Source organism: Cyanobium sp. BA5m-10 (genome assembly GCF_024346255.1).
Lineage (GTDB): Bacteria > Cyanobacteriota > Cyanobacteriia > PCC-6307 > Cyanobiaceae > Cyanobium_A > Cyanobium_A usitatum.
Genome location: NZ_JAGQCP010000008.1, coordinates 1 through 54,630 on the forward strand (window position 1 = coordinate 1; position 54,630 = coordinate 54,630).

Annotated in this window: 59 protein-coding genes, 1 tRNA gene and 1 pseudogene (1 of these 61 only partly in view); 30 read left to right on the plus strand and 31 right to left on the minus strand. The window is 63.8% G+C overall.

Annotated elements, in window-relative coordinates:
* Window positions 1-120: pseudogene (locus KBY85_RS04890) on the minus strand (photosystem II q(b) protein); the annotation flags it as partial.
* Between the two features lie 260 nt (window positions 121-380).
* Between KBY85_RS04890 and KBY85_RS04895 the strand changes: the two are divergent.
* Both KBY85_RS04895 and KBY85_RS04900 read left to right on the plus strand, forming a co-directional pair.
* Complete coding sequence (locus KBY85_RS04895) at window positions 381-737, plus strand: hypothetical protein (protein WP_106632617.1); 357 nt, start codon at window positions 381-383, stop codon at window positions 735-737.
* Between the two features lie 59 nt (window positions 738-796).
* Window positions 797-1,222, plus strand: a complete 426-nt coding sequence (locus KBY85_RS04900) for a hypothetical protein (protein ID WP_254960418.1) — start codon at window positions 797-799, stop codon at window positions 1,220-1,222.
* Here KBY85_RS04900 and KBY85_RS04905 read toward each other — a convergent pair.
* A complete protein-coding gene (locus KBY85_RS04905) occupies window positions 1,201-2,169 on the minus strand; it encodes an aspartoacylase (protein ID WP_254960419.1) in 969 nt (322 codons plus the stop codon). The genes KBY85_RS04900 and KBY85_RS04905 overlap by 22 nt on opposite strands.
* A 71-nt stretch (window positions 2,170-2,240) precedes the next feature.
* Between KBY85_RS04905 and KBY85_RS04910 the strand changes: the two genes are divergently transcribed.
* The 4 genes from KBY85_RS04910 to KBY85_RS04925 all read left to right on the plus strand — a co-directional run bounded on the left by KBY85_RS04910 (window position 2,241) and on the right by KBY85_RS04925 (window position 6,141).
* Window positions 2,241-3,194: a glutathione S-transferase C-terminal domain-containing protein gene (locus KBY85_RS04910; protein WP_254960421.1), complete on the plus strand. Its 954-nt coding sequence runs from the start codon at window positions 2,241-2,243 to the stop codon at window positions 3,192-3,194.
* Complete coding sequence (locus KBY85_RS04915; protein ID WP_254960422.1) at window positions 3,191-3,832, plus strand: DUF2301 domain-containing membrane protein; 642 nt, start codon at window positions 3,191-3,193, stop codon at window positions 3,830-3,832. Before KBY85_RS04910 ends, KBY85_RS04915 begins: the two co-directional genes overlap by 4 nt.
* On the plus strand, window positions 3,829-5,718 hold the full coding sequence (locus tag KBY85_RS04920) for an ABC-F family ATP-binding cassette domain-containing protein (protein ID WP_254960423.1): 1,890 nt from the start codon (window positions 3,829-3,831) through the stop codon (window positions 5,716-5,718). The genes KBY85_RS04915 and KBY85_RS04920 overlap by 4 nt, the downstream gene beginning before the upstream one ends.
* A gap of 204 nt (window positions 5,719-5,922) precedes the next feature.
* Window positions 5,923-6,141, plus strand: coding sequence for a CP12 domain-containing protein (locus tag KBY85_RS04925; RefSeq protein ID WP_106632635.1), 219 nt, complete (start codon window positions 5,923-5,925; stop codon window positions 6,139-6,141).
* Window positions 6,142-6,146: 5 nt separating this feature from the next.
* Here KBY85_RS04925 and obgE read toward each other — a convergent pair whose 3' ends face one another.
* Window positions 6,147-7,157: a GTPase ObgE gene (obgE, locus tag KBY85_RS04930; RefSeq protein ID WP_254960424.1), complete on the minus strand. Its 1,011-nt coding sequence runs from the start codon at window positions 7,155-7,157 to the stop codon at window positions 6,147-6,149.
* A 38-nt stretch (window positions 7,158-7,195) separates the two neighbouring features.
* On the opposite strand from obgE, the gene KBY85_RS04935 reads away from it, so the two are divergent.
* Entirely contained in the window at window positions 7,196-8,422 is a 1,227-nt protein-coding gene (locus KBY85_RS04935) for an ABC transporter ATP-binding protein (RefSeq protein WP_254960425.1), read from the plus strand.
* On the opposite strand, the gene KBY85_RS04940 is transcribed toward KBY85_RS04935, so the two are convergent.
* The 5 genes from KBY85_RS04940 to KBY85_RS04960 form a co-directional block, all read right to left on the minus strand.
* Window positions 8,410-10,848 (minus strand): endonuclease MutS2, encoded by a 2,439-nt coding sequence (locus tag KBY85_RS04940; protein WP_254960426.1) that lies wholly within the window; start codon window positions 10,846-10,848, stop codon window positions 8,410-8,412. The genes KBY85_RS04935 and KBY85_RS04940 overlap by 13 nt on opposite strands.
* Entirely contained in the window at window positions 10,845-11,234 is a 390-nt protein-coding gene (locus KBY85_RS04945) for a VOC family protein (RefSeq protein ID WP_254960427.1), read from the minus strand. The genes KBY85_RS04940 and KBY85_RS04945 overlap by 4 nt, the downstream gene beginning before the upstream one ends.
* Window positions 11,235-11,254: 20 nt before the next feature.
* Window positions 11,255-12,151 (minus strand): hypothetical protein, encoded by an 897-nt coding sequence (locus tag KBY85_RS04950; RefSeq protein WP_254960428.1) that lies wholly within the window; start codon window positions 12,149-12,151, stop codon window positions 11,255-11,257.
* A gap of 64 nt (window positions 12,152-12,215) precedes the next feature.
* Window positions 12,216-13,217 carry a porphobilinogen synthase gene (hemB, locus tag KBY85_RS04955; RefSeq protein WP_254960429.1) on the minus strand — a complete coding sequence of 334 codons (1,002 nt, stop codon included), beginning with the start codon at window positions 13,215-13,217 and terminating at the stop codon, window positions 12,216-12,218.
* 25 nt (window positions 13,218-13,242) lie between these two features.
* Window positions 13,243-14,211, minus strand: a complete 969-nt coding sequence (locus tag KBY85_RS04960; RefSeq protein ID WP_254960430.1) for a DnaJ C-terminal domain-containing protein — start codon at window positions 14,209-14,211, stop codon at window positions 13,243-13,245.
* A 171-nt stretch (window positions 14,212-14,382) separates the two neighbouring features.
* Between KBY85_RS04960 and KBY85_RS04965 the strand changes: the two genes are divergently transcribed.
* From KBY85_RS04965 to KBY85_RS04980, 4 genes are all read left to right on the plus strand, one after another.
* Window positions 14,383-14,835: a hypothetical protein gene (locus KBY85_RS04965; protein WP_254960431.1), complete on the plus strand. Its 453-nt coding sequence runs from the start codon at window positions 14,383-14,385 to the stop codon at window positions 14,833-14,835.
* A gap of 103 nt (window positions 14,836-14,938) precedes the next feature.
* Window positions 14,939-15,223 (plus strand): hypothetical protein, encoded by a 285-nt coding sequence (locus KBY85_RS04970; RefSeq protein ID WP_254960432.1) that lies wholly within the window; start codon window positions 14,939-14,941, stop codon window positions 15,221-15,223.
* Window positions 15,224-15,767: 544 nt separating this feature from the next.
* Window positions 15,768-15,977 carry a hypothetical protein gene (locus tag KBY85_RS04975; protein ID WP_315859526.1) on the plus strand — a complete coding sequence of 70 codons (210 nt, stop codon included), beginning with the start codon at window positions 15,768-15,770 and terminating at the stop codon, window positions 15,975-15,977.
* Between the two features lie 72 nt (window positions 15,978-16,049).
* Complete coding sequence (locus KBY85_RS04980; protein WP_254960433.1) at window positions 16,050-16,412, plus strand: SemiSWEET transporter; 363 nt, start codon at window positions 16,050-16,052, stop codon at window positions 16,410-16,412.
* Here the strand turns inward: KBY85_RS04980 and KBY85_RS04985 are convergent.
* On the minus strand, window positions 16,409-16,771 hold the full coding sequence (locus KBY85_RS04985; protein ID WP_254960434.1) for a hypothetical protein: 363 nt from the start codon (window positions 16,769-16,771) through the stop codon (window positions 16,409-16,411). The two genes, KBY85_RS04980 and KBY85_RS04985, sit on opposite strands and share 4 nt — an antisense overlap.
* 220 nt (window positions 16,772-16,991) lie before the next feature.
* On the opposite strand from KBY85_RS04985, the gene KBY85_RS04990 reads away from it, so the two are divergent.
* Window positions 16,992-17,171: a hypothetical protein gene (locus KBY85_RS04990; RefSeq protein WP_254960483.1), complete on the plus strand. Its 180-nt coding sequence runs from the start codon at window positions 16,992-16,994 to the stop codon at window positions 17,169-17,171.
* Window positions 17,172-17,348: 177 nt separating this feature from the next.
* Here the strand turns inward: KBY85_RS04990 and KBY85_RS04995 are convergent, their stop codons facing one another.
* Window positions 17,349-17,690 (minus strand): hypothetical protein, encoded by a 342-nt coding sequence (locus KBY85_RS04995; protein ID WP_254960435.1) that lies wholly within the window; start codon window positions 17,688-17,690, stop codon window positions 17,349-17,351.
* Window positions 17,691-18,110: 420 nt separating this feature from the next.
* Here KBY85_RS04995 and KBY85_RS05000 point away from each other — a divergent pair, with 420 nt between their 5' ends.
* From KBY85_RS05000 to KBY85_RS05020, 4 genes are all read left to right on the plus strand, one after another.
* The gene (locus tag KBY85_RS05000; RefSeq protein ID WP_254960436.1) at window positions 18,111-18,974 is read left to right on the plus strand and encodes an ABC transporter substrate-binding protein; all 864 of its coding nucleotides are present in this window, start codon (window positions 18,111-18,113) and stop codon (window positions 18,972-18,974) included.
* A gap of 179 nt (window positions 18,975-19,153) precedes the next feature.
* Window positions 19,154-19,984: an amino acid ABC transporter permease gene (locus KBY85_RS05005; RefSeq protein WP_254960437.1), complete on the plus strand. Its 831-nt coding sequence runs from the start codon at window positions 19,154-19,156 to the stop codon at window positions 19,982-19,984.
* Between the two features lie 23 nt (window positions 19,985-20,007).
* Window positions 20,008-20,772 (plus strand): amino acid ABC transporter ATP-binding protein, encoded by a 765-nt coding sequence (locus tag KBY85_RS05010; RefSeq protein ID WP_315859969.1) that lies wholly within the window; start codon window positions 20,008-20,010, stop codon window positions 20,770-20,772.
* A gap of 854 nt (window positions 20,773-21,626) precedes the next feature.
* Window positions 21,627-22,793 carry a class I SAM-dependent RNA methyltransferase gene (locus tag KBY85_RS05020; RefSeq protein WP_254931636.1) on the plus strand — a complete coding sequence of 389 codons (1,167 nt, stop codon included), beginning with the start codon at window positions 21,627-21,629 and terminating at the stop codon, window positions 22,791-22,793.
* Here KBY85_RS05020 and KBY85_RS05025 read toward each other — a convergent pair.
* Both KBY85_RS05025 and KBY85_RS05030 read right to left on the minus strand, forming a co-directional pair.
* A complete protein-coding gene (locus KBY85_RS05025; RefSeq protein WP_254960438.1) occupies window positions 22,790-23,176 on the minus strand; it encodes a phage holin family protein in 387 nt (128 codons plus the stop codon). The two genes, KBY85_RS05020 and KBY85_RS05025, sit on opposite strands and share 4 nt — an antisense overlap.
* Window positions 23,173-23,595, minus strand: coding sequence for a glycine zipper domain-containing protein (locus tag KBY85_RS05030; protein ID WP_254960439.1), 423 nt, complete (start codon window positions 23,593-23,595; stop codon window positions 23,173-23,175). The genes KBY85_RS05025 and KBY85_RS05030 overlap by 4 nt, the downstream gene beginning before the upstream one ends.
* 117 nt (window positions 23,596-23,712) lie before the next feature.
* Here KBY85_RS05030 and smc point away from each other — a divergent pair, with 117 nt between their 5' ends.
* Window positions 23,713-27,336, plus strand: a complete 3,624-nt coding sequence (gene smc, locus KBY85_RS05035) for a chromosome segregation protein SMC (RefSeq protein ID WP_254960440.1) — start codon at window positions 23,713-23,715, stop codon at window positions 27,334-27,336.
* Window positions 27,337-27,404: 68 nt separating this feature from the next.
* Window positions 27,405-28,496 carry a PRC-barrel domain-containing protein gene (locus tag KBY85_RS05040; protein WP_254960441.1) on the plus strand — a complete coding sequence of 364 codons (1,092 nt, stop codon included), beginning with the start codon at window positions 27,405-27,407 and terminating at the stop codon, window positions 28,494-28,496.
* Window positions 28,497-28,527: 31 nt separating this feature from the next.
* On the opposite strand, the gene msrB is transcribed toward KBY85_RS05040, so the two are convergent.
* From msrB to KBY85_RS05055, 3 genes are all read right to left on the minus strand, one after another.
* Window positions 28,528-28,971: a peptide-methionine (R)-S-oxide reductase MsrB gene (gene msrB, locus KBY85_RS05045; protein ID WP_254960442.1), complete on the minus strand. Its 444-nt coding sequence runs from the start codon at window positions 28,969-28,971 to the stop codon at window positions 28,528-28,530.
* A gap of 35 nt (window positions 28,972-29,006) precedes the next feature.
* Window positions 29,007-30,302 (minus strand): glycosyl transferase, encoded by a 1,296-nt coding sequence (locus KBY85_RS05050; protein WP_254960485.1) that lies wholly within the window; start codon window positions 30,300-30,302, stop codon window positions 29,007-29,009.
* 16 nt (window positions 30,303-30,318) lie between these two features.
* Window positions 30,319-30,400 (minus strand) — tRNA-Leu (locus KBY85_RS05055).
* A gap of 130 nt (window positions 30,401-30,530) precedes the next feature.
* Between KBY85_RS05055 and accC the strand changes: the two genes are divergently transcribed.
* The gene (gene accC, locus KBY85_RS05060) at window positions 30,531-31,889 is read left to right on the plus strand and encodes an acetyl-CoA carboxylase biotin carboxylase subunit (protein ID WP_254937700.1); all 1,359 of its coding nucleotides are present in this window, start codon (window positions 30,531-30,533) and stop codon (window positions 31,887-31,889) included.
* A gap of 13 nt (window positions 31,890-31,902) precedes the next feature.
* Here the strand turns inward: accC and KBY85_RS05065 are convergent, their stop codons facing one another.
* Window positions 31,903-32,247 (minus strand): YggT family protein, encoded by a 345-nt coding sequence (locus KBY85_RS05065; protein WP_106632599.1) that lies wholly within the window; start codon window positions 32,245-32,247, stop codon window positions 31,903-31,905.
* Between the two features lie 90 nt (window positions 32,248-32,337).
* On the opposite strand from KBY85_RS05065, the gene psbX reads away from it, so the two are divergent.
* From psbX to KBY85_RS05085, 4 genes are all read left to right on the plus strand, one after another.
* Window positions 32,338-32,460, plus strand: coding sequence for a photosystem II reaction center X protein (gene psbX / locus KBY85_RS05070; protein ID WP_106632598.1), 123 nt, complete (start codon window positions 32,338-32,340; stop codon window positions 32,458-32,460).
* Between the two features lie 85 nt (window positions 32,461-32,545).
* Window positions 32,546-33,442 (plus strand): Ycf66 family protein, encoded by an 897-nt coding sequence (locus KBY85_RS05075; protein ID WP_254960443.1) that lies wholly within the window; start codon window positions 32,546-32,548, stop codon window positions 33,440-33,442.
* Window positions 33,443-33,477: 35 nt separating this feature from the next.
* Window positions 33,478-34,023, plus strand: coding sequence for a Tol biopolymer transporter periplasmic protein (locus KBY85_RS05080; RefSeq protein WP_254960444.1), 546 nt, complete (start codon window positions 33,478-33,480; stop codon window positions 34,021-34,023).
* The gene (locus tag KBY85_RS05085; protein ID WP_254960445.1) at window positions 34,020-34,508 is read left to right on the plus strand and encodes a hypothetical protein; all 489 of its coding nucleotides are present in this window, start codon (window positions 34,020-34,022) and stop codon (window positions 34,506-34,508) included. The genes KBY85_RS05080 and KBY85_RS05085 overlap by 4 nt, the downstream gene beginning before the upstream one ends.
* Window positions 34,509-34,520: 12 nt before the next feature.
* Here the strand turns inward: KBY85_RS05085 and KBY85_RS05090 are convergent, their stop codons facing one another.
* The 3 genes from KBY85_RS05090 to KBY85_RS05100 are packed head-to-tail and all read right to left on the minus strand — an operon-like array spanning window position 34,521 to window position 37,109.
* Complete coding sequence (locus KBY85_RS05090; RefSeq protein WP_254960446.1) at window positions 34,521-34,721, minus strand: chlorophyll a/b-binding protein; 201 nt, start codon at window positions 34,719-34,721, stop codon at window positions 34,521-34,523.
* 16 nt (window positions 34,722-34,737) lie between these two features.
* Window positions 34,738-36,729, minus strand: coding sequence for an ABC transporter ATP-binding protein/permease (locus KBY85_RS05095; RefSeq protein WP_254960447.1), 1,992 nt, complete (start codon window positions 36,727-36,729; stop codon window positions 34,738-34,740).
* A gap of 38 nt (window positions 36,730-36,767) precedes the next feature.
* Window positions 36,768-37,109, minus strand: a complete 342-nt coding sequence (locus tag KBY85_RS05100; protein ID WP_254930962.1) for a histidine triad nucleotide-binding protein — start codon at window positions 37,107-37,109, stop codon at window positions 36,768-36,770.
* A gap of 56 nt (window positions 37,110-37,165) precedes the next feature.
* On the opposite strand from KBY85_RS05100, the gene KBY85_RS05105 reads away from it, so the two are divergent.
* Window positions 37,166-38,749 carry a YifB family Mg chelatase-like AAA ATPase gene (locus tag KBY85_RS05105; RefSeq protein ID WP_254960448.1) on the plus strand — a complete coding sequence of 528 codons (1,584 nt, stop codon included), beginning with the start codon at window positions 37,166-37,168 and terminating at the stop codon, window positions 38,747-38,749.
* Between the two features lie 22 nt (window positions 38,750-38,771).
* Here the strand turns inward: KBY85_RS05105 and rpsU are convergent, their stop codons facing one another.
* The 4 genes from rpsU to def form a co-directional block, all read right to left on the minus strand.
* Window positions 38,772-38,942: a 30S ribosomal protein S21 gene (rpsU, locus tag KBY85_RS05110; protein WP_010304532.1), complete on the minus strand. Its 171-nt coding sequence runs from the start codon at window positions 38,940-38,942 to the stop codon at window positions 38,772-38,774.
* Window positions 38,943-39,019: 77 nt separating this feature from the next.
* On the minus strand, window positions 39,020-39,658 hold the full coding sequence (locus tag KBY85_RS05115) for a DUF3747 domain-containing protein (RefSeq protein WP_254930960.1): 639 nt from the start codon (window positions 39,656-39,658) through the stop codon (window positions 39,020-39,022).
* A gap of 54 nt (window positions 39,659-39,712) precedes the next feature.
* Window positions 39,713-39,910 (minus strand): hypothetical protein, encoded by a 198-nt coding sequence (locus KBY85_RS05120; RefSeq protein WP_254960449.1) that lies wholly within the window; start codon window positions 39,908-39,910, stop codon window positions 39,713-39,715.
* 12 nt (window positions 39,911-39,922) lie between these two features.
* Window positions 39,923-40,507, minus strand: coding sequence for a peptide deformylase (gene def / locus KBY85_RS05125; protein WP_254930958.1), 585 nt, complete (start codon window positions 40,505-40,507; stop codon window positions 39,923-39,925).
* A gap of 88 nt (window positions 40,508-40,595) precedes the next feature.
* Between def and KBY85_RS05130 the strand changes: the two genes are divergently transcribed.
* Both KBY85_RS05130 and KBY85_RS05135 read left to right on the plus strand, forming a co-directional pair.
* Complete coding sequence (locus KBY85_RS05130; protein ID WP_254930957.1) at window positions 40,596-42,524, plus strand: prolyl oligopeptidase family serine peptidase; 1,929 nt, start codon at window positions 40,596-40,598, stop codon at window positions 42,522-42,524.
* Window positions 42,521-43,891: a sodium:solute symporter gene (locus tag KBY85_RS05135; protein ID WP_254960450.1), complete on the plus strand. Its 1,371-nt coding sequence runs from the start codon at window positions 42,521-42,523 to the stop codon at window positions 43,889-43,891. Before KBY85_RS05130 ends, KBY85_RS05135 begins: the two co-directional genes overlap by 4 nt.
* Here the strand turns inward: KBY85_RS05135 and KBY85_RS05140 are convergent.
* From KBY85_RS05140 to KBY85_RS05150, 3 genes are all read right to left on the minus strand, one after another.
* Window positions 43,873-44,529 carry a class II aldolase/adducin family protein gene (locus KBY85_RS05140; protein WP_254960451.1) on the minus strand — a complete coding sequence of 219 codons (657 nt, stop codon included), beginning with the start codon at window positions 44,527-44,529 and terminating at the stop codon, window positions 43,873-43,875. The two genes, KBY85_RS05135 and KBY85_RS05140, sit on opposite strands and share 19 nt — an antisense overlap.
* Window positions 44,522-45,610, minus strand: a complete 1,089-nt coding sequence (gene mtnA, locus KBY85_RS05145) for an S-methyl-5-thioribose-1-phosphate isomerase (protein ID WP_254960452.1) — start codon at window positions 45,608-45,610, stop codon at window positions 44,522-44,524. The genes KBY85_RS05140 and mtnA overlap by 8 nt, the downstream gene beginning before the upstream one ends.
* 176 nt (window positions 45,611-45,786) lie before the next feature.
* Window positions 45,787-46,317 (minus strand): DUF1543 domain-containing protein, encoded by a 531-nt coding sequence (locus KBY85_RS05150; protein WP_254930954.1) that lies wholly within the window; start codon window positions 46,315-46,317, stop codon window positions 45,787-45,789.
* A 65-nt stretch (window positions 46,318-46,382) separates the two neighbouring features.
* Between KBY85_RS05150 and KBY85_RS05155 the strand changes: the two genes are divergently transcribed.
* Window positions 46,383-47,831, plus strand: a complete 1,449-nt coding sequence (locus tag KBY85_RS05155; protein ID WP_254960454.1) for an FAD-dependent oxidoreductase — start codon at window positions 46,383-46,385, stop codon at window positions 47,829-47,831.
* Window positions 47,828-48,661: a methyltransferase domain-containing protein gene (locus KBY85_RS05160; protein ID WP_254930952.1), complete on the plus strand. Its 834-nt coding sequence runs from the start codon at window positions 47,828-47,830 to the stop codon at window positions 48,659-48,661. Before KBY85_RS05155 ends, KBY85_RS05160 begins: the two co-directional genes overlap by 4 nt.
* Here the strand turns inward: KBY85_RS05160 and KBY85_RS05165 are convergent.
* Window positions 48,634-49,155: a hypothetical protein gene (locus KBY85_RS05165; protein ID WP_254960455.1), complete on the minus strand. Its 522-nt coding sequence runs from the start codon at window positions 49,153-49,155 to the stop codon at window positions 48,634-48,636. The genes KBY85_RS05160 and KBY85_RS05165 overlap by 28 nt on opposite strands.
* On the opposite strand from KBY85_RS05165, the gene KBY85_RS05170 reads away from it, so the two are divergent.
* On the plus strand, window positions 49,155-49,397 hold the full coding sequence (locus KBY85_RS05170; protein WP_254960456.1) for a hypothetical protein: 243 nt from the start codon (window positions 49,155-49,157) through the stop codon (window positions 49,395-49,397). The genes KBY85_RS05165 and KBY85_RS05170 overlap by 1 nt on opposite strands.
* The gene (locus KBY85_RS05175; RefSeq protein WP_254960457.1) at window positions 49,384-50,094 is read left to right on the plus strand and encodes a trans-aconitate 2-methyltransferase; all 711 of its coding nucleotides are present in this window, start codon (window positions 49,384-49,386) and stop codon (window positions 50,092-50,094) included. Before KBY85_RS05170 ends, KBY85_RS05175 begins: the two co-directional genes overlap by 14 nt.
* 9 nt (window positions 50,095-50,103) lie before the next feature.
* On the opposite strand, the gene KBY85_RS05180 is transcribed toward KBY85_RS05175, so the two are convergent.
* The 4 genes in view from KBY85_RS05180 to sufB are tightly spaced (at most 57 nt apart) and all read right to left on the minus strand, a layout consistent with a single transcriptional unit that may run on beyond the window.
* Window positions 50,104-51,429, minus strand: coding sequence for a SufS family cysteine desulfurase (locus KBY85_RS05180; RefSeq protein ID WP_254960458.1), 1,326 nt, complete (start codon window positions 51,427-51,429; stop codon window positions 50,104-50,106).
* Complete coding sequence (gene sufD / locus KBY85_RS05185) at window positions 51,426-52,538, minus strand: Fe-S cluster assembly protein SufD (RefSeq protein WP_254960459.1); 1,113 nt, start codon at window positions 52,536-52,538, stop codon at window positions 51,426-51,428. Before sufD ends, KBY85_RS05180 begins: the two co-directional genes overlap by 4 nt.
* Window positions 52,538-53,341 carry a Fe-S cluster assembly ATPase SufC gene (gene sufC, locus KBY85_RS05190; RefSeq protein WP_254960460.1) on the minus strand — a complete coding sequence of 268 codons (804 nt, stop codon included), beginning with the start codon at window positions 53,339-53,341 and terminating at the stop codon, window positions 52,538-52,540. Before sufC ends, sufD begins: the two co-directional genes overlap by 1 nt.
* 57 nt (window positions 53,342-53,398) lie before the next feature.
* A protein-coding gene (gene sufB, locus KBY85_RS05195) for a Fe-S cluster assembly protein SufB (protein ID WP_254960461.1) crosses the window boundary here: on the minus strand, window positions 53,399-54,630 show its 3' portion. The gene runs 208 nt beyond the window's last position; the window shows 1,232 of its 1,440 coding nt (coding positions 209-1,440); the start codon falls outside the window, past its right edge; it ends in the stop codon at window positions 53,399-53,401.

Sequence of the window (54,630 nt, forward strand, 5' to 3'; positions counted from 1 at the left end):
GCAGGGGATCATCAGCACACCGAACCAGCCCACATAGAGGCGGTTGTTGGTGGAGGTGACCCAGTCGCAAAACTGGTTCCACGCAGAAGCGCCTTGGCGCTGCTGAATAGTGGTTGTCATGAGAACGAGAAGAGGTTGTTCCAGAGGAACGGGTATGGAAGGTGGCAAGCCACCAGACGGAATCCCGTCGAGCGCAAGAACATTGCGTAACAGGACTGTAACGGAAGATTGCGGGATTAGTGAGAAGGCCGGCCGGGAGGCGCCAAAGCCCTGCTGATGGATCCTATAGGTAACGCTTATGTTGGGGTGCGGCGGCGGCAATCCGTAGCCAGCAGGCCAGCCCACTGCTAAGCAGAGGACTGCTCAGGATGCGTCTCGGCATGGCCCTGCTCGTTCGATTTAAAGCCCTGCCTCTACGGGCCAGCCTGGCCACAGCAACCGTGGCCGCAGCCTGCCTGTTCTCTGCTGGCTGTCAGCGCCAACCCTCGGCCGAGCTGCAAAAGCTGCAGCAGCGCCAGGAGCAGTTGGAAGTAAAGATTCAGCAGCTAGAGCAAAAGCTCAACGCGGCGCCCGCCGCTAACGGCGCCGACCCAGCTGGCAAGCCCCCGGCTGGAGCGATCAAATCCCTGACGTACCGCAGCGGCACTTCAGATGATCGCCTGCGCGTTTATTGGGCTGATGGCAGCAAGAGCGACCTGCCCTGCACCAAGGAGCAGGCCACCTTGGTGTGTGGTTAAGTCGCCTTGACACTGACAGAGCCGCTGCGTTGAGCTGGATCTGTCACATCGATAAACCCATGGGTTCACCTTTTGCTTCAGCAGCGGCGTTGTTGAATCCGCGACTGCTGGCGGGTGGCTTGTTGGTGGCCAGTTGCCTGGGCGCTGGCAGCCTTTCATTTGTGAATGCGGCGCCGGCCCGAGCCCAGGCGGAGGCACCCGTCCCATTAAGCGCCGTGCGGGCCCTCAACTTGGCTCGCAACACAGCAGTGCAGAGCAACGGGGGCTTGGGGCTCTACCGACCAGACAAGTGCATGTTTGAAACGGCTAGCGCCGGCAACAAATGCCTGATCAGCTCAACCAGCGATGGCTATCTCTTTCGCTTCCTAGGCGGCGCCCCTGGCTGGCAGCAACTAAATCTGGCGGCTTCGGTGGAAACCGAAATCCGCATCTCCAGTGACGGGAGCACCGTCCTTGGCATCGACTACAACGGCGCCCCGCGTTGAGCCAACTGGGAGGAAATGTCTGTTAAAGCCAGCAACCAGTCAGGCCCAACCGGCCAACACTCCCTGCGAGTGAGGCTTAGGGCAATGCCCTTTTCGCCGTAGGCGGCCTCATTCACAAAGACGGGCCAAACGGACTCCCCCGCCAAATCCGGCGGTAGGGCCAGGCCAATTTCCTTGCCGCAGGGATCAATAAACACCGGATCTCCCGAACGCAAGGGACGCCAGTCGCGATGCTCTAACTCCGGATGCAGGCAAGCGGCAGGTGAACCATCTGGATGGCGCGGCAAATCCAAGCTGCCCAGATGGCAATGCACCACTAGCTCAGCCGGCAGCCTCAGGCGGCCTCGCTGGGCTGCCGCCAACACGGCCAGGGCCGCCTCAACGCCGAGCTGGCTTTGACGGCAGATCTGAGCCTGGATAACCCCCTGGGGCACCGGACCCACCTCGATAACCAGGCCGCAGGGCCAGCGCTCAACCAAAAAACCCGTTTGGGAAGCATCGGCCTCGTGCAAGTAAATCGGCAGCCCCAGCTCCCCCTGCAAACCCGCCGCCAGAGCTAGATCGGCCGGCCTCCGGCCATAGAGCACCAAGGAGTTACCCATAGCGCTGGTGGTGCTGTGCAGGTCGAGCACCACCAACGAAGGGGATTCAGCATCAGGGCCATGGCAAGCGAGCAGCTGGCGAGCGCGCTGCAGATCAGCTTCGTTTCTCGAGGAATCCGCCAGCAGCTCGGGAGCAAAGCAGCGATTTAAATCCCGCTCCACATAGCGCTGATTGGCTTTGTGGGCAGCTGGGTTGCCAAGCACCAACGCCACATCAAGGCCGTGGCGCTGCAGGGCCTCGGGCTGGCGGCGCCAGTGCTCCAGCAGCCAGGGGGCGTTGCGTTCATTGCCGTGGGTGCCGGCCACGATCAGCACCTGGGCCGGTTTGACGATTTGGCTGATCAAAAAGAAGAAGGCCAGAAATGGATTTCGGCCCCAGCCTGACGCAGATTCAGAGCTCTGCCGCCCCCGCAACCATGCCTCCCCCCGCCCCCTTGGTGCGCACGGCCCGCGCGGTCTGGCACTGGCAATGGCAACAGTTAATGGGTGGCCTGGGACCTGCTGATGCCGAGGGCAACTACCGCCGTCCCAGCGGAGCCTTCACGGCGCTGCCGCCCCTGCCCAGCGAAGCCGGCGCGGCTGATGGGCACGTGTTGATTGTGGGGCGCAGCTGCCCCTGGGCCCACCGGGCCTGGCTGGTGTGGAGCCTGCGCCAACTGGGCAGCAGCATCAACCTGGTGGTGGTGGACCCCGATCCAGCCGAGGGGCGCTGGCGCTTTGCCGAGCCCTTCGAAGGCTGCGCCAGCTTGATCGAGCTCTACCAGCAATCAGGCTCTGATCCGGGGCAGCGGGCCACGGTGCCGGCGCTTTATTCCCGCAGTGAGCGGCGGATCCTGGTTACGGAGAGCGCCAGGCTGATCGAGCTGCTCAACCGCTGGCCCGCTCCAGCAGGGCCCGATCTGGAGCCCCATAACCAGCATGAAGCCACAAAGAAGTGGCGCACGCGGCTGCAGGACGACGTCAACGACGGGGTGTACCGCTGTGGTTTTGCCCGCACCCAGGCTGCCTACGACCGGGCCGAGACGGCCTTGTTTGCAGCGCTCCTGGACGCCAATGGGGCCTTGGAGCAATCTCCCTGGCTAAGTGGGGCCCAACTGAGCCTGGCCGACATAGGGCTTTTCCCGACCCTGATCCGGCTGGAGCTTGTTTATGCACCCCTGTTCGGTTGCAGCCGCCTACCCCTTTGGCAGCTACCAGCCCTATGGGACTGGCGCCGGCGCTTATACAGCCTGCCCGGCGTGGCCGAGACCTGCTTCCCGGAGGCCTGGCGCAGCGATTACTTCGGTGCCCTCTTTCCCCTCCATCCCTCGGGAATCATCCCGGCCGGGCCGCCACTCGCCACACTGGTGCAAGGCCGTGCCCATCCATGACTGATCCGATATTTGAAGGGGTGTACGGCACCTACACGATTGACGCCACCGACCGGAGGGAGGTGCTCGGCTACCGCCTTGCCCTCACGGCGGTGGCCATTGGCCAAGCGGGCCTGCTAGTGCAGTGGCGGCAGCTGGGAGCCGACCAGCTCTGGCCCTGGATGCTGCTGATGGCTGCGGGGCTGGGCCTTGCCCTGCGCTGGATTCACATCTACTTAGTGCCCTTGCACCGGGCCCTGCAGCTTTTCTGGCTACTGGGCTGCCTGGGGGGCCTGGCATTGGCGATCCGCAGCGGCCCTGGCGCCATGCTGCCGGCCCTGGCCAGCCAGCCCCTGTGGATCCTGGCCATTGGCCCCTTTTTCGCTGCCTTGGCGGGGGTTGGCTTCAAGGAATTTTTCTGCTTCAGGCGGCCGGAGGCGATCGGCGTGACCCTGCTGCTGCCTATAGCCCTGCTGGGCCACCTCAGCGGCTTGCTGCCAGGAGCGATCACCACGGCCCTGCTGGCCCTGGAGAGCGGGCTTTTGCTGTTGCTATGCCTGCGCAAGTTCCCCATGCCCGCCGCGGCAGATGTGGGCGACAAGAGCGTGTTTGCTTACCTCAAAGGCCAAGCTGGCACAGCTGAGGAGGCTGCACTTTGAGTTTGATCAGCCTGGTGGAAGCCAGTAAGGACTTCGGCATCCGCACCCTGTTTGAGGGCCTCACCCTGCACATCGGCGAGCGGGAGCGGCTCGGACTGATCGGTCCCAATGGGGCCGGCAAGAGCACCTTGTTGAAGGTGCTTGCGGGCAATGAGCCCCTCGGCAGCGGCCAGCGCCGCTGCGCCCCCCGCACCCGGTTGGTGCTCGTAGACCAGGAGCCCGAGCTAGACCCCGAGCACACCGTGCTGGAGCAGGTGTTTGCCGGTAGCGGCGAAAAGATGGCTTTGCTGCGGCAGCACACGGCCCTGAGTCAGGCCGTGGCTGATGGCCCCGACAACACCATCACCCTGGCCCAGCTCAGCGACCTGCATGGCCGCATGGATCAGCTCAATGCCTGGGGGCTGGAGCAGCAGTGCCGCGAGGTGCTGGAGCGGCTAGGCATCGCCGACATCGAACGCAAGGTGGGCGACCTCTCCGGCGGCTATCGCAAGCGGGTCGCCCTGGCTGCAGCCCTGGTGGCCGAGCCGGACGTGCTGCTACTGGATGAGCCCACCAACCACCTCGACGCCAACGGGGTGGAATGGCTGCAGAGCTATCTGGAGCGCTTCTCCGGCGCCCTGGTGCTGGTGACCCACGACCGCTACGTGCTCGATCGGGTCACCCGCCGGATCGTGGAGGTAGATCGGGGCCTGGCCCGCAGCTACGACGGCAACTACGCCACCTATCTCACCCATAAAGCCGAAGAGGAGGCATCTGAAGCGGCCTCAGCCGCCAAGTTCAAGGGCACGCTGCGGCGGGAACTGGCCTGGCTCAGGCAGGGTCCCAAAGCCCGCAGCACCAAGCAGAAGGCCCGTATCCAGCGAATTGAGGCGATGCGGGAGGCACCTCTGCGGCAGGGCCGCGGCCAGGTGAGCTTGGCCACCACCAGCCGGCGGCTCGGCAAGCGGGCCATCACCGCCAAGGACCTGGAGGTGAGTGTGGGCGAAGGACCTGAGACCAGGGCCCTGCTGCGCGCCTTCAGCTACGACTTCAGCCCGGAAGACCGGGTCGGCATCATTGGCCCAAACGGGGTGGGCAAGTCGAGCCTGCTTGAGGTGATCGCCGGCCGGCGCCAACCCAGCAGCGGCAGCCTGGAGCTGGGCTCCACCGTGAAGCTCGCCTACTTCGACCAGCACAGCGATGTGCTGCTCAAGCCCGACCAGAAGGTGCTGGAGGTGGTTCAAGCTGCCGCCAGTCGGGTGGCAGTGGACGGCGAGGAGCTGAGCGCCTCCCAGTTGCTGGAGCGCTTCCTGTTTCCACCAGCCCAACAGCACCAACCGGTGGCCAAGCTCTCCGGCGGCGAACGGCGGCGGCTCCATCTCTGCCGGCTGCTGATTGAGGCCCCCAACGTGCTGCTGCTCGACGAGCCCACCAACGACCTGGACGTACAGACCCTGAGCGTGCTCGAAGACTTCCTTGAAGACTTTCGCGGCTGCGTGGTGGTGGTCTCCCACGACCGCTACTTCCTCGATCGCACCGTAGATCGGCTGTTCTGCTTTGAGAATGGCGAGCTGCAGCGATTTGAGGGCAACTACAGCGCCTACTTAGAAGCGAGCTCTACCCGCCAGGCCGCACCCAAGAACCCCAAGAATCCAGCCCCGGTAGCGCCCCAAGCCAGCAAGGCCCAGTCGCGGCGGCGGAGCTTTAAGGAGAGCCGGGAGCTGGGCGAACTGGAGGTAAACCTGCCGGCCTGGGAGCAGCAGCGCCGTGACCTGGAGCTGGCCCTGGCCAGTTCAGGCAGCGACTACGCCGCCCTTGAGGGACTCACCCAGGAGCTCGCCGCGTTAACTGAGCGCATCCATTGCGGCGAGGAGCGCTGGCTCGAACTCAGCGAGCTGACGGGGTGAAACGGGGGCCGCAGCCAGGGCTGGCAGCAGCGCTGAAAACGCTGGACGCACATTGTTGTCAATCCAACACATCGCCAAAGCTCAGCTCCCGGCGCCATTGGGAGTGCTCAAAGAGTTAGCAGTGCACCCTCGGGGCGTCGATCCAGAACAGGCGCCCGTAAGGTGATCGGCGACGAGCTCCGGTACCTAGTGACCGGTATCCGAATGAAAAGCATCGACGAGCACATCCAGAAAGACCAGAGCGAGATCGAGGCCGCCAAGGCCGCTGGCGACCTAGGCAAGGTCCGCCACTTGGAGGAAGAGCTCCAGGGTCTCAAGGAGTTCAAAGAGCACCATCCCGAGGACAGCCACGACCCAACCCCACTGGAAGTGTTCTGTGACCTGAACCCTTCTGCCCCCGAGTGCCGCGTCTACGACGACTGAATTGCCTAGGGCTGGATGATGCCGAGCTGCTGCCACACCGCGGCCAGCAGCTGCGGCAAATTTTTGGAGGCAGCAGCTGAAATAGCCAGAACGGGCAAGCCGCCACGGGCCTGCACCTGCTGGCTCACCTTCTCTACCAGCTCTTCAAGGCTGGCTGGATCGAGCAATTCGATCTTATTGAGCACTACTAGGCGGGGCCTCTGGTCGAGCCCATGGCCGTAGGCCGTGAGCTCCCCCTCGACCACGTTGAGGTCGGCGACCACATCCTCAGCGCTGGAATCGATCAGGTGGATCAGCAGCCGGGTGCGCTCGATGTGGCGTAGGAAGTCGTGCCCCAGCCCTGCCCCCTGGGCCGCTCCAGCGATCAAACCAGGAATATCGGCAAAGACGGTGCCGTCACCACTGGGACGGCGCACCACCCCCAGGTTGGGCACCAGGGTGGTGAAGGGGTAATCGGCGATCTTGGGACGAGCTGCCGAAAGCACCGAAATCAAGGTGCTCTTGCCGGCATTGGGCAAGCCGATGATGCCAACCTCAGCCAGCAGCTTGAGCTCCAGCTGCAGCAGCCACTCCTCTCCCTCCCGGCCCTCGGTGAACTTCTCCGGGGCCCGGTTGCGGTTGCTGAGGTAGTGGGCATTGCCCAGGCCGCCGCGGCCGCCAAAGGCCACCAGTAGCTCCTCACCTGCATCGGTGAGATCACCTAGCAAAATTGAGGTGCGGGCATCGCGGACCACCGTGCCGCACGGCACCTTGATCACCAGATGGTTACCGCTGGCACCGGTGCAGCGGTTGGGGCCGCCCCGGCGACCATCGACCGCCAAAAACTGCCGCTTGTACTTGAAATCCAGCAGGGTCTGGAGGTTGGCGTCAGCCACCAGCAGCACGTCGGCACCACGGCCGCCATCGCCGCCGGAAGGGCCGCCGGCTGGCACATATTTCTCGCGGCGAAACGCCACGATTCCGTCGCCGCCTCGGCCGGCCTTGACCGTTACGCGGGCTTGATCGATGAATTGCATTGGAACAAACCTAGGATCGCGCCGTCTGAAGGCCCGTCTTGGCAGAGGTTCGCTTCCAGCAGGTCAGCAAGACCTACCCACCCCGGCGCGGTGGTGATCCGGTGCAGGTGCTGCGCCAGCTGGATCTACAGATTCAGGACGGCGAATTTTTGGTGTTGGTTGGGCCCTCCGGCTGCGGCAAAAGCACCCTGCTGCGCCTACTGGCTGGCCTAGAGCAGCCCAGCCAGGGGGAGATCTACGTGGGCAATCGGCCCGTGAGCTCGCTGCGCCCAGCCCAACGAGACGTGGCCATGGTGTTCCAGAGCTATGCGCTCTATCCCCATCTCACGGTGGCCGGCAACATCGGCTTCGGCCTGCGCCGCAGCCGCAACCGCACGGCCCTTGAGCAGCTTCAAGACAGCCTGCACCTGGCCACCAGGCGGCTGCCAGGGCCCTTGCGGCTGCGCTCACGGCGGGAGGAGCGCATCGCCCAGCGCATCGCCGAGGTAGCGGAAACCCTGGAGCTCGGCCAGCTACTCGATCGGCTGCCAAAGGAGCTTTCCGGCGGCCAGAAGCAGCGGGTTGCCCTGGGCCGGGCCATCGCCCGGGCGCCGGCGGTGTTTTTGATGGACGAACCGCTCAGCAACCTCGACGCCAAGCTGCGCACCGGCACCCGCACCCAAATCGTTGAGCTGCAGCGACGCCTGGGCACCACCACCCTGTATGTGACCCACGACCAAGTGGAGGCCATGACCATGGGGCACCGGATCGCCGTGCTCAATGCCGGAAGGCTGCAGCAGCTCGGCACACCGATGGAGCTCTATCAGTGGCCCGCCAATTTGTTTGTAGCCCAGTTCATCGGCAGCCCGCCCATGAATCTGCTGCCGGTAACCGCGATAGGTGCGGGCCAGGTGCAACTGGGCAGCCGCAAGCTGGCGGTTGAGGGGCCCCTGGCCGAGATGCTGGCATCACGGGCAGGGGAGGAGCTCACTGGCGGACTGCGGCCCGAGCACTTCCAGCTAGCTCCCGCCACCAACCGCAACCTGCGGGCCGAGGTGAGCCATGGCGAAGCCCTGGGCAACGAACAACTACTCACCTGCCGCCTGGAGGAGGGCGGTCACCTGGTGCAGGTGCGGGTCGGCCCTGAAACAATCCTGCCGCCGGGGGCCAGCCTGAACCTCGACATAGATCCCCGCGGCTGGCGTCTGTTTGATGTGAGCGGCGAGGCCCTGCCCCTGCCCCCTGAGCCCGCAAGCCTGGAGCCGACCCTGCCCTATTTCACGTAAATCACGCTGCAGCCAGCCCCGCCGTCGCCCTGCTCGGCGTCACTCACCCGCTCCACGTAGGGCACGGTTGCCAACCAGGCCCGCAGGCCGCGCTTGAGTTTGCCCGTGCCGATGCCGTGGATCACCCACACGGGACCATTAGCGGCGCGCAGCCGCTCCTCCAAGGCCGCCTCGGCTTCATGCACCCGCAGGCCGCGGACATCAACGGTGTTGCGCTCGGAGCGCACATCCGGGCCCCGGCCCCCCAGCCCCCTCTGACCCTTCACCTGCACGCGCACCTCAGGGGGTGAGGGTTTTTCGCCATGCAGCCCCTCGATGCCAGCCAGCTCCAGGGTCAGCCGCATCACCCCACAGCGCACCGTGAGTTCCCGGCCGTCATCGGCGATGGCAAGCACCTCACCGGCCTTGCCCAGCGATAACAGCCGCACCCGATCACCAACGGCGGGCATCCAGCCCCGGTGCTCGCGCCGCTCCGGGGTGGGGCGGTGCTGCTGCTCCAGCGATTTCAAACGCTGGCCGGCCTGGCGGGCGGTTTCGCCTAGGGCAGCGCTGCTGGCCTCCCCCCCATCAGGTCCCTGGCGCAGCCTCCTGATGATGCGCTTCACCTCGTTCTGTCCCTGACGAATCGAGCGCTCCAACTGCTGGCGCCGCTGTTCCTGAAGCTCGGCGCTCTGCTGGGTCTGCTGTTGCCAGCGCAACAGCAACTCCTCGTGCAACAGCTCGGTGCGAGCCAGTAGGACGGCTGCTTCCTCGGCGGCTTCCTGCTGGCGTTGACGCTGATTTTCCAGGCCGGCGATCACCTGGTTCACCTCGCCCTCGCCAAGGGGCTCCAGCTGGGCGGCGGCGAGCTCCAGCACCGGCTCCCCCAGTCCCAGCCGGCGTGCAATCGCCAGGGCGTTGCTGCGGCCCGGGATACCCCACTGCAGCCGGTAAGTAGGCGAGAGGGTGTCCACATCGAAGGCCACCGAAGCGTTCTCGAAGCGTGGATCGGCATATTTGAGCGCCTTGAGCTCACCGAAGTGGGTGGTAGCGATCGTGAGCCGGGCCCGATCGGCCAGGTGCTTGAGCAGGGCCGTGGCCAGGGCCGAACCCTCGAGGGGATCGGTGCCGGCTCCCACCTCATCGAGCAGCACCAGGGAGGCGCCGCCAGCAGCTCCAGACCCAGGAAGAGCTTCGAGGATGCGGGCGATGCGGCGGATGTGGCCGCTGAAGGTGGAGAGGTTTTGTTGCAGCGATTGCTCATCGCCGATGTCAGCCAGCACCTGGCTGCACCAGGGCAGCCGAGGCGTGCCGCTGCAGGGCAAGAACAGGCCCGCCCGAGCCATAAGAGCTGCCAAGCCGACGCTTTTGAGGGTCACGGTTTTGCCGCCGGTGTTGGGGCCCGTGATCGCCACCACCCGCAACTCCCCTGCCACCAGCAGGCTCACGGGCACCACCGCATGACCACCCTGACGCCGCTGCTGCCAAAGCAGCAGGGGGTGGCGCAGCTCACGCAGCTCGAAGGGGGCGCTGGGGTCGTCTGCCAGCTCCGGGCGTACCGCCCCCAACCATTGGCCGTAGCGCGCCCGAGCCACCCCCGCATCCAGGCGCACCAGCACCTGCTGGAGTGCGGCCAGAGCTTCAGCCTCCTCGCCCACCTGGGCGCTCAGGGCCGTCAGCACGGCCCGCTCCAGCTCCCGCTCGCGCCCCTCCAGGTCGCGTATGCGATTGCCCAGGGCAATCACCGCCTGGGGTTCGATAAACACCGTTTGTCCCGAAGCCGAGCTGTCGTGCACCAGCCCTGGCAACTGAGCGGCAGCGCCAGCCTTCACAGCCAGAACAGGACGGCCGTTGCGCTCCGAGATCACTGTGTCCTGGAGCATGGCGCCGCAGCGACGCATCAGCTCCTGCAGTCGATCACGCCGATCTGAGCGAGCCCCAAGCAGCTGGCGCCGCAATCCCTCCAGGGGCGGACTGGCCCGATCCGCCACCCGGCCGCCCTCTTCAAGGCAAAAATGCAGCCGCTGCTCCAGCTCCGGCAGGGTGCGCAGCTCGGCCACTAGGGCCGTACATACCGGCCGCAGCTGGGGATCGTCGATCTGGCGCCGCAGCCGGCGGGCCGCAGCCAGAGTGGTAGCCAAAGCCAGCAACTCCTCGCCCGGAGCCGTGCCGCCCTTGGCGCAGAGGGTCACCAGCGCCGCGATATCGGCAACTCCCTGAAAACTCAGACCCCCCTCCAGCAGCCCGTCGAGGCCAAGCAGCTCGGTGGTTTCAGCGAGCAGGCTGCGGCTGGCTGCGAGGCAAGCGGGCAGGGCCAGCTCCAGGCAGGCACAGCGGCCCGGAGCTGTGCTGGCGAAGCTGGCCAGTTGTTCAGCGAGCCGCGGCCACTCGAGCAGCTCCAGGGCCTCCTGCTGAATTGGAGCCAATGGGGCAGTGACGTCGTTCACCCGGGCAGGTTGGAGGGGATGCCGCCAGGGGGCTCGTAGAGCATCTCTAGCCAGTTGCCTTCCGGATCTTGGAGATAGAAGCTGGCAGTTCCGTCACGGTGGTCATGCACTGGGCCGCAGGAGCGGCCGGCCGCCACAAGCTGGGCGTGCACCTCATCCACCTCTGAGCGGTCGCGGAAATGGAACGCAAAATGGGGCCCGGCAGCTTTGTAACTAGGGCTGAGCAGGGCCAAGCCCGTGCCGGCCCCAGGCCACTGCAAATAGGCCCAATCGGGGGCATCCCAGCAGAGCTGCAGGCCCAGGGAGACATAGAAGGCCTTAGCCCGCTCCATGTCCTGCACCCGCAGTGCCACATGGCCAAGGTGATGAACAGCAGCAGGAGCCATGGCAACTGAACCGGGTGAGTTCATTGTGGGTTACAGAAGCGGATCTTGAGGATCTGGTCGAGCTTCACCACCAACATCAGCCAGGCGGTGCCAGCCAAGGTGAGGAGGGGATAGGCGAGCGTGGGTGCAGTAATTACGAAGGGAAGCAGGGCTAAACCGAAAGCCGGAGCACAACGAAGGCGAGCCAACCTGAGCAGCAACGCAGTAACCAAAACAGCCAAAAATGCGGCCAGCGGACTCACCCCCAGAGCCAGCACCAATGCAATTCCAGTAACCGCCGCTCCAGCAGTAACCACCAGGACGGCTAAGGAGCGGCCTTGCCAGGGACACTCATTAGCATGAGCCAACATCTCCCAGGCAATCACCAGCAAAGGGGGATACAAAACCAAGTGGGATCCCAGCAGCTGAACCATTACCAGAGCCCCCAGCAAGAAAACAGCCAAAGGCAGCAGCCAAGGAACCCTTTGCAACCAGGACTTGGGAGCAACCAAAGTTGAGATAGTTGGCACCGTGGGGGAGACTTGAGCCCGAGCCAGCGGCGGCATCAATTGAGAGCGAAGCATGACGATTAGGGCCAGCCCACCTGTGCCCACCAGAATCGCCACCGGGTACAAAAAACTCGTAATTCCCAGCACTAAGGGCAATACCCCGGCTGAAATTGCCGGAATAACCGGCGAGCGTAGAAGCCGGATCACAAGCAAGCAGATCGCCAGATCCAATATCAGCGCAGTGGGGCCATAGGGCATGGTGCGGGTGACCAGCACTCCAGGGACAGCAGTTAATACCGGTGTCAGGGCCAGGAGTTTTGGGGAACGGGCCCAGCTGCTGAGCGGATCGGCAAGCACAACAGAAGCGAGCGCCCCCAGCTCTGGAAACAACAGATAACTGATGCCACTAGCCCTAGCCAGCGCAGTCATCAAAGCGATGTAAGTAGCTGTAGCCAGACAAGGCCAAATCCAAAAATATCGGGAATTAATAAAATTACCCCTGGCGCAGCCACTGCGCAGCATCACAGGCGTGATAAGTGAGGATCAAATTAGCCCCAGCCCGCTTAAAGCACAGCAGGGTTTCCAGCACCACGGCCCGCTCGTCGATCCAGCCCTTTTCAGCGGCGGCCTTCACCATGGCGTATTCACCACTTACGTTGTAAGCCGCAATTGGCAGCTCGGTTTCGCCACGCAGACGGTAGATAATGTCTAGGTAGGCAAGGCCAGGCTTAACCATTAAAATATCAGCACCCTCCTGTTCATCGAGCAGGGCTTCGGTGAGCGCTTCACGTCCATTGGACGGATCCATTTGATAGGTTGATTTATCATTCGGAATCGGCTTGCCCGCGCCAACCCGAGGGGCCGAATCAAGAGCTTCGCGGAAGGGGCCGTAATAAGCGGAAGAATATTTAGCAGTATAGCTAATAATGCCGATATGCTCGAACCCCTCCTCATCGAGGGCTTCGCGGATAGCCCCAACTCGTCCATCCATCATGTCGCTGGGGCCAATCAGATCCGCCCCGGCCCGAGCTTGGGCAACGGCTTGGCGACAGAGGATCGCCACCGTTTCATCGTTGAGCACTACCCCTTCCTCGCTAACGATGCCGTCATGGCCGTCACAGGAGTAGGGATCGAGGGCCACGTCCGTCATGATCGCCATCTCGGGGTGCAGCTCCTTAAGCCGGCGAATAGCTCGGGGTATCAGGCCACCTTCGTTGAAGCATTCGGCGCCGTCTTCGGTTTTAAGGCCATCGGCCACCTTGGGGAACAGCACAACGCAGCGGATGCCCAAGTCCCAAGCGCGGCCCACCTCCTGCACCAAGCCTTCGAGGCTCCAGCGCATAGCTCCTGGCATGGCACCAATTGGCTCATTGGTGGCGCCTTCGTGCACGAAGAGCGGATAAATAAAGTCGGCAGCACTTAGGTGATGCTCCCGCACCATCGCCCGCAAAGCCGGGGTGCGGCGCAATCGGCGGGGACGGTAGGTGAGCTCCATGAAAACGGCCTGGCTGGCTCGGATCCTAGAGACGGGCCGCCTGAATCCAGCCAGAGCGGGGATCGGCGCTGCGGACAGCACGCAACTGCTCCAGCAGCTGGCGCTCCTCGGCGCTGAGCTGCTCGGGCAACTTGAGCACCGGCGTAAGCAGCAGGTCGCCGCGGCCGTCCTTGAGGGGCCAGCCCATGCCCTTGAGCCGCAGGCTGCGGCCCAGGGTCATCCCAGGCGGCACCTGCACGGAGGCCTCACCGTCGGGGGTCGCCACCCGCACCTCGCCGCCAAGGGCCAATTCATCGAGGCTGAGGGGCAACTCAGCGCGCAGCTGGTCGCCATCGAGCTTCCACACCGGATGCTCCTGCAGTTGCAGGTTGAGGTACAGGTCGCCGCGGCGGCCGGTGCCGGGCTGCAGGTTGCCCTTGCCCTTCAGCCGCAGGCGGCTGCCGTGCTTAACACCGGGCGGGATGCGCACCTGCACCCGCTCGTCGTTGACGGCCAAGGTGCGCTCGGAGCCGCGGAAAGCATCGGCAAAGGAGAGGCTGATGCTGGCTTCGGCATCGAGATTGATCGGGGCGCCGCGGCCGCCGCCGGGCATGCCCCCAGCAAAGCCACCAGGAAAGCCTGAACTGAAACCAAAACCTCCCGGGGCTGCGCCGGGGGAGGGGCCGCCAAAACGACCCAGCAGGTCGTTGATGAAGTCGTCGAAGTTGCCGTAGCGGCCAAAATCAACGTCAACGCCGCCACTGGCCGAGCCACCGCCCGCCTGGCTCCAGTACTGGCCAAATTGCTCGTAGCGCCGGCGCTTATCTGGATCGGAGAGCACTTCATAGGCCTCGCTCACCTCTTTGAACTTGGCCTCAGCCCCCGCATCGCCGGGGTTCACGTCCGGGTGGTACTGACGGGCCAGCTTGCGAAAGGCACGCTTGATGGCGTCGGCATCAGCGCCACGCTCAACCCCGAGGACACTGAAGTAATCGCGGTAGCCGTTCGCGCTCATCGACCCCAAAACCACCGCACCTGTTTAGTGTCTCAGCCGCTGGGAACTTCCGCTGGGCCAAGGAAGGGCGGAAGGCCGAACGCGGCGGCGCGGCCATCGGCTGTGTTTTGCCCACACACACAGGCAAAAGCAAGCAACGGAACTATTTTTAATTATTGCTTCTGGAAGCTGATGCCCTGGTTTGGCTCCCTGAGCTCCGGCCTGCTTATTGCCCTAAGCACGGTGCTGCTTGGCTTTACGGCCACTGCCAGCGCCGGTAGCGGCGGCACAGATTCCGGCAGCTCCACCACTGCCACCCTGGGGGAGGCCCTTTCTGCTTCGACCCCGGAGCAAAAAGCGCTAAGTGCCCACCTGCGCGCTAAGCGAGCTGTTTTTTATGGCGCCTGGTGGTGCCCGGCCTGCTTCCAGCAAAAAAACCTGTTTGGCAAGGAAGGGGGCAATTCCCTCCCCTATGTGGAGTGCGACAAAACTGACGATGGCCGTAGCCGCTGCATGGCCGCCCAGATACGGGCTTTCCCCACCTGGGACCTGGCGGGCAAGGAGCGCCGCGAAGGTGTACAAACAATTGAAGAGCTCAAAGTGTGGAGCGGCTTTACCGGAGCTGCCAAGCCAATCCAGCCTTGATTCCTAGTCGCCTCTCAATATGTCTTCGAATCTGCTGAAAGCAGCTCTGGTTGCGGCCGTCTTTTTGCCAGCCGGCAATGCAATAGCCCAAGGATTGGCGCCCATGGTTGGAGCCAGCGCTATTCAAGGCACCCTGCAGGGCACCTCCATGCCTGCTGACACAGGTGCGCTCGATAAAGCCCGCAACTCCGTTAACACCGCCACCACCCAGCAAGCTGAAGCAGGTTCAGGCTCCAGCCCAGGCCCTTCCTCCGCTCCGGTTAGCTCAACTAAAAAAACGGCTAGCGGTGCGTCCAGCGGCGCTTCGGTAAATGGCCAGGCGATTCCGTTTTGCTCCCATGGCGGCCTATGCCAGGGCGCAGTGATGCGGGCAATCGGGCGACCCTGAAGCAGCCGCCGTGCAAACCCTGAGGGCCCTGGGCGATCTATGAAGCGCAAGGCTCAGAACAATCCTGGGGTTCTTAGTTGCGAGTTAGGGGCGAGGCGCTCGAGCGGCGCAGTGAATCTGAGCCGCTGCTCGTCCCAAGCTGCCAACAGCGCCGCCAAGGCAAGCAACGCAACCAGGCCAATGCCTAAAGACAGACCTGGGCGCCTCGATCGGGAGCGCCGCTGACGCCGGGGCGTCTGGGCTGCCCCCAGCGGCCTGGCGCAACGACCACACACCAGGCGTCCAGCAAGGCTGCGATCCGCCTTAACCGACCAACTGCCGCAGTGGGGACAGGCCATCGCTCGGAGAATAACCAGAGGGTGCCAGCCTCCAGGCAACCACAAAGCCAGGCCGCCAGAGTAGCCATGGCGCCCAAGATAGCCATGCTGCAGGCCCAGCTGGATGCTCTCACCCCAACCCTCCTGGCAACAGGGGCCTAGCTGTTGCCGCCGATTCCCCTCGATGTGAACAAGCCGGGCAGTGGCCCCACCAGAGCTTCGATGCCGTGTTCACGGCCAACACCTGCCACATCATGCCGGAGATGGCCCTGCCCCAACTGCTGGCCGGTGCCGCCCGGGTACTGCAGCCCCTTGCCTATGGGGCGATGTCGGCCAACAACCTCACCCTGATCTTCCAGCTTGAGGACTCCCCTGTGAGGCAGCAAATTGCCGCACGCGCCGGCGATCAAAACATGTCTCAATTCAAGCCTTGCTAGCCTTAAAATCTTAATAACTACCTTGATATTATTAGACCAGCGAAGATATTAAGATGTTTTAATTAAATCACCATGAGCCAACCATCTCCAGCCATTGAAATCCTTGGGTATATAGCTGCATCTTTAACCACGCTGAGCTTTATTCCCCAGGCCATGAGAACCCTCAGCAGCGGAGACACTCGGGGCATCTCCCTCAGCATGTATGCCCTTTTTACCAGTGGAATTGCCCTCTGGCTTGTCTATGGCATCTTCGCGCGTAACGGCCCCCTAATCATTGCCAATGCAATCACCGTTGTACTCTCCGGCCTGATTCTGCAGCGTAAGCTGGAAGATCATTTAACGGAAAAGGGCAACCACAAAAAGATACGCACTGGCAGAATGACAGCAAAACGTGGAATCATCAAATCCGGGAAGCAGCGCAACCAAGATCCCTAGCCGATCAGATAATCGGGAACAATGCTGAATAGTACGGCCAGAGCCAATGCGGCAAAGCAATTCTGTAGCCCCTGCAAACCAGCAAATAGATGGTCCATGTCCTTCCCAATTGACCTGGTGATCCTATAGAGATTGAGGCTGCTCAAGTACAGCGCATAACAGGAGTACATGGATGCCACAAAAGAGAGTGCCTCAAACATCAATTGTTGCCAGTTCGCAGACATCACGCCAGCAAAAGACCCCCACGCCTTAACAAGAATAAGCACGGCGATGGCTATGGCAGCAATTCTCTGTTTGGCCACAAGCTGCCTGAACTCGGCGTCTTGTTTAAGGGTGAATTCAAATTGAAATTTGGCCACAAAGGAGAATGGCTCACTTGCCTTGATTCTAAACTAAAGAGAATTAGGGCCTTGCATAGCACGATCAGGTTGAACATGCCCTGGAAATTAGAGTGGTCGTATGCCCCAGGGGTTCTGTTTTGTTAGCCCAGCCATCCTTTGCCTTACCAGGCGGAGAGCTGGGGGGGGGGGGAGCTGCGGCCTGGGCCTAGCCTGAGCCCAAGCCCTACACCGATTGCGCTTGAACAAGATCACCGGACCACTGCGCAGAGCCCTGATCTATGGCGCGATCAGCTACGGCGGGCTGGTATTGATCAACAACACAGAGCTCGATCTACCGAACATGTGGATCGCCTATCTGCCGATGTTCATTGGGGTCTATGTACTGACCCAGTGGTTGGACCGCCAGTTCGGGAACTGAGCGGGCCCGGACTCACACCCATTGGGACTCAGGCGCCACCGTCATTGCAATTGTTGTTGTGCTTTTTGGCGCCTGGATTCAGAGAGAAGTCAGGCCCAAGACGCTCTACGCAGACTGGATCTTCACGGTGGTGAGCACCGGCAGCCAAGAGTCAGCGGCGCGTGATGAATCAAACCCTCAGTCTTGGCGCTCGCACCTGTAGCCCTTCACAGTACCGCGCAGCTGGGCGAACTCTGGGTGATCCGGATCGAGTTCCTGCTGCCACCAGCGGCCATCGGAGTAGCTGGGCACGCCGGCGTTGTTGGTGCGGGGGAGTTGCAGACTCACGTTCCGCCAACGCAGCACCACGAAGGCTCCTGGCACGGAGTTGGCCTTGCTGTTGGGGATATTCGCCGCATCCACCGAGCCCTTGAAAGGCAAGGCTTCCAGGGGATCGCCCTCACAGAGGAACTGCTGCCCAGTACTGCTACTCACATCGGCGCCGGGTGCCGTCAGCAGCAGCAGCAGGGTCAGGGCCATGGCAGCCAGCGCGTTGAGCAATGTCCTTTCCCTGGCAGCGATGCGCAGACAGCGCAGCACAAAGCCGATGAGTTGTGCAAGCCGCTGCTGGAGTCAACCGGCAGAAGTGTGGATAAACAAGCCAACAGAAGAGCCAGATCTGGTCTTGGCGCTACACTTAATAAAAGATGTCTGAATGTCAGCCAAGGAGTGCCATCTTTCCTGAAAGTCACCGCTATGGATTACCATAGCGAATAGATCTGTGCACCTGCAAACCTTCCTGGTTGCCAAGATCTTCCCCCTCAGATCACTAGCCAGCGAGTCCTCGTTGGCACTGCACTTAGGAAAGAGGAAAGAATGAATAGTATGACTCGTACCAAGATCCTTTGGGTAGCCTGTTTGGCTTCTTTGAGTCTTATTTTAGCTGGCTGTACGCCTAGGGTGACCGAATCAGTCGCGGAGACAGCATCGGAGCCGGCCGCACCTTCTGCAGTGCCTGTTGGAATCGCCTACAACGAGGCTCTGTACGAACAGCTTCCCCAGGACATTAAAGACAAGGGCTACATAGTCTTGGCAACTGATCCGACAGACCCTCCACTTGAGTTTTATGACGAGGGTGGCGTTATCGTTGGCTCGGAAGTCGACATGGTGGAGGCTCTAGCCACGATTCTCGGTGTTAAGATTTTGCTAACTGTGTCCCCTTTTGGAAACATCATACCCGGTGTCGCGGCAGGACGTTTCGATGGCGCAGTGTCCGGATTTGCTGACCGGCCCTCTAGACAACAGGTTGTTGACTTCGTAAATTACTTCACCACCTCAAGAGGCCTCTTAGTTCTCAAGGGTCAACACCCCGAGTTAAAGAAAGCAACGGCTGAACTATGTGGGAAAGCGGTAGCGGTAGCCCTAGCGACCTCAGCGGCTGAGAATGTGGTTAGGCAAAGCGCAGCCTGCGTCAAAGGTGGCAAAGCGGAAATTGATATTCAAGAATATCCAACCCAGGCAGATGGTGTAACAGCCGTACGCTCGGGACGTGCTGACCTAAGTTTCTTCGGCGCACACGCAGCCTCATGGATCGCTAAGCAAACAGAGGGTGAAGCGGTCGAGTTGGAGGTCTTCCTTCGCCCCGAAGATGGTAAGGACATTAACGGGATCTTGCTTCGCAAGGGAGATCTCGCACCAGTGTTCCAAGCAGCTATTCAGCAGCTAATGGACTCGGGTGATTTTGAAACCATTTGGACCAAATGGGGACTTCATAACGTGATTCTCTCCACTGCAACAATCAACGCTGGAACGGTTGACAAGTAACACATAGAGCTCTGTAACTTGCCGGGCTGTTCAGGCATGGCAAGGCACAGCTTTTTCCAAATGCATTTCGAGTCACTGACTAAAAGTATAAGACTTTGCCAGAAAGTAGACCGGCCCACGAATTGCCCCCGATACCCGCTCGTCATCCTGGCAGGCGGGTGGCGTCGGTCATAGTTCTTATGATTGCGGCCCAAGTTCTAATATCAGTCATCACCAACCCACGCTTTAGGTGGGATATAGTAGGCGAGTACCTTTTTAGCGACATCATCCTCAGTGGCGTCCGACTAACCATTGGTCTGACATTGATAGCGCAACTGCTTGGAATTGTTGTCGGAGTGGGTCTTGCTGTTATGAGGCTCTCCCCCAACCCCACCGTGGCTCGCTGTGCCTGGGTGTACCTGTGGTTTTTCCGAGGGACTCCGTTGTTGGTTCAGTTGATTTTCTGGTACAACATTTCAGCGCTCTACCCAGAATTCACCATAGGGCTACCATTCCTTGAACCCTTTGTGTCATTTAATGCAAACGCACTCATCACACCGCTTGCCGTTGCCATCCTCGGCTTGGGTCTAAATGAGGGGGCATACATGGCTGAGATTGTTCGCGGTGGGATTCTTGGTGTCGATTCGGGGCAATCTCAGGCAGCAAAAGCCCTTGGGATGACGCATTCCCAGACTCTGCGAAGAATAGTTCTACCTCAGGCTCTTAGGCTCATCCTCCCGCCCACCGGCAATCAGACAATACTGATGCTGAAGACCACCTCGTTGGTTAGCATTTTGGCGCTTGCCGATCTGCTCTATTCCGCGCAGTCGATCTACACGCGTACTTTTCAAACAATTCCCCTTCTTATTGTGGTTAGCCTTTGGTACATAACCATCACGTCAGTGCTCACCGTAGGGCAATCAATTCTTGAGCAAAAACTTTCGAATGGTAGCCCTCGTCAAAAGCCTCCGCAAATGCTGCGGTGGCTACTCGGGCGGTATCGTGCGACCGCGGCCAAACCAGCGCCTTGATCAAAAGAAGCTGGAGAGTACCGATGGTTGAGCCGATGTTGGTTGCCGAGGGGGTCAGAAAGTCATACGGAAGTGTAGAGGTGCTTTCTGGGATTAGCCTGGTGGTAATGCCCGGCCAAGTAACCTGCTTGGTTGGACCCTCTGGGTCTGGAAAGTCCACCTTTCTGCGCTGCGTCAATCACCTCGAGTCGATTGATGGCGGTCGGCTAGCTGTAAACGGTCAGCTCGTGGGGTACCGAGAAGAGAAGGGGCGGTTGCACGAACTCAAAGAGAGAGAAGCATGCAGGAATCGTGCAAGTGTGGGCATGGTTTTTCAAAACTTTAACCTATTTCAACACATGAGTGCCCTTGAGAACATCATTGAGGCACCGCAACGAGTCCTCAAACTATCCAAAGAGGAAGCGATCAATTCGGCTCGAGAACTGTTGGCCATGGTTGGACTGTCCACACGAGGCGATAGTTTTCCTAGTCAACTTTCTGGAGGACAACAGCAACGAGTCGCGATTGCTCGTGCTCTTGCGATGAAACCAAAATTGATCCTTTTTGACGAAGCCACCTCTGCGCTGGACCCCGAGCTAGTCGGCGAAGTCCTGTCAGCCATGCGAGCTTTGGCTGCGTCTGGAATGTCGATGGTAGTCGTTACCCACGAAATGGGGTTCGCCCGTGAGGCGGCCGACGAAATGGTATTCATGGATGCCGGCATGGTCGTGGAGAGAGGCTCCCCCGACCAAGTGCTAGATAACCCACAGCAAGCTCGCACGAAAGCGTTCCTAACTAAAGTACGCTGACCATATTGTAGGCTCTAGACAACATTTAGCCGCCTTCAAAGAACAGAGCGCAAACGCTACTCCAGCATCCTTGAAATTCCAGACCGTCGACCCAGATTGCCATCAGTGGAGTTCAAGTCTCCGACCTCGCGGAGTGATACGGCACCCCCTCCTACATCGATGATGAGAGCTTGTAATGGCGCTGGCCGATATACGCCGGTGGCATCAAGGGCCTCAATCCAGTAGTACTCGCGATCATCTGAGCAGCAGACATCTGTGTAGTAGCTACGGATCTGATAGCTGCTCATCACTTGCTGGTGATTTGAGCGTCTGCAGTCTGGAAGCCTTTTGATAACGGTCTTGGTTGGCGCCCAACAGGTCAACTGCTGTAGTGATCAATGCAGCATCCGGATCCAGACCCAACACAGCAGAGCCAGCGGTACCATCGCGAGTGCCAGCACAGGAAGGCTCTGAAGCTGTACTGGGTTCATTTTGCACAAAACTTGCACAAGCCCCTGGACATGGCCCAAAAGCTTGTCGCCAAAAACCGTTTTTTTGCACCTACTAAAAAGGCCCCTTCCAGGGCCCATGGATCATTTGGGTGATAAGGCTGACCTCACCCCATCTCCCTTACAGGGTCAGGCAGCCACAGGGGCGGTCTGACGGGAGAAAGCAACGATGTTGTTCGCTGTTACGTGTGTGCTCTTACCGAGCAGGCTTCAGTCACCCTCCTTATACCCCGTCGAAACCATTGCAGCCCCGTTTAAGTGGAGCTGAGCGGAATCGAACCGCTGTCCGAAGCACTGGTGTGAGCCACCTAGTCAGGCCGAAACCAGACTGGTTCATTGTGGCAGCAAGCAAGGGCAGGCGCAGGGGTGGGCATCACCGAACCAAACAGCACATCAATCAGCGGCATAGCGGTTGTGCCACCGGGGCTCGAAGAAGCCGCGGCAGCTGAGCTCACGGCCTTGGGCTGCCAAGCCGCAGCACGCCTACGCCGGGCCGTGCGCTTCCAAACAGACCTGGCTGGCTTCTACCGGCTGCACCTGCAAGCCCGCCTGCCCTTCCGGCTCCTGCTTGAACTGGCTCAATTTCCCTGCCGCAGCAAGGACGAGCTCTACGACGGTGTGCAGCGCGCCGTCGACTGGAGCCGCTGGCTGCCTCCTGGCGCCACCTTCCGCGTCGATGCCACCGGCAGCGCTCCTGGCCTCAACCACAGTCACTACAGCGCCCTGCAGGTCAAAAATGCCCTGGTGGATCTGCAGCGCCAGCAGTGGGGCGCCCGCTCCTCCGTTGACCTAGACGATCCCGACCTCTCCATCCATCTGCACCTTGGCGGCGGCGAAGCAGCCCTGAGCCTCGATGGCAGCGGCGGCAGCATGCACCGCCGCGGCTACCGGGCTGCCATGGGCCTGGCCCCGCTCAAGGAAAACCTCGCCGCCGGCCTGATCGCCCTCACCGGCTGGGATGGCTCGGTGCCCCTGGCCGACCCCCTTTGCGGCTCCGGCACCCTGCTGATTGAGGCGGCCTGCATGGCCCTGGGCCGGGCGCCGGGTCTGGGCCGCCGCTTCGCCCTGGAGCGCTGGCCAAAGTTCGACTCCCAGCTCTGGCAGCAAGAGCGGCAAGCGGCCAGCTCCCTGGCCCGAGAGACGCTCCCCAGCGGAGACCCCATGGCGCCGATCGTTGGCATGGAACAGGAACCCGGCGTGCTTGATCAAGCCCACAGCAACGCTGAGGCTGCCGGCATCGCAAGTGCCCTGGAACTGAGCCTGGGCGACTGCCGCGACTTCGTGCCTCCACCAGGGCCGGGCATCTTGGTGTGCAACCCGCCCTATGGCGAGCGCATCGGCGAGCGTGATGCTCTGGAGCCTCTCTACGCCGACCTGGGCCGCATAGTGAAAGAGCGTTGCGGCGGCTGGAGCCTGTGGCTGCTGAGCGGCAACCCGGAGCTCACCGGCGCCCTCAAAATGAAGGCCAGCCGCCGCATCCCAATCAGCAACGGAGGCATTGACTGCCGCTGGCTGCACTATGAGGTGCGTTAACGACCCAAGATTGCGCGAGTGGTTTTGCTGAGACCGGCGGTGGTCTGGGGCAGGTAGGGCCCCTTGAGCAGCTGGCCGCCCAACCGCACGAACACCCCGGCCAGCAGCAGATCCAGGGCAGCCACCGCCAGGGCGGCGTGGATCCAGCTCAGCCCCTGGGCGTCGTGCAGCCACAGCAGCAGGGCCAGCTCGGCGCCGATCAGCGCCAACAGCAGCAGCGCCAGGCCACCGCTGATCAGCAGGCCACCGCTGATCAGGCGCCGCTTCTCCCGGTCCACCTCCTGCAGGGCGATGCGCACGTGCAGGTCCATCACCGAGGTCATCAAGGCGCCGACCCGACCGGCCGCCACCCGGGCTGGGCCTGGCAAGTTCGGATCCGTCATGAGGAACGCCGGCCTGAGGCGAGCAGCAGACCGAGCAGCACCCCGACGCCGGTGGCGATGCCGATCGCCATCAGCGGACGCTCCCGCACCGGCTTCTCAATACGAGGCCGCAAGGTGGTGTTGAGCTCATCGAGCAGGTTTTCCAACTGGGCCTCCAAGGGCGCCAGGTTGTCCGCTAGGCGGCTGGTCTGGTCCCCGGCCACCTCGAGCAGCTCAAGCAACTGGTCCTTCACCGCACTAGCGGTGCGGCCGGTCTGGCTGGAAATCACCTCAACCACTTCATCAAAACTGCCCCGAGTCGCCTCCAGGGTCTGGCGGGCAACGGCCGGCCACTCCCGCTGAATCGTGGGGATAAGGGTCTCAAAACGGTCGCGGAAGCCCTCTGGGCTGGCGGCGCGGGGAGGCGTTTCAGCGGTCATGGCAGTTCTGCGGTCATGGGGACAGGGGGCGACTGCGAAGCTCAGTCCTCAAGGTAAGGAGGGGGTTGAGCTTTCGAAACCCTCCGCTACATTTCTGCTGCTCGGCGCACGGGCCTGTTGGTTCACATCAATCAGGTCGAGCTCACCCACTTCAAGTCCTTTGGCGGCTCGATCACGATCCCGCTGCAAGAAGGTTTCACGGTGGTCACGGGCCCCAACGGCTCCGGCAAAAGCAACATCCTTGATGCGGTGTTGTTTTGTCTGGGCCTGGCCAGCAGCCGCGGCATGCGGGCAGATCGCCTGCCGGATCTAATCAACAGCGCCATGCTGCGCGAGGGCAAGGCCGCCGAAACCTCGGTGAGCGTGCGCTTTGACCTCAGTGAGTGGCAACCCGACCAGGCCGAAGCAGGCCTGGAGCCGCCCGAAGAAGGGCCCTGGATCAAGCCAGGCCAACAGGAGTGGACGGTGAGCCGGCGCCTGCGGGTTGCCCCCGGCGGCACCTATGCCAGCAGCTTCAGCGCCGATGGGGTGAGTTGCAATTTGCAACAGCTCCAAAGCCAGCTGCGGCGCCTACGGGTGGATCCTGAAGGCAGCAATGTGGTGATGCAGGGTGACGTCACCCGCATCGTCTCGATGGGCGCCCGGGACCGGCGCGGCATCATCGACGAGCTGGCTGGTGTAGCCCTATTCGACAGCCGCATCGAACAGAGCCGCGGCAAGCTTGATGAGGTGCAGGAGCGTCAGGAGCGCTGCTCAATCGTGCAGCAGGAGCTGCTCAGCTCCCGCCAGAAACTTGAGCGCGACTGCGCTAAAGCCCGCACCTATCAAGACCTGCGCCAGCGCCACCACAACGGCCGCCTGCAGGAGCAGGTGCTGGCCTTTGAAGCAGCCCAGGCGAACCAGGCTGCCCTGCGGCAACGCAGCGCCAGCCTCGCCAGTCAGCAACAGGCTGAACGCGAGGCGATCAGCGAGGGAGAAACGGGCCTGGCTGCCGCCGCCACCGTGCTCGAGCAACTCCAAGCTGAGGTAAAAGCCCTAGGTGAAGATCAGCTGATCGCCGTGCAGGCCGAGCTGGCAGGCCTTGAGGCCAGTGGCCGCGAACTAACCCGCCAGGCAGGCAAACACCAGCTCGATGCCGAGGCCCTGCAACGCCAGCGCCACGAGCTGGCCCGCACTCAGGGCGAGCTGCGCCAGCAGCAGCAGGCCCTCGAGGCCAGTTCCGACCAAGCCGCTCTCAGCGATGCCGAAGCCGGCTGCCGCGATGCCGAAGCCGCCGTGGAGCTATCGCGCCGCCGGCTTGGCGAGGTGGCGGGGCGCTCCGGCAGCTGGTTGGAAGAACAGCAACAGCGCAGCCGCGCCCGCCAGCAGCTGGGCGAGCAGATCAGCCCCCTGGAGGCCGAGCGGCAGCAATTACAGGAGCGGCTGCGGCAGCACCAGGAGCGCCTGGCCGAGCTCGGCGCCGAAGAGCAGCAGGAAGGGGCCAGCCATCGCAGTGCCCAGCAGCAACTGGAGGCCACCGAAAGCAGCTGGCAGCAGGTGCTGGAAGCCACCCGCCTGGAGCAGCAGCAGGTGCAGGAGCTAGCCGAAGCCCTGGCCCTTCAGCAGCGAACCCGCAGCCGCCTCGAGCAGGAGCAAACCCAGCTCGAGCGCGAGATCGCCCGACTGGACAGCCGCCGCGAAACCCTGCAGGAAAGCCGCGGTACCGGTGCCCTGCGGGTATTGCTGGAGGCTGGCATGGACGGCATCCACGGGCCGGTGGCCCAGCTCGGCGAAGTGGAGGAGCGGGTGCGCCTGGCGCTGGAAGTGGCCGCCGGCGGCCGCCTTGGCCAGGTGGTGGTCGACGACGACCGCATCGCCGCCCGCGCGATCGAGCTGCTCAAAAGTCGCCGGGCAGGCCGGCTCACCTTCCTGCCGCTCAACAAGATTCGAGGGGGCTCCGGTGGTAGTGGCGGAGCCGCCCTGCAACGCGGTGGCGCGGCAGGCGGTGCGGGCAGCGGTGGCCCTGCAAGCGGTGGGCTGGTGGGCAAGGCGGTGGATCTGGTGGGTTACGAGCCCGTTTACGCCGAGGTGTTCCGCTACGTCTTCGGCGACACCCTGGTGTTCGACAGCCTGGCCAATGCCAGACGCGAACTGGGCCGCTGCCGGGCCGTGACCCTCGACGGCGAACTGCTGGAGAAGAGCGGCGCCATGACCGGCGGCAGCCTGCAACAGCGGGGCAGCCAGCTCAGCTTCGGGCGCAGCCAGGACGGCGACGAAGCCGCACCCCTGCGCCAGCGCTTGCTGGAGCTGGGCGAGAGCCTGCTGGCCTGCCGACGCAAGGAAGCCGAGCTGGGCCAGCAGCTCGAGACCCTGCGCCCCCGGCTGCTCTCACACCAGCAGCGCCAGGCGGGCCTGGAGGCCGAGCGCAGCGCCGCCCAGCGAGCCCTAGCCCCCCAGCTGCAACGGCAGCAGCAGCTGGGCAGTCGCCTGGGCCAACTGCAGGAGGCCTTGCAGAGCGATCTGCAGCGCCAGCAGCAACTCGAATCCCTGCTGTTGCCGCTGCAGCAACAACGCCTCGCCTTGGAAGAGGCCGAAGCTGCAGTGCAATCCTCCGGCGATGCAGCCCGCTGGCAGGGGCTGCAGAGCGAGCTGGAGGCGGCCGACTCGGCCCTGGCCGCGGCCCGCAGCCAGCGTGATGGGCTGCTGGCGGCCCGGCGCGAACGGGCCCTGAGCGCCGAGCGCCTCAGCAACCAGCTCGAGGCCCTGAGCGCCGATGAACAGCGGCTGGTGGCCGCTGTTCACACCCTGGTGGAGGAGCGAGCTCGCTGGAAAGAGCAGCACCAGGCGGATCAGTTGCGGCGCAGCACCTTGGCAGCCGAGCAGCAGCAGCTGCAAACCCGCTTTGGCGAAAGCCGCCGCGCCCGCGATGCCGCCGAAGCCCAGCTGGCCGCCCAGCGCCAGGCCCTGCAACAGCGCCAATGGGAACTGCAACGCCTCGGCGAGGAGATCGAATCGCTGGCCGAACAGCAGCGTGGCGACCAGCTGCGCCTCGAACAACTGGAGCGGGAACTGCCTGAGCCAAGGCCGGAGATTCCCGCAGAAGTGCGGGAGGCGGGTCTGGAAGCCCTGCAGGCGGAGCTGCGCAGCCTGCAGGGCCGGATGGAAGCCCTCGAACCGGTGAACATGCTCGCCCTCGAGGAGCTTGAGCAGCTCGAAACCCGCTTGGCGGAATTAGAGGAGCGGCTCGAAGTGCTCAGCAAGGAGCGCGAAGAGCTGCTGCTGCGCATCGAAACCGTGGCCACCCTGCGCCAGGAGGCCTTCCTTGAAGCCTTCACAGCGGTGGATGGCCATTTCCGCACAATTTTTGAAGGGCTATCCGACGGCGAGGGGCAACTGCAGCTGGAAAACCCGGAAGCACCCCTTGAAGGTGGCCTCACCTTGGTGGCCCACCCCAAGGGCAAGGCGGTGCGGCGGCTCAACTCCATGAGTGGCGGCGAGAAATCGCTCACGGCGCTGAGCTTCCTGTTTGCCCTGCAGCGCTTCCGCCCTTCGCCCTTCTATGCATTAGACGAAGTCGACAGCTTTCTCGACGGCGTCAACGTGGAGCGCCTCGCCGCCCTGATTGCCGGCCAGGCAGACCAGGCCCAATTCATGGTGGTGAGCCACCGGCGCCCGATGATCGCCGCCGCAACCCGCACCATTGGTGTCACCCAGGCCCGGGGCGCCCACACCCAGGTGGTCGGGTTACCGCCCGCTGCCTGAGCCGCCCCTTCCCCAGCGGAGCAGGTGAGCCACAATGGGCCGACTGGGCCACGGGTACGACCCTTTCATTGACCTCCTCCATCCCCCCTTCCTCTGATCCCGGGGCAACGGCTGCCGCCCCAAGTGATCGCCTCTGGTTGCGCTCCGAGCTGATGGGCACCCAGGTGATCACCCGCGACACCGGCCGCCGGCTGGGCGTGGTGGGCGAGGTAGTGGTGGATGTCGACCGGCGCGAAGTGGTGGCGCTGGGCCTGCGCGACAACCCTCTGACCCGCTTCCTGCCAGGCCTGCCGCGCTGGATGCCCCTCGACCGGATCCGCCAGGTGGGCGATGTGATCCTGGTTGATTCCGCCGATTCGCTGGCGGAGGGCTTCAACCCTGACCGTTACAGCAAGGTGATCAACTGCCAGGTGATCACCGAAGCGGGCGACCAGCTGGGCCGGGTGCTGGGCTTCAGCTTCGACATCGAAACCGGCGAGCTGGCCACCCTGGTGATCGGCGCCCTGGGAGTGCCCCTGCTGGGTGAAGGCGTGCTGAGCACCTGGGAGCTCACGGTTGAGGAAATCGTCAGCAGCGGGCCGGATCGAATCATTGTTTACGAGGGCGCCGAAGACAAGCTCAAGCAGTTGGGCTCCGGGCTACTGGAGAAGCTTGGTATTGGTGGGCCGAGCTGGGAGCAAGAGGAGCGGGATCGATACCGCACCGGAATGGTGCCCGTGGAAAACCAACTGGCTGCAGGCCAGCCGGCAGTGCAGGAACAGCGCCGCATCCAGCCGGCCACCAGCCAGACCTTCGAGCCCGATGAGGAGTTCGATTACGTCGAACTCGATGAGCAGCGCCAACGGGAACCCCTGCGCCAGCGCCGCTACCTCGACGAGGAGGAGAGCCGCTACGAGCAACCGCGTTACGAGGAATCAAGTTACGAAGAACCCCGCTACGACGAGCGTCCAGCTGAACCCAGTCGCCGCCCCCTGCAGGCCGAACCCCTGCCCAAGCAGGCACGCCCCATCGAGGCTCGATCTCTTGATGCTCGACCACTAGAACCTAGACCACGAGAAACTCGCCCCCTAGAGAGGCGGCCCGCCCCCACCCCCTACCGCGAACCCCTGGATGTGGAGGCTGAAGACCTGGCCAGCAACGACCTAGAAGATCCCTGGTAAAACAGTCCAGGATCGAGGCTCAATAGCCCTCTCAGCTCGCCTTGAAAGCAAGGGACGCCGAATTGACGCAGTGGCGCTGACCGGTTGGGGCCGGGCCGTCGTTGAAGACGTGGCCAAGGTGGGCGTCGCAATTAGCGCAGCGAATTTCGGTGCGCACCATGCCGTGGGCGTTATCGGTGTGGGTGCTGATGGCAGCAGCGCTTACCCCATCCCAGAAGCTGGGCCAGCCGGTACCGGAATCAAACTTAGTGGCGCTGCTGTAAAGCTCGGCATCACAGCAGATGCAGTGGTAGCTGCCATTGCCATTCTGGGTCCAGTAAGCGCCGCTGAAGGCACGCTCGGTGCCGCCCTGGCGGGCAACCCGGAACTGCTCAGGCGTCAGCTGCTGGCGCCACTGCTCCTCGCTGGCCCCGCGGGCCAAGCCACTGTCGAGGCCGCAGGCTGAAGGGTCGGAAGAACTAGCAGCGTCGACCATCGAACTCAGCGAAATGAGTCGCAAGCCTAGGCAGCTCAGTTGGGGATGTTCAGGTCAGAGGCACTCAGCTCTGGGGGCAGCAGCTCCTGCACCAGGGCCGCCAGGCTGGCCACCGCCCCCGGCTGGCCTCGCAGGCTGCGCAGATCGGCGCGCATCTGCTCCAGTCGCTCCGGTGCCGCCAGCCAGTCGGCGGCTTCGGCGGCGATGGCCTCAGGGGTGATCGCCCCAACCCGCTCAGGCACCACCAAGCGGCCAGCGGCAATGTTGGGAGAGGCCAGAAAGCCCCGGTGGCGCAGGCGCCAGGCCGTAATCAGCACCCCAAACAGCCAGCGCAGCAGGGGCAACCGCCCCAGCATTCCGGCCAGTCCATCCCAGGCCTGCATGACGTGCAAGTGCTGGGTTGGCACCAGCACCAGCATCGGCACCCCCAAAGCAGCCAGTTCGGCGGTGTTGGCGCCCACGGTGGTGAGGGCCAGGGAACACTGGCTCAAGCTGCCGTAAGCCGGATTCTCCCGAACCAGCCGAATCCTGGTGCCAGCTGGCGTCTCAAGTAGATCCGGAGCCAGCAGGCGGGGCTGACCCGACCGGTAGGTACGGGCGATCGGATTGGCGGGGCCAGCCTGATTCAGCAGCTCCTCCACCGCAGTGGTGGGAGCCAGGGGCAACAGAAAGCGACAGCCAGGACGAAGGGCCGCCAGCCGATCGGCCGTCTCCAGCAAAAACGGCATGCCCACACGCAACTTGGCCCGCTTCGAGCCCGGCAGCAGCGCCAACCACTCCCCTGCCGGCAAGGGCGCCTCGCTGCGGGCCGACTCCGAGAGGTCTGCCATCAGGTCACCTACCACCGTGCAGCGGGATGCCCAACGCGGTGCCAACTGGTCAGCAGCCAGGGGTCCCATGGCAGCGATGCGGTCGTTCCAGCGGGGCCAGCGGGCCACCCATTCCGCATAGGTGAGATGGCGGTAACCCAGCCGTGCCGAGAGCAGCACAGTCCAAAACTGATCACCCCCTAAAAACACCACCAGTCCCTGGCGGGGCCAGGGACCAAACCGCTTGGGGCGCAGTAGCAGCGACCAAAATTGACGAGCTGGCACTATGCGCTCAAACAGGCCCCAAGCGGCGGCGGCTCGATGCTCCTGTCCCGTGCCGTTTGGACAGGGCACAAGCAGCAACTTGAGGCTGCAGGCGGCCGTAGGCACCTCAGGCCGCAGCGGTATCTGGCGATGCAGGCGCTGGGCGAGGGGACGAACCCAAGTAGACAGCTCTCCGGGGCCGTTGCTGACAAGCACGATCGCTGCCGAGGGCCGGATCGATTCGGGCAAGGCCTGGATGGCTCGAATTAAGAAATGCGGATGACGAGACTTGAACTCGTAAGGCCGAAGCCACACGCCCCTCAAACGTGCGTGTCTACCAATTCCACCACATCCGCATGTGGTTCGGATCGCTAAGCGTTCCGGTGCGAGCAATATACCCATCGCCGGCACCAGAATCGTCTGAGGGAGCTGTCCAGGCAGCACTGATACAGTCCGCCTCAGCCCATATCAGCTGAGACGCCGCGGATGCCCATCGGCAAGTTGCTGATCGCCAACCGTGGCGAAATAGCCCTACGCATCCTGCGCACCTGCCGGGAGCTCGGCATTCCCACCGTCGCCGTTTACAGCACGGTGGATAAAAACGCCCTGCACGTGCAGCTCGCCGACGAAGCCGTTTGCGTTGGAGAGGCGCCCAGCAGCAAGAGCTACCTCCACATCCCAAACATTTTGGCGGCGGCCACCTCCCGGGGTGCTGACGCAATTCACCCCGGCTACGGCTTCCTGGCCGAAAACGATCGCTTCGCCGAGATCTGCGCCGACCACGGCATCACGTTTGTGGGTCCCTCCCCCGAGGCCATCCGCTCGATGGGAGATAAGTCGACCGCTAAGGCCACAATGGAGCGGGTGGGGGTGCCCACCATCCCCGGTAGTGCCGGCTTGCTGGCCAGCCCGGAGGCGGCTGCGCGATTGGCCGAATCGATGGGCTACCCGGTGATGATCAAAGCCACCGCTGGTGGCGGCGGCCGCGGCATGCGCCTGGTGCCTGGGCCCGATCAACTCGAGAGCCTGTTCAAAGCGGCCCAAGGAGAAGCGGAGGCTGCCTTCGGCAACCCTGGCCTGTACATGGAGAAATTTATCGACCGGCCCCGGCACGTGGAAGTGCAGGTGCTGGCCGATCGCCACGGCAACGTGATTCACCTGGGCGAACGCGACTGCTCGATCCAGCGCCGCCACCAAAAGCTGCTGGAAGAGGCCCCGAGCGTGGCCATCAACGCCGACCTGCGCCGCCAGATGGGCGATGCCGCCGTGGCCGCCGCCCGCACCATTGGCTACGAGGGCGCCGGCACCGTGGAATTCCTGGTGGACCGCAGCGGGGCGTTTTATTTCATGGAAATGAATACCCGGATCCAGGTGGAACATCCGGTCACCGAGATGGTCACAGGGGTAGATCTGATCGCCGAGCAGTTGCGTATTGCCGGTGGGGAGCCGATCTCGGTCACCCAAGACCAGATCAAGCTCTGCGGGCACGCCATCGAGGCGCGCATTAATGCCGAAGACCCCCGCCAAAACTTCCGGCCCGCCCCCGGCAAAATCACCGGCTGGCTACCTCCTGGCGGCCCCGGCGTGCGGGTCGATAGCCACGTGTACACCGGCTATGAGATCCCGCCCTTCTACGACTCCTTGATCGGCAAGGTGATCGTCTGGGGCACCGATCGCCCCCACGCCCTCAGGCGGCTGCGCCGGGCCCTATCGGAATGCGCGGTGACCGGCATTCCCACCACCATCGACTTTCACCTGCAATTGCTGGATCGCCCTGAATTCCAGGCGGGCGACGTACACACCAAATTTGTCGAACAGGACATGCTTCCGCAGAAGGGCAGCTAAGCCGGATCTGAGTTCAGCCGATCCCGACGCTCTGGGCCCGAAACAGCACCTGACTGACAAGCCCCTGCTGCCCCACCAAAATTTCTCGCACCAGGCTGAGCAGACCCACCCACACCACCGGCGTCACATCAACGCCACCGATCGGTTTGATCAGCCGACGGGTGAGGGCAAGCAAGGGCTCGGTAGGGGCTCCGACCAGGCGCATCGCTCCGCGGCTCAGATCAATCTGGGGATACCAGGTGAGCACGATACGAAACAGAAAAAGCAAGGTCCAAAGCGCCAGTCCCAAGGCCAGGGCCAAGTGCAAGCCCGACAACAACGGCAGCCAGGACTGGGGTAGGGAGGTGGCTGCCGTCACAAAGCTCTAAGTAGCTGGGCTCCCAGCGTAGGAAGCCGCCACCACTGCCTAGGATCGGGCCACGAATCAAGCCATAGAGCTGTTCCTGCCATGACGCCATCCCTGGCCAATTTCCTGACCAGCCTGCTTGCCGGCGCCGTGATCGTGGTGGTGCCCATCACAATCGGGCTAGTGCTGATCAGCCAAAACGATCAGCTTGATCGTCGCCTTTGAGCTCCTGCACCTGAGTATCTCCAGGTCTCTAGCTGCTCGGGCTCAACTGCCTACACTGACGAGACTGACTGTCGGGTGAAAAACCGTGGTTAATGCCAGCCTGAATTGGGCCAGCATCGTGGGCATAGTGCTTGCGGTGGGCGGTGCACTGCTTTATTTCATGCGGAGCTTCAAGCCCGCACTCGCCCGCGATTACGACGTCTTTTTCGCTGCAATTGGGTTACTCTGCGGCGGCATCCTGTTTTTTCAGGGTTGGCGCCTCGATCCAATCCTGCAATTTGGTCAGTTTCTGCTCGCCGGCACCACGGTCTTTTTCGCCTACGAAAGTGTGCGCCTGCGGGGGGTAACCACGGAGCAGGCTCGCCGGTCGTCCTACTTCGACGACGACGAACCAATGCCTGAACCAGGCCCCTACAGGCCGAGGATGGGTGGCCGCGCCTGGGGGGAGGCCTCTACAGATAGCTTTGATGAGCCCGAGCCGCTTAGGCGCCGCATCCCCTCCCGCGGCGAAAGCGATGAGCCAGATGAGGAAGATTTTTACCGGGCACCCCGTCCCAGCAGTAGGGCCGCAATCCCTGAAAGGGCCGCCAGCCGCCGCCCTCCCCAAGAGGATTGGGCACCCCAAAGCTCTAGCCGGCCCAGTATCGATTTCGGTGCCCGCAGGCGTGATCGAGATGGCGCAGTAGAGCCACGACGGGGCAGCCGGCCGACAGCCGCTAGTGAGGCCATGCCTCGCTCCAGCCGCAGGCCCGCGCCCACGGCCCCTGCTTCGGCCTCAGAAGCTCCTAGGGCATCCCAACCAGCGGGAGTACCCCAAGGCTCACCGATCAGCCCAGCAACCCCTGCCAGCGGCAGAAGCAATCGCCCAGCGGCAAGCGATATCAGTGATGCGGACTTCACGCCAGTGAAACCCTCCAGTCGCCCCGAGCCCAGCCCCCGAGGCATTAGCCCCCGGGACAACAGCTCCCGCTTCGACGACTGAAGCTTTTCGCCGTCAACATATTTGGTCCCCTAGGGGTGTCTGCCCTGCTGCTGACAACCCTGAGCTTGCTTATCAGCGGCTGTTCAGGTGGAGCGTGGCTGGCCCGTCGCAGTGCTGGCCCGGTTGGGGTGTTCAACGGCAACAGTCGCCAAGAACCCGCCCTCAGCGGCCAGGGGCGATTTCTTGCCTCAGTGGTTGATCGAGGTGGCCGGGCCACCCTGCTTTTGCAGGAGCAGCCCAGCGGCCGAATAGTGCCCCTGCGCCATTTCCAAAACCGCCAGCCCCACAGCTCCCCCTCCCTCAGCTGGAACGGTCGCTACGTGGCGGCCCTGGTGCAACAGGGAAACCAAAGACTGGCCCTGATCGAAGACCGAGCCAACGGCAACCTGCACCGGCTTCCCCTACCGGCGGACAGCACTTCAGTGCGCCTCAGCCTGTCCCCGGAGGCACGCCAGCTGGCGGTGCAGGTGGCCCAGGCTGGCCAGTGGCGCGTGCAGCTGTTTGATCTGCGCAGCCTTCTTGAGCCAGACCTGCCCGGCGGCCTTGCCGTTCAGGGGGGCGGAGCGGAGCCCTCGCCATGAGGAGCTCATTAGCAAAAAGAGCCATTGCGGCAGCAACCGGCCTGCTGCTGGGTGGCTGCCTTGCCCCCATGCCGCAGCCCATAGTGCCGCTCAACTCCCGGCTGGAAGCCATAGGTGCCAACCGGGATCCAGCCCTTTCAGGGCGCTGGCTGGCCCTAATCAGCGGCAGGGGCGGCCGCGAACAAGTGCTGCTGCTGGATCTGGAGCGCCAGCAGCCCATAGACCTACCGGGCCTCAACCGGGCCGATGCCCAACCGGTGAGCGTCAGCGTCGACGCAGCAGGAGAGCGAATTGCCCTGGTGCGGCAGCTGGAGGGACGCACCGAGCTGGTGCTCTACCGGCGTTCGGTGCAGAGCCTGCAACCCATACCGATGGTCCCCAGCGGAGTTGCCCGCCAGGTGCAGCTGCAGGCCGATGGTCGCCAGCTAGCTGTTCAGGTGAGCAGGGGCGGGATCTGGCAGGTGGATCTGGTGCAAATTCCATAGGGCACCAGACGCTCAGGGCACCAGGCCAGACCAGCGCAGAAACGTCTCGCCGCTCAGGGCTTCGATCAGCAGCAGGGCAATGAAGCCCACCATGGCAAAGCGACCATTCACCCGCTCGGCGTAGCCGCTCCAACCAAAGGCAGGCACTTCGCTAGTTGTTGCACTGGTTGTAGGGCTGATTTCTGGGGTCTGGTCGGGGCTTGGTTCAGGCATGGGGTCAGGTAGGGGATCAGGCGTGGCGGCCCACTTCATAGCCGGCCGCGGGTAGCAGCCGCCAGTTGCCGCTGCCATCGAGCTCCAGCACGGTGTCATGGAAGGCGGTGAGGGTGGGCCTATGACCGACGCTCACAAAAGCCATCTCCCGCTCAGCCAGCAGGCAATAAAGGTGACGCTCAGTTGCCACATCGAGTGCGCTGGTGGCCTCATCTAGGACAACAAAACTCGGTGAATTGAGCAGCAGACGTGCAAAGGCCAAACGCTGTTGCTCGCCCAGGGAAAGCAGGCGAGGCCAATCCTGAATGATGTCGAGATCGGGGTAGCGCCCAACAAGCTCGGGCAGCCGCACCTGCTCCAAAACATGGCGCAGCTGTTCGTCACTAAAGCGATCAGGCTGGAGCGGATAGCAAAGCTGCTCGCGCAGGCTGCCAAGCAGCATGTAGGGCTTCTGGGGAATGAACAGCAGATCTCCCTCGCTGGGACGCTCCACCCGGCCAGCAGCCGGGGGCCACAGACCACTGACCATGCGCAGAAAAGAGGTTTTGCCGCAGCCCGATGGGCCCACAACCAGTAAACGCTGATGAAGATTCACCTCAACACTGAGGTCGCGGATCAAGGTGCGATTGGTGCGGGGCGGCACCAAATCGACATGGCTAACCAGGATCGAATTTCCACTGCTACCGGTGCTCGTGGCGGCCAACTGGGCTTCAAGCGCTGCAGCTTCAATGCCGATTGAATCAACCTTGCCCTGAAAACCCTCAAGCCGGCTGATCGAAGCAGAGAACGCCGCAAGACGATCGATGTTATTAACAATATAACTCACCGAAAATAGCACCTGACTGAAAGCAATACTTGCCTGGCCAAAGACTCCAAAATCGACATCTTTAGCGAAATAAATAGGAGCTATTACCAGCCAAGGCAGGAAGCGAGAAAAATAATCATAGGAACGCTGAATGACACTAATGAGCGCTTCCCAGATGATCAGGCGCTCATAATTTCTAATAGCCCCTTCCAGCCTCCTGCCTGCCTCACGACCCTCCTGTTGCTCGCCCCGATAGAAAGCAATCGATTCAGCGTTATCGCGAATATGGACCAGCCCATAGCGAAAATCAGCCTCAAGCTTGAGCTGTTGATAGTTCAAGTTCACCAGCTTCCGGCTGGCAAAAACAATTAGACCTGTGCCACCAACAGAGTAGACAAGCAGCACCAAGGCCAACTTGTCGCTGATAGTCCACAATACAATTATAAAACTGACGAAAGTGAGCAGGGCAGATATTATCTCAACCGTGACACTGAGACTGGTGCCGGTGAAGCTGGCCGCGTCTTGTGAAATGCGCTGATCGGGGTTATCAATCTCCTCGATTGACTCATCATTTGGATTGAGAACGTAATAAGCCCGATTTGAAAGGTATCGGCTCAACAGGCGGCCGCTCAGCCACTCGCGCCACAGCAGGCCAAGCTTGGGGATTAAATAACTCTGAATAGCCCTGATCGGCAGAGCTATAACCAAGCAAAAAGCATAAATAGCAACGATCTTCCAAAACTCCTCAGCCTTGTAGCCGACCAGAGCATTTTCGATGTTGCGAGCTACATAGCTAATCCCCACATTGATACCATTGACAACCAGGATCAGCAGGGTGATCACCGCCATCAACAACCAGGGCAACCAGCGCCCGTGACGCAACTTGCCTCGGAAAGCCACAAAACAGCCCAGCCCACCGGCCAGCAGCACCATCACCAGCGGCCCGATCGGGCTGTTCCAAATTGCTGCCACCTGCTCGGGCACCCCGGGCAGGAAACGGCTGCGCAATTCGGGAATCACGGCGCCGGTCAGGGCCAAAACCCCAGTGAGCAGCAACAAGGTGCTACCTACGACCACCGCAAGCAATGCCACCACCAGCAGTAGAAACTGCCAGCTCTTGGTGTCGTCTACCGGCAGGAAATAGGGCTGGGCCAGGCGTTGCAACTTCGCCAGTTGACCGCGAAGAGCCTTGAGGGGGTTCATGGGGCAGGTCGAATCAGGTCATTGTCGCGGGCCCGCGGTCAGCCCGGGGGCCAGGCCAGCGGACGCCCCCCTAGCACATGCACATGCAGGTGAAACACGGTCTGGCCCGCATCCGCGCCGCTGTTGATCACTGTGCGAAACGACTCCAGACCCTCCTGGCGGGCCACCTGGGCAGCCACAAGCAAGAGGTGGCCGAGCAGGAGCTCGTGCCCGGCAGTGGCATCAGCAAGCTGGGCGATCGGCTGGCGTGGAATCACCAGCACATGGACCGGAGCCTGGGGCGTTACATCGCGAAAAGCCAGGCAATGCTCATCGGCATACACCTGATCGCAGGGGATCTCGCCGCGGAGGATGCGCCCAAAGATCGTGTCTTGGCTCACAAAAGCAACGGGGGTGGGACAGGGGTGGCACTAACGGTGTAGTAGCACATGGCGTGATGTTGGCACGGTGCAAGACGGCGGCGCTGCAGGGTCTGGAGGCCAGGCCAGTGCTGGTGGAGGTGGATCTGGCTCCCGGCTTGCCGGGCCTGCAGCTGGTGGGCCTGGCCGATGCGGCTGTGCAAGAAGCCCGGGAGCGGGTGCGCTCGGCCATTCGCCACAGCAGCCTGAAGGTGCCGCTGACGCGGGTGGTGGTGAATCTGGCCCCCGCCGACCTGCGCAAGGAGGGGCCGGCTTTTGACCTGCCGATCGCCCTGGGCCTGCTACTGGCCAGTGGCCAGCTGGATGCCGCCAGCAACAACGAGGTTTGGAGCGCCGGGGAGCTGGGGCTGGACGGCAGCTTGCGGCCGATCCGGGGGGTGCTGGCGATTGCGATTGCAGCCCGGAACCATGGCGCCCGGGCCTTGGTCGTGCCCCAGGCCAATGCCTGGGAGGCCGCATTGGTGGAGGGGCTGCGGGTGTGGGGCGCCGCCGATCTCGGCCAGGCCTTATGGCGACTGCAGCATCCGCGGGCCCGTCCGGCCGCCCCTGCCCGTGCCCGTGCCCCCGCCTCCGCCATCGCGCTTAAACAAGCCAACGCGCAGATAACCGCCAGGCCCGCAGCTGAAGATCTTGCCGACGTCAAAGGGCAGCCCCACGGACGCCGGGCCCTGGAGATCGCAGCAGCCGGAGGCCACCACCTGCTGCTCTGCGGCCCACCCGGCAGCGGCAAAACAATGCTGGCCCAGCGCCTGGCGGGGCTGCTACCCCCGCTCGATCCAGCGGAGGCCCTTGAGCTCACCGCCGTCCACTCGGTGGCGGGACTACTGGACAGCAGCCAGGGCTTGCTGCAAACGCGCCCGTTTCGCAGCCCCCACCACAGCTGCTCCGGGCCGGGGCTGATAGGTGGAGGTGGCCAACCCAGACCGGGAGAGCTGGCCCTGGCCCACCACGGAGTGCTGTTTCTCGATGAGCTGGCCGAATTTCGCCGGTCCGTGCTCGACCAATTGCGCCAGCCCCTAGAAGACGGCGAAGTCTGGATTCACCGCGCCCGCCAGCGAACTCGCTTCCCCTGCCGCATCACCCTGGTGGCCGCGGCCAATCCCTGCCCCTGTGGCTGGTTTGGCGACCCAGAGCGCAGCTGCAGCTGCGGGGAGGGCCAGCGGCGGCGCTACTGGGGCCGGTTGTCGGGCCCCCTGCTGGATCGCATTGATTTGCAGGTGGTGATGAGACGGCCATCCAGCGCCGCCCTAACGGCACCGTTTAGGGACCAGGGCGGCAGCCCGGCCAGCGACGAATCAAGCGCTGAGGTGCGAGCAAGAGTCCGCCGGGCCCGGGCCCACATGGCTGCCCGCAATCCCGGGGGCTGCTGCAACAGCCGCATCGCCGGAGGTCAGCTGCAGCAAGTGCTTCAACTGGAAAGCGAAGCCTTAGAAGTGTGGGAGGCTGCGATTCAGCACCGGCAGCTCAGTGCCCGGGCTGGCGCCCGGCTGCTGCGGGTTGCCCAAACGATCGCCGACCTAAACGATCAAGCCAGTATTGACGCAACTGCAATTGCCGAAGCGCTTACCTACCGGTCGTTTGATCAAGGGGTATCTCGCTAAGCGGGAGACCAGATCAAAGCGATCAACGGCGGCGGCGGCGCTGCTGGGCCTTGCGCTTGTACTTCTCAACAGGTGTCTCGTGGTGACGCAGACGCTTTAGGTCAGCGAAGATGCCCGCCTTAGACACCTGGCGCTTAAAGCGACGCAGGGCCGATTCAATCCCTTCGTTTTCGCCGACGGTGACCTGGGTCATGAAGCGCTGCGCTGCTCACAGAGCTTGCCAATGTAGCAACTGCCTTTCCGCTCACACCACTCCCCCCTGCTTCGAGGTCAGCGCTTGGTGCCAGAGAGGCCTGAAATGGGGCTGGGCGCAACTACCGGCAGCCCAGGCTGGATCGCAGCATCAGGCCAGGTATCGCGGTAGAGATACACGTGGCCCAGATTGCGACCGCCGTAGGCCCGGCGCTTGAGCTGCCAGCCCGGTTCAAACACCAACTGGAGGAAGCCAGCGCCCTGGCCCTTAGTGCGAGCAACTAGCATTTCAGGGCCCGCTCCGGCCTTGGTTGGCACGGCCAACAGCACGTTGTCGCCGCTCTGACGCAGAACTGTTAGGCGGTAACTCGTGGCCAGATCTGCACCGCCGACTCGCACCGAGTAGCCGTTGGCATCGATGAAGCGGCTGCAGATGCCGCTGAAATCAAAAGTTGCAAGCAGGGGGCTCACCGGAGCTGGTGACCCTGGGGCCACGGCAAAACAAGGCCGAGTCGGCTTGACCTGCTCATAGATGTTGAGTTGGGCGCGGACGCCATCGCCGATGGGCGCTGCCACCAGAACAAAACGCTCCTGGCTGAGATCCGCAGCTTGAAACAGGGCGCTGGCCATGGCTGGGGTGGCAGCAAATGCCACCCCAGCGGCGAAAGCTCCAGCTGCCATGGGGAGGGAATTGACGCCCAGATGGGGCAATCTCATCACGGCATTGGCAAGCAACATGTGCTTAATCGTATGCGCGGTATCCGGCAAGGTCTAGGCCGGCTTGTTGATCCGGATGGCCACCAACAGGGCCGCAACCGTGCCGGGCAGGCTCAGGCCCAGGATCCAGAGGGTGGTCTGCTGTCCCAAGTCGGGTTCGCCGTAGGCGAGCTCAAACACCGAGCCCGTGGAGGCGATGCCAAGTATGCAGGCAAGAGCCAGGAACAGGCCGGCCAGGGGTTTCATGGGCATGGAGAAGAACGATCAGCGGATGGAACGGACATCTGCCCGTTGAAAGCCCTTTTCCAGCAGGCCTTCATTGAGGCTGAGCTCATCGGTGACCCGGTCAACAAAAAGCACACCTTCGAGGTGGTCCATCTCGTGCTGGATGCAGCGGGCCAGTAGGCCATCAGCCTTGACCCGTTGGGGGCGGCCCATCTCGTCGCGATAGCTGACCTCAATCGTGGCCGGGCGCACTACATTCAGATAAACGCCAGGGATGCTGAGGCAGCCTTCCTCATAAGTCTCGATTGCAGCACCGAAGCAGGCGATCTCGGGATTGATCAGGACCATCGGCGCCGCGGCGGCATTCTCGGGATCAAGATCAATCACCAGTAGCTGCTTATGCACTCCCACTTGGGGTGCCGCTAAACCAATGCCCTTGGCCGCATACATGCTGCGCAGCATGTCCCGGGCCAGATCTCGCACACTCTCATCAACCTTGCTGATCCGCTTGGCCGGGGTGCGCAGCACCCCATCGCCAAGGGTGTGGATCGTGAGGGGGGACTCCTCAAGGGCATCCTTGGGCACTTGAACGCCGCGGCTGGCCTGAACGGCGGAGCGTGCCATCTGGGCAAAGCTGCCGGCTGAACTGCGGGCCAACGCGATACTTGAACGAACGACATCCACTTTATGTCGTTATCCCTCGGTGCATGCGGTGGCTGACCCCCCTGGAGCCCTTCCCGCCGCTGTTGTGGTGGGCCAAACCCCCAGCCTGCGGGAGCCACGGCTACTTGACGGGGTGCTCTATTGGCTGGAGCAGCGACCCCATGAAGGGGGGCGCACGACCCTGCTGCGGCGCCTGGGGCCAGACCAGCCAGCAGAGGAGCTAACCCCTGGCAGCTGGAATCTGCGCAGCCGGGTGCATGAATACGGTGGCGGCAGTACGGCCCTGGGCCACAGGAGCGATGGCCGGCCAGTAGCAGTGTTCAGCCACGACGGTGACCGCTGCCTCTGGCTGCTGGAGCTCGATGGCAGCGATCGCCAGCCGCGACGGCTCAGCCCGCCAGGTGGCTACGGCGGCGGCTTGATCGATGCCGGCCGCGACCGCTGGATCGGCGTGCGGGAAAGCGGCAGTGATAAAGGTGCTGGCTGCGACCAGCTGGTGGCTGTTGGGCTGGAAGGTGGCGAGCCCCAGCCGTTGGTGGTGCCAGCCGACTTCTGCGGCTACCCGGCCCTGAGCCCCTCCGGCGCAGGGCTGGCCTGGGTGGAGTGGCAGCAGCCCTTCATGCCCTGGGAGCGCAGCCAGCTCTGGCTGGGGCACTTCGATGCGGCAGGCCAGCTCAGCGGCCGCCGCCTGCTCGCAGGATCGGGGGTGGAACCAAACCCGAACATTTCGGTGTTCCAGCCACTCTGGTGCGGGCCCCACCTGGTGGTGGCAAACGATCGCTCAGGCTTCTGGAACCTCGAACAGCTCGACAACGCCGAGGGATTCGACGCAGAAACCCTGAGCGCAGAGGCGCCGCTTGCCTGGCGGCCGCTGCTGCCCATGCAGGCGGAATTCGGCCTGCCCCAGTGGGTTTTCGGCATGGGCACCCAGGCCTGGGATGGCGAGCAGCTGCTGGCCATCGCCTGCCTGCAGGGGCGCTGGCAGCTGGGCCGCGTGGAGCTGCCGAGCCAGAGCGGAGGTGCCGGCCAGTGGCAGCCCCTGGCCATCGCCTTTGATGATCTGGCTGGTATTTGTGCCGAACGGGGACGGCTGGCCTGCATCGCCGCTTCAGCAACTGAACCAGCGGGCCTGCTCGAGCTGGACCTGGCCAGCGGCAACTGGTGGCATAGCCCTGCTGCCGCCTGCCCTCTGGCGACGCAGGCGATCAGCCTGCCGCAGGAGCTGTGGTTTGAGGGCCACGGCGGCGCCCGCAGCCACGCCTGGTTTTACCCTCCAGCCGGGGGAGCCCACCGGGAGGCACCATTGCTGGTGAAAAGCCACAGCGGCCCCACCGCCATGGCCCGCACGGCCCTGAACTTGGCCATTCAGTTTTGGACAACTCGAGGCTGGGGGGTGGTGGATGTGAACTACGGCGGCTCGACCGGCTTCGGCCGCGCCTATCGGCAGCGGCTCGCTGGCCAGTGGGGCGTGGTGGATGTGGACGATTGCGCCGCAGCAGCCCAGAGCCTGGTGGCGGCGGGCCAGGCCGATCCCGACCGCATCGCCATCGAAGGCGGCAGTGCCGGCGGCTTCACCACCCTGGCCGCCCTGTGCTTTACGGACGTATTTCGCGCCGGCGCGAGCCGCTACGGCGTAGCCGACCCCAGCGCGTTGGCGTCTGAGAGCCATCGCTTTGAAGCCCGCTATCTCGATGGGCTGATCGGCCCCTGGCCGGAAGCGCGCGCCACCTACGAGGCCCGCTCACCGCTGGCCCACGCCGATCAAATCCGCTGCCCGGTGATCTTTTTTCAGGGCCTCGATGACAAGGTGGTGCCACCGGAGCAAACAGACCGCATGGCAGCAGCGCTCGAAGCCAACGCCATCCCGGTGGAGGTGCACCGCTTCCCGCAGGAGGGCCACGGTTTCCGCGATGGTGCCACCTTGATCCGCGTCCTGGAGGCCACTGAGGCTTTCTTCCGCCGGCACTTCAACCTGTGATCGCAACCTTGGCGAGCGACCTGCTGCCCAGCTTCGGCTGGTTGGCCCTGGCCCTGGCCTGCCTCAGCCTGATCCTGGCGGTGGGGCGAGCCCTTGGTGCCCGCTTGCAGCTGCGACTCTGGGGCATCCCCGAAGCCCTGCTGGCCGGCCTGCTGGGCCTGCTACTGGCCCCGGACGGCCCCCTGCCGCTGCTGCCTCCTCAGGTGATGCAGCTATGGGCCGATCTGCCGCTGGTGCTGCTCACCCTGGTGTTTGGCTCGCTGCTGCTCGGCAAACCCCTGCCCAAACTGGAGGGGCTGTGGCGGCCGGTGTCGGGGCAGGTGTCGCTGGCGCTGGTGCTGGCCTTTGGGCAATTCGTGGTGGGGGGCCTGGCGGTGCTGCTGGTGCTGCAGCCCTGGCTGGGGGTGAGCCCGGTGATGGCCTGCCTGATCGAGGTGGCCTACGAGGGCGGCCATGGCTCCGCCGCGGCGATGGGGCCGAGCTATGCGGCCCTGGGCTTTCCCGGCGGCCAGGCCCTGGGCCTAGCCATGGCCACGGTGGGGCTGCTGAGCTCCACTTTGGTTGGGGGGCTGGTGGTGGTGGTGGCCCGCAGCCGCGGCTGGCTGTTGGCCGATGCCCCAGGCAGCGCACCCAGCGAACCCACCAGCACGGCCAGCGGCGATTCAGGTGGCGTGGCGGCCAGGGCGGCGGCTTGGGCGGTGAACCTAGCCCTGGCGGGCATGGCCGTGCTCACGGGCGTGGCGCTACTGGCCGGATTGCGCTGGCTCACCGCTGGGTTGGGGGATGGCGTTGCCAGCGTTGTTGATGCGCTGCCGGTGTTTCCGTTAGCGATCGTGGGGTCGCTGCTGGTGCGTTTAGCGCTGGAGCGCAGCGGCAAAGCCCATTGGGCCTCTTCCGCGGTGCAGGGCCAGGTGGGCACCCTTTCGGCAGATTTGCTGATCACCGCCGCCACCGCCGGGCTGGATCTGGCCCTGCTCAAGGCCGACTGGCTGCCGCTCACGGTGCTTGCCCTAGGCGGCCTGGTGTGGAACCTGGCGGTGACCCTGCTGCTAGCCCCGCGGCTGCTGCCCGCCGACTGGTTTGAGCGGGCGGTGATTGAGTTTGGCCAGGCCACGGGAGTGGCGGCTAGCGGCCTGCTGCTGCTGCGCATGGCCGATCCAGACGACCGCAGCGACGCCCTACCGGCCTTCTCGATCAAGCAGCTGATGCTGCAGCCGTTTTTGGCCGGAGGTGTGGTGACCGTAGTGGCGCCGCTGGCGGTGACGGGTTGGGGGCTGCCGCTTTGGACCGGCTTCTGCTTTGCCCTGGTGCTGCTGTTTGGCGGCACGGGGCTGTGGCTGGCGCGCAATCAGGCGCCGGCGCCGTAGTGCAGGGAGCGAAACTGCTGATGCACCGCGGCCATCTGGGCAGCGCTGAGCAGCGGTGGCTCACCGAGTTGCAGGGCCTGCAGATACATCTGGGCCAGCGTTTCCACCTCAACGGCGATGCGCAGGGCTTGATCGAGGCTGGTGCCGAGGGTTACCTGGCCGTGCTGGGCCAGCAGGCAGGCCAGCCGATCCTCCATGGCCTGCACTGCCAAGGCTGAGAGCTCAGCGGTGCCAAAGGTGGCGTAGGGCGCGCAGCGGATGTCGTTGCCGCCGGCCACGGCGGTCATGTAATGAAAGGGGGGGATGGGGCGGCCGTGGCAGGCGAGGGCCGTGGCATGGATTGAGTGGCAATGCAGCACCGCCTGGATCTCAGGCCGGCTGGTGAGGAGATCGGCGTGCAGCCGCCACTCGGAGGAGGGCCGCCACCCACCAGCCACCGCCGCGAGCGGCTTGCCGCTGGGATCAATCGCCACCAGATCCTGCGGCTGCATCTGCTCGAAGGGCAGAGAGCTGGGCGTGATCAGCAGACCACCCGGAATCCGCACCGATAGGTTGCCGGAGGTGCCCTGATTGAGCCCGCTGGCGTTTAGGCGCCGGGACACCTCCACGAGCTGCTGGCGCAGCTCCTGCTCAGTCATTGCCATAAAGCTCCTGCAGCCCAGCCTCCGTGGCCGCGGCCACGCCCCGCTCGGTGATCAGGCCCGTCACCAGCCGCGCCGGCGTGACATCAAAGGCCGGGTTGAAGCCGGCGCTGCCCGTTGGCGCTAGCTGCACCGTGGTGATCGCGCCATCCGGCGCCCGCCCCTGGATGTGGGTCACCTCCTCGGCGCTGCGGGCCTCGATCGGGATCTCGGCCACGCCATCGCCAATCGTCCAGTCGATCGTGGAGGCGGGCAAGGCCACATAAAAGGGCACACCGTTGTCGTGGGCGGCCAGGGCCTTGAGGTAGGTGCCGATCTTGTTGCACACATCGCCGCGGCGGGTGGTGCGGTCGGTGCCCACGATCACCGCGTCCACCTGGCCGTGCTGCATCAGGTGGCCGCCGGCGTTGTCGACGATCACGGTGTGGGGCACGCCCTCCTGAGCCAGCTCAAAGGCGGTGAGCGAGGCGCCCTGGTTGCGCGGCCGGGTTTCATCGACCCACACATGAATGTTGAGCCCGGCGCGGTGGGCCTTGTATATCGGCGCCAGGGCCGTGCCCCAGTCGACGGTGGCCAGCCAGCCGGCGTTGCAGTGGGTGAGCACATTGAGCCTGGCGCCTGGCCTGGCCGCCGCCAGCTGCCGGAAGATCGCCAGCCCGTGCTCGCCGATGGCCTCGCCCATGGCCACGTCCTCATCGGCGATCGCCGCGGCCTCCAACCTGGCCGCCTCGGCCCGCTCGACCGGCGGCAGCGGCTGCACCTTGGCCCGCACCCGCTCCAGGGCCCAGCGCAGGTTGATCGCCGTGGGCCGGGTGGCATTGAGTTGCTCAAAGGCTGCCGCCAGAGAGGCGTCGCCCGGATCGGCCTGCAGGGCCAGCATCAGCCCGTAGGCGCCCGTCACGCCGATCAGCGGCGCCCCGCGCACCACCATCGTGCGGATCGCATCAGCCGCCTCAGCGCAGCTGCGCAGGGTGCGCGTCGTGAACTGGTGGGGCAGCAGGGTCTGATCGATCACCCCCACTGCGCGGCCATCCGGCTCCAGCCAGATCGTGCGCCAGGGCTTGCCGTCGATGTTCATGGCTGCGGAAGTGGGCCGAGTCTTCTCCTGATCATCTCTGGGGGTGGGGAACTGGGGCAGATCAGCGCCAGGAACAGCAGCAGAAAGATTTTGGGAAGGACCGTCTCGCAATTCGTACAACCTGTACAGATTCCCGGAGCCTGTCGCAAACCCAACCACACACCCCTGCCACCTGCTCAAATCAGCCGGTAGCCAAACCAATCCGGCACCTGGCTCTGGCTCAGGCCCTCAAGGTGGGGCTCCAGCTGCACATGCCAGCGCTCACCGCCCAGCAGCTCCAGCTGCTCGATCGCCAGGCAGTCGTCCACGGCCGCCAGGTCATCCTTGTGCTGCTGCAGGGCCCCACGCAGCCACTGCCGCTTGGCCGCTGCCTTGGCCGCCTGGGGCGAGCGGGCCACCACCAGGCCGAAATGATGCAGCTCCGCGAGGCAATCGGGGCGGTAGGCGCCCAGGTTCACAAACCACAGCCGCTCGGGCCGGGGCGCGGCCGGCTCGCGCCTGAGGCTCACCGCGAAGCCATCCACCGCCCGCACCGCCAGGTAGCTGTCCAGGTGCAGGCCCTCACGCCTCCCGAACCACTGCCGCCGCAGCTCCGGAAGCGCCGCTTCGATCGTGGCGCCCGCCACGAAGCGCACGTCGTGGAGCTCGATGTGGCAGCCCGGGGCGCGGCCGCCCAGCACCACCAGAAACAACTCGGGTGCGCTCACGGCTGTTGCTGGTCGGGCGGAGAAATCAGCGCCAGCATCCCAGCAGCTGAGCTGTTGGCTGCTGGATGGGCACCGCGATGGATGTGCTGGTGATGGATGGGCTGGCGGTGGATGTGCTGGTGGTTGGTGCGGGCCTCTCCGGGCTGGTTGCCGCACGCCGCCTGCAACAGCAGGGGCTGCGCGTGCGCGTGCTGGAGGCGCGGACGCGGCTGGGCGGGCGGATGGTGAGCCGCACCCTCAGCGATGGCAGCGTGGTGGATCTGGGCGGCCAGTGGGGCGGCACGACCCACCACCGCTTCGCGGCGCTGCTGAGCGAGCTAGGCATCAGCCGCTACCCCAGCCACTACACCGGAGACGGGATCTGGTGCTGGCGCGGTGAGCGGCTGCAGGCCCCCCTGGCGGCCCGCTTCGCCGACAGCCTCCTCTTCTTTGAACCCGATGCTCTGCACCTGGACGCCGAAGCGTTGGCGGCAGCCCAGGCCTTGCAGCGGACCTTCTCGGAGCTGGTGGAGGGGATCGATCCGCGCCAGCCCTGGCGCAGCCCCCAGGCCGAGTCGCTCGATCGGCTCAGCGTGGCCGCCTGGGCCGCACAGCACACCAGCCTTCCCCTGGCCCGGCTGCCGCTCGACTGGCTCTGCCGGGTGGGCGGCTCCGGCGGCTTCGAACCCTGGGAAACCTCGATCCTCCATCTCGCCTGGACCCAGGCGGTGGCACCCCAGGCCGAGAGCCCCGAAGCCTGGCTCGTGCAGGGCGGTGCCGGCTCGGTGGCCCAGCGACTGGCGGCCGATCTCGACGCCCACAGCCCGGGCTGTCTCCAGCTCGGCGCACCCGTGCAGGCCATCGCCCAACAGGGCGACACGGTGCAGGTGATGGCCGAAGGCCTGGCACCGCTGCAGGCGCAGGCCGTGATCACGGCCGTGCCGCCGCCGCAGCGGCTGGCGATCCGCTTTGAGCCGGCGCTGCCTGCCGCCCACCAGGCGCTGCTGCAGCGCACGGCCATGGGAGGCATGACCAAGATCCTGGCCCGCTACGCCCGTCCGTTCTGGCGCGAGCAGGGCCTCAACGGCCTGGGCATCGGCGATCGGCCCTGGCTGGAGCTCACCGCCGACAGCGGGCCGCCGAGCGGCCAGCCGGCCGTGCTGGCGAGCTTCGTGGCCGGCGAGCGGGCGCTGACGCTGGCGGCCCTGCCCGCTGCCCAGCGGCGGGCGCTGATCCTGCAGGATCTCGCCGCCTACTGGGGTCCGGAGGCCGCCAAACCGCTGGAGCTGGTGGAGCAGGCCTGGAACAGCGAGCCGTTCACCGGCGGCGCCTTCACCAGCTTCCTTGCCCCGGGCTGCTGGACCAGCCACGCCCGCCTGGCCGCCGGCGCTGAGGGCGGCCCCGGCCCCGCCCACCACGGGCGGGTGCTCTGGGCCGGCACCGAAGCATCCCCCCGCTGGCCGGGCTATTTCGAAGGGGCGATCGAAGCCGGTGAGCTGGCGGCCAGCGATGCCGCTGCGCTCCTGACGGCATGAGCCAACCGCCCTACATCCACGGCAGCAGCGCGCGTGAACAGCAACGGCTGATCGCGCAGGCAGCCTTGCTGGCGCCCCTGCTGGCCGCCAATCTGGAGCTGCACCCGGGCGAGCGGCTGCTCGAGATCGGCTGCGGCGTGGGGGCCGTGCTGGGCCAGATCGCGCGCAGCCATCCGCAGACGCAGCTCAGCGGCATCGACATCAGCCCCGAGCAGATCGCCGGAGCACACAGTCACCTGGATGCACTGGGGCTGGGTGCGGCCAGCTCCAACCCTGTGGAGCTGGTGGTGGGCGATGGCGCTGCGCTGCCCTGGCCCGATGGGCACTTCGATCGGGTGCGGCTGGTGTGGGTGATCGAGCACCTGGGGGATCCATCGACGCTGCTGCGGGAGGCGCGCAGGGTGCTGCGGCCCGGCGGCACGATCCACCTCACCGAAACCGACTACACCAGCCTCCAGGTGTCGCCCCCGGACAGGGCGATCCAGGCTCTGCTGACCGCCTTTGTGGCCCACTTCAACCGCCACGGCGATGCCCATGCCGGCCCGCGACTCGGGCCCCTGCTGGAGCAGGCGGGCTTCACAGCCGTGAGCAATCAGATGGTGGGCATCCATCACTGGTGCCCCAGTGGGCGCGAGCAGGTGCACGACTTCTGCACCTACCTGCTGGGGTTCATTGAACCCGAACTGCCGGCCCTGCTGGCGGCAGCTCCCAGCGCCGAGGTGGCAGCGCGGATCGCGCTCGGTGCGCAGCGGTTTGGCCAGCTGGGCCAGCGCCCCGATGGGGCCATCAGCCTCAGCATCTATCAGGGGCGCGGCATCGCCGACGCCTGAGTGCTGGCCGGGCGACGGAAGTCGGCGAACAGCACGACAGCGCCGCTGCCGCTCTGGCTGATCTCAAGCTCCAGAAACGGCCCGCTCGCATCGCGGCGCAGCCAACCGCTCACCCGACCGCTGTCTTCGGTTTCGACCAGCAGCACCCGGCAGCTGCGGGACTCGATCCAGCCGATCAGGGGTTCCACCCCCTGAAACGAGGGTTGGCCCTGGCGGTTGTGGCCCTGCACGGCCCCGGGGCCGGTGTGCACCGCCCTCCAGTCGCGCTGGCCCCGCACGCGGCCGTCACGGCCCACCTGCAGCTGCAAGCGCTGCAGGCTTGGCGCCACTCCCCCGTTCACATGCGTCTGCGCCTCGGCCTGCCAGGCGCCCGAGAGCGTGCTGAGGTCGGCCGGCGCAACGCAAGGGAGCGGGCCGGGAGCCGCAACCGCCGGACTCCAGGGCAGCGGCGCGGCCAGGGCAACAGCCAGCCAGAGCGATCGCCAGGGGTGCAATGGGGTCAGCGTCTGAGGCGGCATGGCGGATTGGCATTCCAGGGCATCACGGCATCGTCCAGCAGGATGAGGAGATCGACTCCAGGGTGATGGATTTCTTCGATCGGCAATGGAGCTCCTACCGGGCGATCGTGGAGCACGACCTGATGGAGCACCACCAGAAACAGACTTGGACTCAGAGATTGGACCAGCCTGGGGCGAGCAGAATGAACAGGTTGCCGAGCACCCATGGACTTCTTTGAAAACCAATGGAGCACCTATAAAACAATCGTCCAACACGACTTCATGCACCATCGGGCCCTGGTTGGGGCGGTGGAGCAGGTTCTGAAGCACTACTTCGACGGAGCACCAGCTGGGCACCGCCCCCACTTTGTAGACCTGGGCTGTGGCGATGCCGACCCCCTGGCGGCCGTTCTACGGGACCTCCCCCTCGGTTCGCTCCTGGGTCTGGATCAGGCCTCCTCCGTCCTGCCTCTTGCTGCCAAAGCCCTGGGGGAGGTGCCCTATCCCTGCGACTGGATCCAGGCTGAGCTCCTGGAGTGGGCCACAGCGGCAACGCCACAAACCAATCCGGTTGACATCCTCTATTCCTCGTTCGCCATCCACCACCTGGATGGGGAGAGCCAAGAGGCCTTCCTGGCGGGGGTTCGGAAGAAGATCAACCCCAAAGGCATTTTTCTCTGGGCGGACATTTTTCGGGAACCCAGTGAATCAGTTGACGACTTTCGACTGCGCTACACCCAACGGATGACCGACCACTGGGGGGGTGTCCTCCAGCCGCAGCAACTGGCCCATGCCTGCTTCCATGTGAGTCATTACGACCTTCCCTCTGACCGAGCCGCCATCGGCACCACAGCCCGCAACCAGGGCTGGAGCCTTGCCTGGATCTGGGCTGGACCCGACCAGGCCGAGGCGCTGGCGGTGCTGACGCCGGCCTGATTCAGGCGCTCAGCTGTGCTCCCGCAGGAAGGCGATCGTGCCCTCCAGCTCCTCGCCGAAGCGCTCGATCTCCTCGGGGGTGGTGGTGAAGCTGAGGCTGGCGCGGGCCGAGCTCGGAATGCCGTAAAGGCGATGCAGGGGCTGGGTGCAGTGGTGGCCGCTGCGGATGCAGATGCCGGCTGAATCCAGCAGGGCAGCGATGTCGTTGGCATGCAACCCATCCACCGTGAAGGCCGCCAGGGCACCCCGATCGGGCTGTTGCTCGGGCGTGGGACCCAGGATCCGCACGCCTTCGATCGCCCGTAGACGATCAAAAAGCTGGCGGGTGAGCACCTGCTCCCAGGCGTGGATGCGCTCCAGGCCCAGGGCGTTGAGGTAATCGAGGGCGGCGCCCATACCGATCGCTTCGCCGATGGCCGGCGTGCCCGCCTCAAACTTGTGGGGCAGCTCCGCCCAGCTGCTGTGGTCCAGGTACACGTCCTGGATCATTTCGCCGCCGCCGAGGAAGGGGGGCATCGCCTCCAGCAGGGCCTCGCGGGCCCAGAGGAAGCCCATGCCCGTGGGGCCGCAGAGCTTGTGGGAGCTGCCCACCAGGAAATCGCAGCCGAGCGCAGCCACATTCACCGGCAGGTGGGGCAGGCTCTGACAGGCGTCCACCAGCACCAGGGCACCGGCGGCGTGGGCCAGCGGCACCACCTGCTCGATCGGATTGAGGCAGCCGAGGGTGTTGCTCACCTGCACCAGGCTCACCAACCTGGTGCGCTCGGTGATCTGGCTGCGCAGATCCTCCAGATCCAGCTCGCCGCTTTCGGTGAGCCCGGCGTGGCGCAGCACGCAGCCGGTGCGGGCCGCCAGCAGCTGCCAGGGCACCAGATTGGAGTGGTGCTCCATCACCGTGAGCAGCACCTCATCGCCGGGACCGAGATTGGCATCGCCCCAGCTGCGGGCCACCAGGTTGATCGCCTCGCTGGCGTTGCGGGTGAACACGATTTCCCGCGCACTCGCCGCACCTATGAAGGCAGCAACCTTGGCCCGGGCAGCCTCAAAGCCCTCGGTGGCGCGGGCGCTGAGCTGGTGGGCGCCGCGGTGAACATTGGCGTTGTCGTGGTCGTAGTAGTGCTGCAGGGCCGCCAGCACTTGGCGCGGCTTCTGGCTGGTGGCGGCGTAATCCAGATAGATCAGCGGCTGACCAAGGCAGGCCGTCTGGGCCAGCAGGGGGAAATCGGGCCGGGTCAGGGCAGCAAGATTTGGCGCGACCACCTCAATGCTGGGCGGGGTTGCGGCGGTGTTTGCTGAGGTGGTTGCTGCAGCCGCAGTGGTAGTGCTGGTGGTCATGGATGCTCCCGCAGCAGCAGCTTTAGCGGATTCAGGGCCGCCGCCGCCGCGGGAAGCTCGCGCAACACCTCCTCGCAGTAGCCCCGCAACAGCAAGCGTGAGGCTTGTTCAGCGCCAATACCCCGGCTCTGCAGATAAAAAAGCTCGTTCTGCTGCAGCCGACTAATGGTGGCGCCGTGGGCGCACTTGACATCGTCCGCGACGATTTCCAGCTCGGGTTTGGTATCCACTCGGGCCCGATCGGAGAGCAAGAGGGTGCGGCTGAGCTGGGCGGCGTTGGTTTGCTGGGCGCTGCGCGGCACCCGCACGGCCCCGTTGAACACGCTGCGTCCGGCCCCATCAGCTACCACCTTGTGGAGCTGGTCGAGCTGGCCATCGGGGCCTTCAAAACGCACTTGGCTGTGGGTGTCGGCCAGCTCCTGGCCATCCACCAGCTGCAGGGCCCGCAGCCGGGTGTGGGCCGCTCCCTCGAGCTGGCTGATGCAGGGCTCGAGCCGGCTGAGGGCCCAGCCCCCAACCGCGGTGGTGACTTGCAGGGAGCTGGCGGGAGCCTGAGTGATCGACAGGTGGCTGAGCAAGCTGGCGCGGGCATTGCCAGGCGCCAGTAACCCCAGATTGAGCTGGGCGCCGCGGCCAAGCTGGGCCACCGCTACCAAGCTGGTGGCATTGGGGCCACTGGAGCCGTGCTGAATAAGCAGCTCCAGGCTGGCGCCCTCCTCAAGCACGAGCACCAGCTGCAGTGCCCGCAGACCCGGCTCCGCGCCGGCGTCAAAATGCAATTGCAACGGATCCGCTGCTCCAGCCACCCGCAAGGCCAGACAGCGGGGCGAAGCGCCTTGATTAAGCCGCACCGACCAAGCATCGGTGCCGCCTGTGGCTTTAAGCACCTGCTGCTGCAACCCCTGCGCCTGATCAGCTCCGATGCGGCTAATGCCAGCGGGCAAGCTGAGTTGGGCGAATGGATCGACACCACTCCAGAGCTCGGGCGCCAAGGCCTCTAGGGCCGCCAGGCCTGTGAATCGCCACTCCTCCTGACTTCGGCCTGGCAGGGGAGCGCCAGCAAGTTGGGTGAGCCAATCGGCAGTATTTGGCATAACCGCAGCTGGCATCACAGCACCTCCGCAGGTTCCTGGCCCAGGTTGGCTAGCTCCTGATCCACCCATTCGTAACCAGTGCGCTCAAGCTCCAAGGCCAGCTCCTTGCCACCGGTGCGCAGGATCCGGCCCGCAGCCATCACATGGACGTAATCCGGGGTGATCAGATCCAGCAGGCGCTGGTAGTGGGTGATCAGCAAGGTGGCATTTTCGGGGCCAGCTAGTTGATTAACGCCATCAGCCACGATGCGTAGAGCATCGATATCGAGGCCAGAATCGGTTTCATCGAGGATCGCCACCAAAGGCTCAAGTAGCGCCATCTGCAAGATCTCGTTGCGCTTTTTCTCGCCACCGGAGAAGCCTTCGTTGACACTGCGATCTAAGAAGGCCGGATCCATTTGCACCACCTTGAGGCGCTCGCGCACAAGGTCCTCGAAAGCAAAGGTGTCCAGCTCCTCCTCACCCCTTTGAGCGCGGCTGGCATTAGTGGACACCCGTAGGAATTCAAGGTTGCTAACCCCCGGGATCTCCACCGGATATTGAAATCCCAGGAATAAGCCCAAGCGGGAGCGCTGTTCTGGGGCTAGCTCAAGCAGGTCTGAGCCCATGTATGAAACCGACCCGGCTGTGACCGTGTAGGCGGGATGGCCGGCCAGCACTTTGGAAAGTGTGCTTTTGCCACTGCCATTACGCCCCATCACTGCGTGGATTTCACCAGCTCGGATCGTGAGGTTTACCCCCTTAAGGATTGGCTGCTCCTCAACCCGCGCGTGCAGGTCGCAAATTTCGAGCAATACCGGGGCGTCTGGGCGAATCACAGCAGGTAAGGAAAGGCGGGAAAGGGGGAACGAACAGATAGAACAGATCGGTGCGGCTCAGCCCACTGATCCCTCGAGCTTGAGGGCAAGCAATTTGTCTGCCTCAGCAGCAAATTCCATTGGCAGTTGATTGAACACGTCGCGGCAAAAACCGCTGACCATCATCGAAACAGCCTCTTCAAAACCAATGCCCCGGCTTTGCAGGTAAAAGAGTTGGTCTGCGGAGATGCGGCAAGTGCTTGCCTCATGCTCCACTACGGCATCCGGTTGCTGAGAGCGGATATAGGGATAGGTATTAGCGCCAGCCTGATCGCCAATCAACATCGAATCGCACTGGCTATAATTCTTAGCCCCTACCGCTTTAGTGCCGATTTGGACAAGGCCGCGATAGCTATTAGAAGAATGACCAGCGCTGATGCCTTTACTGACAATGGTTGAGCGGGTCCTAGGACCGACGTGAATCATCTTGGTACCAGTATCAGCCTGCTGATAGTTATTAGTGAGGGCAACTGAATAAAATTCGCCCACCGAATCAGCACCTTGCAGCACACAACTGGGATACTTCCAAGTGATTGCTGATCCAGTTTCCACCTGAGTCCAACTAATTCGGCTGCGGTCGCCCCGGCACTGGCCACGCTTGGTCACGAAGTTATAAATGCCACCTACGCCATGCTCGTCACCGGCGTACCAGTTCTGAACCGTTGAGTATTTGATAGAAGCATCATCAAGTACTACCAACTCCACAACGGCTGCATGGAGTTGATTGGTATCAAACATCGGGGCCGTGCACCCCTCCAAGTAGCTAACCGAAGCACCCTCTTCGGCAATAATCAAAGTGCGCTCAAACTGACCCGTATCGGCAGAATTAATCCGGAAGTAAGTTGACAACTCCATCGGGCAGGCAACGCCCTTGGGGATAAAAACAAAAGAACCGTCGCTGAAAACCGCAGAATTCAGGGCCGCAAAATAGTTGTCATTACTGGGAACCACTGTGCCAAGATATTTCTCTACCAAGCCTGGATATTCTTTTACAGCCTCACTAATTGAGCAGAAAACAACCCCATGCTCTGCAAGCTTTTCACGATAGGTGGTGGCGATTGAGACACTGTCAAAAACAGCATCAACTGCCACGTTGGAGAGGCGCTTCTGCTCACTTAGGGGGATGCCAAGCTTTTCGAATGTTTCCAGCAGCTTGGGATCGACCTCGTCAAGACTTGCTTTTTTCTCCTGCTGCTTAGGAGCTGCGTAGTAAATAATATTTTGATAATCAATCGGCGGGTAACCCAGTG

What these genes read in the sequence shown, in the direction of transcription:
- KBY85_RS04895 (WP_106632617.1), top strand. Translation starts at nt 381, where the DNA reads ATGGCCCTGCTCGTTCGATTTAAAGCCCTGCCTCTACGGGCCAGCCTG.
- KBY85_RS04900 (WP_254960418.1), top strand. Translation starts at nt 797, where the DNA reads ATGGGTTCACCTTTTGCTTCAGCAGCGGCGTTGTTGAATCCGCGACTG.
- KBY85_RS04910 (WP_254960421.1), top strand. Translation starts at nt 2,241, where the DNA reads ATGCCTCCCCCCGCCCCCTTGGTGCGCACGGCCCGCGCGGTCTGGCAC.
- KBY85_RS04915 (WP_254960422.1), top strand. Translation starts at nt 3,191, where the DNA reads ATGACTGATCCGATATTTGAAGGGGTGTACGGCACCTACACGATTGAC.
- KBY85_RS04925 (WP_106632635.1), top strand. Translation starts at nt 5,923, where the DNA reads ATGAAAAGCATCGACGAGCACATCCAGAAAGACCAGAGCGAGATCGAG.
- obgE (WP_254960424.1), bottom strand. Translation starts at nt 7,157, where the DNA reads ATGCAATTCATCGATCAAGCCCGCGTAACGGTCAAGGCCGGCCGAGGC.
- KBY85_RS04945 (WP_254960427.1), bottom strand. Translation starts at nt 11,234, where the DNA reads ATGGCTCCTGCTGCTGTTCATCACCTTGGCCATGTGGCACTGCGGGTG.
- KBY85_RS04950 (WP_254960428.1), bottom strand. Translation starts at nt 12,151, where the DNA reads ATGACTGCGCTGGCTAGGGCTAGTGGCATCAGTTATCTGTTGTTTCCA.
- hemB (WP_254960429.1), bottom strand. Translation starts at nt 13,217, where the DNA reads ATGGAGCTCACCTACCGTCCCCGCCGATTGCGCCGCACCCCGGCTTTG.
- KBY85_RS04960 (WP_254960430.1), bottom strand. Translation starts at nt 14,211, where the DNA reads ATGAGCGCGAACGGCTACCGCGATTACTTCAGTGTCCTCGGGGTTGAG.
- KBY85_RS04965 (WP_254960431.1), top strand. Translation starts at nt 14,383, where the DNA reads ATGCCCTGGTTTGGCTCCCTGAGCTCCGGCCTGCTTATTGCCCTAAGC.
- KBY85_RS04970 (WP_254960432.1), top strand. Translation starts at nt 14,939, where the DNA reads ATGGTTGGAGCCAGCGCTATTCAAGGCACCCTGCAGGGCACCTCCATG.
- KBY85_RS04980 (WP_254960433.1), top strand. Translation starts at nt 16,050, where the DNA reads ATGAGCCAACCATCTCCAGCCATTGAAATCCTTGGGTATATAGCTGCA.
- KBY85_RS04995 (WP_254960435.1), bottom strand. Translation starts at nt 17,690, where the DNA reads ATGGCCCTGACCCTGCTGCTGCTGCTGACGGCACCCGGCGCCGATGTG.
- KBY85_RS05005 (WP_254960437.1), top strand. Translation starts at nt 19,154, where the DNA reads ATGATTGCGGCCCAAGTTCTAATATCAGTCATCACCAACCCACGCTTT.
- KBY85_RS05010 (WP_315859969.1), top strand. Translation starts at nt 20,008, where the DNA reads ATGGTTGAGCCGATGTTGGTTGCCGAGGGGGTCAGAAAGTCATACGGA.
- KBY85_RS05025 (WP_254960438.1), bottom strand. Translation starts at nt 23,176, where the DNA reads ATGACGGATCCGAACTTGCCAGGCCCAGCCCGGGTGGCGGCCGGTCGG.
- KBY85_RS05030 (WP_254960439.1), bottom strand. Translation starts at nt 23,595, where the DNA reads ATGACCGCTGAAACGCCTCCCCGCGCCGCCAGCCCAGAGGGCTTCCGC.
- msrB (WP_254960442.1), bottom strand. Translation starts at nt 28,971, where the DNA reads ATGGTCGACGCTGCTAGTTCTTCCGACCCTTCAGCCTGCGGCCTCGAC.
- accC (WP_254937700.1), top strand. Translation starts at nt 30,531, where the DNA reads ATGCCCATCGGCAAGTTGCTGATCGCCAACCGTGGCGAAATAGCCCTA.
- psbX (WP_106632598.1), top strand. Translation starts at nt 32,338, where the DNA reads ATGACGCCATCCCTGGCCAATTTCCTGACCAGCCTGCTTGCCGGCGCC.
- KBY85_RS05085 (WP_254960445.1), top strand. Translation starts at nt 34,020, where the DNA reads ATGAGGAGCTCATTAGCAAAAAGAGCCATTGCGGCAGCAACCGGCCTG.
- KBY85_RS05090 (WP_254960446.1), bottom strand. Translation starts at nt 34,721, where the DNA reads ATGCCTGAACCAAGCCCCGACCAGACCCCAGAAATCAGCCCTACAACC.
- KBY85_RS05095 (WP_254960447.1), bottom strand. Translation starts at nt 36,729, where the DNA reads ATGAACCCCCTCAAGGCTCTTCGCGGTCAACTGGCGAAGTTGCAACGC.
- KBY85_RS05105 (WP_254960448.1), top strand. Translation starts at nt 37,166, where the DNA reads ATGTTGGCACGGTGCAAGACGGCGGCGCTGCAGGGTCTGGAGGCCAGG.
- rpsU (WP_010304532.1), bottom strand. Translation starts at nt 38,942, where the DNA reads ATGACCCAGGTCACCGTCGGCGAAAACGAAGGGATTGAATCGGCCCTG.
- KBY85_RS05115 (WP_254930960.1), bottom strand. Translation starts at nt 39,658, where the DNA reads ATGAGATTGCCCCATCTGGGCGTCAATTCCCTCCCCATGGCAGCTGGA.
- KBY85_RS05120 (WP_254960449.1), bottom strand. Translation starts at nt 39,910, where the DNA reads ATGCCCATGAAACCCCTGGCCGGCCTGTTCCTGGCTCTTGCCTGCATA.
- def (WP_254930958.1), bottom strand. Translation starts at nt 40,507, where the DNA reads ATGGCACGCTCCGCCGTTCAGGCCAGCCGCGGCGTTCAAGTGCCCAAG.
- KBY85_RS05140 (WP_254960451.1), bottom strand. Translation starts at nt 44,529, where the DNA reads ATGACTGAGCAGGAGCTGCGCCAGCAGCTCGTGGAGGTGTCCCGGCGC.
- mtnA (WP_254960452.1), bottom strand. Translation starts at nt 45,610, where the DNA reads ATGAACATCGACGGCAAGCCCTGGCGCACGATCTGGCTGGAGCCGGAT.
- KBY85_RS05155 (WP_254960454.1), top strand. Translation starts at nt 46,383, where the DNA reads ATGGGCACCGCGATGGATGTGCTGGTGATGGATGGGCTGGCGGTGGAT.
- KBY85_RS05160 (WP_254930952.1), top strand. Translation starts at nt 47,828, where the DNA reads ATGAGCCAACCGCCCTACATCCACGGCAGCAGCGCGCGTGAACAGCAA.
- KBY85_RS05170 (WP_254960456.1), top strand. Translation starts at nt 49,155, where the DNA reads ATGGGGTCAGCGTCTGAGGCGGCATGGCGGATTGGCATTCCAGGGCAT.
- KBY85_RS05175 (WP_254960457.1), top strand. Translation starts at nt 49,384, where the DNA reads ATGGACTTCTTTGAAAACCAATGGAGCACCTATAAAACAATCGTCCAA.
- KBY85_RS05180 (WP_254960458.1), bottom strand. Translation starts at nt 51,429, where the DNA reads ATGACCACCAGCACTACCACTGCGGCTGCAGCAACCACCTCAGCAAAC.
- sufD (WP_254960459.1), bottom strand. Translation starts at nt 52,538, where the DNA reads ATGCCAGCTGCGGTTATGCCAAATACTGCCGATTGGCTCACCCAACTT.